Here is a 55,841-nt window from a genome sequence, read left to right on the forward strand (position 1 = left end):
CTACCGCGGCTACGCCCTCGACCACCCCGGGCGCTACGCCGCAGGCCAGCTGCAGATCGACCCGGCGGTGGCCGCCGAGTCGGTCGGCCACCGCCGCAGCATCGATCTGACATACGGGATGCTCCGCGCCTACGGCCTCCGGGAGCCCGATCTGACCGACGCCGGGCGGCTGCTGCGCAGCACCTTCCACGGCTACGCCGATCTGGAGACCCGCACCGGCTTCAGTCACCCCCGGCGGCTCGACGACTCCTGGCACCGCTCCCTGGAGGCGCTGCACTTCCTGTTGGAGAACTGGCCGCCTTCCGGAGAACCGGACGACGACACCTCAGCAGACGCATGAAGGAGACCTATGAACGACCGACCCACCAACACCACCGAGCCCCGCATCGGCACCCTGCCCGTCCCGGGCGCCACCCTCCACTACGAGGTACGCGGCTCAGGGCCGCTGCTGCTGCTCATACCGGGCGGCGCCGGTGGCCTGGCAGTCTTCCAGGGCGTTGCGGAAGCGCTCGCCGACCGCTTCACCGTGGCGAGCTACGACCCGCGCGGTATCGGCGCCAGCACGCTGGACGTACCCGGCAAGGACCAGCAGGCCGAGGTGCACGCGGCCGATGCGCACCGCCTGCTCGACCTGTTCTCGCCCACCGAGCCCGGCTATGTCTGCGGCACCAGCTCCGGCGGCATCGTCGCCGTCGAACTGCTGGCCCGGCACCCGGAGCGGGTCCGCCTCGCCGTCGCACACGAGCCGCCGCTCGCCCGGATGCCGGCGGAACCCGAAGCCGCGCTGACCGCCTTCGCGGAGATCGGCGACATCGCCGTACGCGAGGGGGTCGGCCCCGCCTACCAGCGGATGGGCGCTGCCATGGGCGAGGCGGAGCCGGTCGAGGACGAGGCGGGTGAGCCGGAGCCGATGTCCGCGCGGTTGCGGGCGACCGTGGAGGCGAGCAGTGCCCAGTTCCTCCAGCACATGCTGAAGCCCTTCACCCACCACAGCCCGGACCTCGCCCGGCTGAAGGCCGCCTCGGACCGGCTCGTCGTCGGCGTCGGCCGCACCTCGCGCGGGCAGCTCCCGCACACCCTCGCCACGGCGCTGGCGGAGAACGTGGGCGCGGAGTGCCGTGCCTTCCCGGGTGGCCACATCGGCAGTGTCGAGTACCCCGCCGCGTTTGCGCGTGCGCTGGCTGCCACGCTGCTCTGATGAGGGGCTACCCCTGCCCGGACTTCGCAGGCTGCGGGTGCTCCCCCAAGCTCTTCGAGCAGGGAGGTACCCCCAGGCTGGTCGCGCAGTTCCCCGCGCCCCTGACGGGGCGCGATCAGCTGCGGCGGAAGCGGCGGCGTTCCGGGGTGGGGGGCAGTGGGTCGGGGGTGGCGGCCAGCCGCACCGTGGGGTCCTGGGGCCCGCCCTCCCGGCCCGCCACCACCGGCTTGCCGGAACGCAGCGCCTTGGCGCGGTACTGGGCCGCGTCCGCGAGCCGGAAGATCCGGTGTGCGGTACGCACTTCGCCGACCGGATCGCCGGTGGAGGCGACCCCGCAGGCCACGCCCTCCCCCAGCTCCAGTTCGGCCGCGCCCCGGCACAGCTCGTCCGCGGCACGTACGACCTCGTCGGCGGTGGGCCCGACGGCCAGCAGACAGAACTCGTCCCCGCCGAGCCGTCCGGCCAGTGCGCCGGGCAGCGTCGCCGCACCGGCGGACAGGACGGCGGCGAACCGCTCCAGCAGCCGGTCGCCGGCCTCGTGCCCCTGTGCGTCGTTGACGCCCTTGAGCCCGTTGATGTCGCAGACGACGAGGCTGACGACGGTGCCCAGATCGCGGTGGAGTTCGACGGCCTCGTCCAGCCGGTTCTCGATGGCGCGGCGGTTGGCCAGGCCGGTGAGGGGATCGGTGTAGGCGAGTCGGCGGACCTCTTCCAGCCGCTCGTTCTGCGCGATGCCGGAGGCTATGAGGGCTGCGAGCACCGCGGCGAAGTCGGCGTCGTCCCGGGTGAAGGGGGGCGTCGCGGCGGGCCGGGCCACGTACAGCTCGCCCCAGGCCCTGCCGTGCAGCACTATCGGCGCGATCACGCAGGAGCCACGGCCCCTGCGGCGCAGCGCTGCCACCCGCCGATAGCTGTGTGCGGCCTCGCCCTCGGCCTCCGCGGTCTCCTCGGGCCCGTCGCCCTCCACCCACGCCTGCGGCCTGCCGCCGCCCGCCCACCACTCGTGCAGCAACTCGGCGACCTGCGGGAAGTCGCGTACGGGATACGACTCGTCGGTGGGGAACTCGGCCTCCTCCGGCGCCCGCTCCCCCACGTTGACCAGCACTCGCAGCCGGCCGCGTGCCCGCTCCCAGACGGATATCGACGCGAAGGCGCCGCCCATCGCCTCGCAGGCGCCCCATGCGGCCGCGTGGGCTATGTCCCGGTGGGAGAGCGCGGCGGCTGCCTCCGGCTCGTCCTCGTCGTAGGGGTGCGGGCGGGCCGTCGCGGGCGCAGACGTCTGTGCTGCCGCCATGGCCTGGGACAGCCCTACGACAGCGCTGAGGCGCGCGTCCGCGTCCTCGCCGCCCGCTCCTGTTCCGCCCATACCGCCAAGATTAGGAGGCTTCGCCCCGTTCTGCCGCGCAGACCCCTGCGGAGAGCCTCACTCTACGAAGAAAGCCGCAGTCTTGCCGGGGAATCGCAACTGTCCTGGGGCGAGGTCGCCGTAGTCCCTTCCCCGGCCGGTCGGTCACTTTCCCGGCCAGTCCGGCTTCCGCTTCTCGTTGAAGGCGGCTACGCCCTCTGCGCGGTCGCCCGAGAAGGCGACGGTGCGCCAGGCGGCCTCCTCCACCTCCAGTCCTGCGCGCAGGTCCATGCCCCATCCGGTGCGCAGCGCCCGCTTGGCGGCCCGCAGCCCGACCGGTGAGTTGGCGGCGATCCGCTCCGCCAGCGCCAGCGCCTCGCTGCGGTCCTCGCCCTCCGCGGCGAGCAGGTCGACCATGCCGAGCGCGTGCGCCTCGCCGGCCGCCACCCGGCGCGCCGAGAAGATCAGCTCGGCGGCGCGGGCCGCACCCACCCGGCGCGGCAGCAACTGGGTGCCGCCCCCGCCGGGCACCACGCCGACCGACACCTCGGGCAGCCCCACCACGGCCGTGGGGTCGGCGACGATCAGATCGCAGGAGAGCGCCAGTTCGTACCCGCCGCCCAGCGCATAGCCGTGCACGGCGGCGATGGTGGGCATCGGCAGCTCCAGCACCCCGTTGTAGGCCGCCCGGGAGTGCGGGCGCTGCGCGGCCAGCTCCGCATCGCTGAGGGAGTTGCGCTCCTTCAGGTCGGCGCCGACGCAGAACGCACGCTCGTGCGTGGAAGTCAGCACAGTGGCCCGTACGTCGCCGTCCCGCGCGAGCGCGGCACACGCGTCGGCGAGCGCGCCCGCGAACGCCGTCGACACCGCGTTCATGGCACCCCGCCGGTCCATCACCAGCTCCGCGACGTGCCCGTCCCTGCGGACCCGCACCCACTCCCCGAACGTCTGCTCGCTGAGATCATTGGCGTCCATGGCCCGTACGATAACGCTCGCTAACTTTGTTGGGTACGGCGCCGCAGCAGCCAGGGTTCCACCACGCCCAGCCCACGCACGGGCCGCTGGTAGAGGGGCTGGAGCGCGAACCGGTACCCGGACAGGTCCTCGCTCTCCTTCTCGGACTCCGGCGCGGCACCCGAGGCGGTCAGCTCGGCACGGAAGGCGCCGTCGACCAGCACAGTGTCCTTGGGCGCTATCGACGTCAGCCGGCTGGCGAGGTTGACCGTGTTGCCGAAGACGTCGCCCATCCGGGTCGTCATCGTGCCGAACGCGATGCCGACCCGCAGCTCGGGCATCGTCTCGTCGTTCGCCATCGTCTCGATCAGCCGCAGCCCGATCTCCGCCGCGGTGCTCGCGTCCTCGGCGACGTAGAGGATCTCGTCCCCGAGCGCCTTGATCAGCCGCCCGCCGTGCGCGGCGACCAGATCGGCGGAGGTGGTCTCGAACGCCTCCACCAGCTCGCCCAGTTCCTCGTCCTCCAGCCGCCGCGTCAGCCGGGTGAAGCCCACCAGGTCGGCGAAGCCGATCGCCTGCCGCCGGTTGACCATCTCCTCGTCGTCCTGCGCCTGTACGACCCGGCCCGTGGCCGCGGCCAGCTGCCGGCGCCACACGTAGACCAGGAACTCCTCCAGCTCGGGCAGCAGCAACTGCACCAACGGGAAGGTGACTTCGTTACGGGTCATGCCCGGCTCGGGCGGCTCGGTCAGTCCCATCAGGAAGGAGTCGATCTGCCAGTCCGCGAGCCGCGCCGTGGTCTGCCCCGTCGACCGGGCCACCTGCACCGCCATCGTCTCGCTCAGCAGCCCCGCCTCCACCAGACCCGACAGCCGCCGCAGCGCCAGCACGTCGGCCTCGGTCAGCGCACGGGCCTGCCCCACGTCGGCGAAGCCCATCGCCCGCCAGAACCGGGACGCCAGCTCCATGGAGACCCCGGCCGCGCGGGCGGCCTGGAACGGCGTGTACTGCCGTTGGGAGCCGAGGATGAGCTCCTCGATCCGCAGCGCGCTGGGATCGGGCTCGTCCTCCGGGTCCTCCCCCTCCTCGTCGTCCCCGACGGCGAACGGACCCCGCAGAGCGCCGTCCGCGGAGCCGATGGCGCCGGAGCCGTCACCCGGCGCCACCGCCTCACTGGGGGTAACGCTCCCGGTGTCGCTCCCGCCGTCGCTCCCCGCATCGCTACCGGCAGGGCTCGGCCCGGGGTGCTCCTGGGCTGCGGAACCGGCGGAACCGGGCGTTCCGCGGTCGGCGCCCTCGGCCGTGTCCGAGGCGCCCGGGGCCGCCGAGGACCCGGGCGCACCTCCCGGCCCGAGGCTGGGGGAGGAAGCCGCATTACGTTCGGGCATGCCCGGTTCGTCCACGGTCACCGCGGGCTCCCCGCACCCTCCGCGGCGTGGTGTCGCGGCCTCGCGTCGTCCCTGCGCACAGCCCTTCCGTTCCTCTTGCTCAACCTGCTCCGGGCCGGGACACCGCTGCCGTGTGGCACCCGATGTCACTGCCGATTGCCCACCATACGGCAGTTGTGCGCTACCTCACTCTTCAGCTGCGGGGCGCAGATGGACGATGTCACCGGCAGCAACCGGATGCTGTACGCCCTGTTCCGAGGCGATGATCAACCGGCCGTCGCCGTCCACCGCGACCGCCTCCCCCACCAGCTCGTTCCCGCCGGGCAGCATCGCCCGTACGGTCCTGCCGAGCGTGACGCAGCCCGCCGCGTACGCGTCCAGCAGAGCGCCGGCCGCGGCGTCGCCGTCGGCCGCCGTCCAGCGGCCGTACCAGTCCTCCACCGCCCGCAGTACCGCGCGCAGCAGCGGGTCCCGGTCGGTGCCCTGGGCACCAGCGAGGGCGAGCGAGCCGGCGGTGGGCACCGGCAGCTCGTCCTCGCGGAGGGTGACGTTGAGGCCGATGCCGAGGACGACGGAGTCCTCCCCGACGCGTTCCGCGAGGATTCCGCCGATCTTGCGTTCGCCGCCCTTGCCGGTGGTCAGTACGTCGTTGGGCCACTTGAGGCCGGTGTCGACGCCTGCAGAACGGGCGAGGGCGCCTGCGGCGGCCACGCCGCCGAGGAGTGGGAGCCAGCCCCAGCGCGTGGCCGGAGGGTCCGGCCGCAGCAGCATCGAGAAGAACAGTCCCGAACGGGGTGGAGCCGTCCACGAGCGGTCGAGACGGCCCTTGCCGGCCGTCTGCTCCTCCGCGACGAGGATGCTGCCCGGTGCGGCTGCGCCCTTGCGGGCGCGGTCGGCGAGCTCCGTGTTGGTCGAGCCGATCGACTCGACCACCTCCAGATCGGTCCAGATCGAACCCTCGCCGAGCAAAGCTTTGCGGAGTGCCGCCTGATTGAGAGGGGGGCGGTCGAGGTCAGACCAACGATTGGGCGTCATGCCGCCAGGCTATGGGTGGGTTCGCCTCTTGTGGGGGCACGCCTCTTCGCGTTTTCGGCTGCTGTCGACAGGTCGCGTCGAGGGGCTCCGCACCCCAACAGAGGGAGGGGGCCCAAGGATGGGCCCTCAAGCATGGGCGGGGATGTGTTCAACGCCGCACTCCGCAAATGGGCAGGTCGCCGATAGCCTACGGGTCGGTAGCCAACCCGCGACGGTAAGGAGCCCTCCGAGATGTCCTCGCCCAGCCCCGACATCGACGACCTCGACATCCACACCACCGCGGGCAAACTCGCGGATTTCGAGCGCCGCACCACGGAAGCCGTTCACGCGGGCTCCGAACGCGCAGTGGAGAAGCAGCACGCCAAGGGCAAGCTCACCGCACGCGAGCGCATCGAGCTGCTCCTCGACGAGGGTTCGTTCACGGAGCTGGACGAGTTCGCACGGCACCGCTCCACCAACTTCGGGCTGGAGAAGAACCGCCCGTACGGGGACGGCGTGGTCACCGGCTACGGCACCGTCGACGGCCGCCCCGTCTGCGTCTTCTCGCAGGACTTCACCATCTTCGGCGGCGCCCTCGGTGAGGTGTACGGCGAGAAGATCGTGAAGGTCATGGACTTCGCGCTGAAGACGGGCTGCCCCGTCGTCGGCATCAACGACGGCGGCGGCGCCCGCATCCAGGAAGGCGTGGCGGCACTCGGCCTGTTCGCGGAGATCTTCCGCCGGAACACCCATGCCTCCGGCGTGATCCCGCAGATTTCGCTGGTCCTCGGCCCGTGCGCGGGCGGCGCCGTGTATTCACCCGCGATCACGGACTTCACCGTGATGGTGGACCAGACGTCGCACATGTTCATCACGGGCCCGGACGTGATCAAGACGGTCACCGGTGAGGACGTCGGCTTCGAGGAGCTGGGCGGCGCCCGTACGCACAACGCCACCTCCGGCGTGGCGCACCACATGGCGGGCGACGAGAAGGACGCCATCGAGTATGTGAAGGCGCTGCTGTCGTACCTGCCGTCCAACAACCTCTCCGAACCGCCGGGCTACCCGGAGGAGGCGGACCTGGAGACCTCCGAGGAGGACCGGGAGCTCGACGTACTGATCCCGGACTCGGCGAACCAGCCGTACGACATGCACGCCGTCATCGAGCATGTGCTGGACGACGGCGAATTCCTGGAGACGCAGGCGCTGTTCGCCCCGAACATCGTCACCGGCTTCGGCCGCGTCGAGGGTCAGTCGGTGGGCGTGGTGGCCAACCAGCCGCTCCAGTTCGCGGGCTGTCTCAACATCGACGCGAGCGAGAAGGCGGCACGCTTCGTCCGTACCTGCGACGCCTTCAATATTCCGGTGCTCACTTTTGTGGATGTGCCGGGCTTTCTGCCCGGTACGGACCAGGAGTACGACGGGATCATCCGGCGCGGCGCCAAGCTGATCTTCGCGTACGCGGAGGCGACGGTGCCGCTGATCACAGTCATCACGCGGAAGGCGTTCGGCGGCGCGTACGACGTCATGGGCTCCAAGCACCTGGGCGCCGACCTCAACTTCGCCTGGCCCACCGCCCAGATCGCCGTGATGGGCGCGCAGGGCGCGGTCAACATCCTGCACCGCAAGAAGCTGGCCGCGGCCGGTACGCCCGAGGAGACCGAGGAGCTGCGTGCCCGGCTCACCCAGGAGTACGAGGACGCGCTGCTCAACCCGTATGTGGCGGCCGAGCGCGGCTATGTGGACGCGGTGATCCGCCCGGCGGAGACCCGCCGCCACATCACCCGCGGCCTGCGCACGCTGCGCACCAAGCGGGAACAGCTCCCGCCGAAGAAGCACGGCAACATCCCGCTGTGAGGAGGCCGCGATGACGACGGAGTCCATCGAAACCGTGCATGGAACCGCCGGGGGCCCGGCCGCGCCCGCCGAGCCGCCCATCCGCGTCGTACGGGGCAACCCCACGCCCGAGGAGCTGGCGGCGGCGCTGGCGGTGGTGCGGGTCCGTGCTTCCGCCGCGGCGGCCGGGGAGCCCCAGCGGCCGGCGCCGAGCGCCTGGTCCGACCCGGCCCGCACCGTTCCGGGCCCCCTGCCCACGCCGGGCCCTGGCGCCTGGCGCCGTACGTTCTGGCCCGGCTGACCGGTATCCGGCGCGCTCGCGTGGGGGCCTGCGGCTGAGTACGCGTACTCAGGCGCAGGCACCTTCGCACGACCACCATGGGCGCATGCTGTGGTCGGACCCCCGAGACGAGCCGCCGCCGGAACTGAGCAGGACCCAGGAGCAGATGAACCGCCTCGGCTGGGTGCTGTTAGTCGTCACCGGGGTGGTGATGCTGCTGCTCCTGTCCGCCGCGTACTCATGAGCGCTCAGCTCACGAGTGCTCATGGGCGGCACGCGCGCCGACTCCTTACGATGGCGGCATGAACTCTCCGCGTCTCGTACTGGCCTCCGCTTCCCCTGCCCGTCTCGCGCTGCTGCGGCAGGCGGGGATGGCACCCGAGGTGGTCGTCAGCGGCGTGGACGAGGACGCGCTCAGCGCACCGACCCCCTCCGAGCTGGCCAGGGTCCTGGCCGAGGCGAAGGCGGCAGCGGTCGCCGGACGGGCGGAGACGGCGGGCGCGCTGGTCGTCGGCTGCGATTCGGTGCTGGAGCTCGACGGGCGTCCACTGGGCAAGCCCGCGGACGCCGAGGACGCGACGGCGCGCTGGAAGGACATGCGGGGCCGCTCCGGCGTCCTGCACACCGGGCACTGCGTCATCGACACCCGCGTCCCCGGAGAGGAAGGACGCCGCTCGGTGACTGCCTCCACGACGGTGCACTTCGGTGAGCCGACGGACGAGGAGATCGCGGCTTATGTCGCCAGCGGTGAACCCCTGCACGTGGCCGGGGCGTTCACGCTGGACGGCCGCTCGGGTCCGTTCGTCGACGGCATCGAGGGCGACCACGGCAATGTGCTGGGTCTCTCACTTCCCACGCTGCGCAGGCTGCTGCGCGAGCTGGGCGTCACCGTCACGGACCTGTGGGCTCCGCGCTGATCGCGGATCCGTCGACGGGCCGGCCGGCGGAACGGTCGACGGGCTGCTCCATCGCCTCGCCGTACCAGGTCAACGACCAGACGATCAGGCCGAGGACGGCCATCATCGCCAGGAAGGCCGGCCAGCCGACCAGGCCGACGGAGAAGGCACCGAGCACTCCATGCACCACGGCGCAGCTGATCAGCACGATGCGCAGCAAGCCGCGCGGCGGCACATCACGTATCGCTGTTCGGACCAGGATCAGCGCACAGCCGAGCACATAGCCGCCGACGAGCACGGCACCGATCACCGCCGAAACCGTCATGGCACGCGGGTCGATGCCCGCCAGGGACATCTGCTGGGCGTCGGCGACCTTGCCCAGGAAGAGATTGAGTCCTACGAGCACGGCTACTTCCACCGTCAGCACCAACGCGGTCACCGCGGCCACCGCCCGTCTGCGCCCTGCCACTTAGCCACCTCTTCCGTCGCCGCGCATCTGCGGTAAGCGGGCCGCCACTTGGCCACCCGCCCGCCGATGCGTTCCCGCTGCCCGCTCTGCTGTTTGCCGTTACGTGCTCTGCGTTACTCCAGGTATGTGCTCTTGGCAGGGCGAACGCTACTCACGGGTACAAGCCGGGGCAAGGGAATCGACGCAAAGCAAAATTTCGCTCTCCAAGTCGTAGGGACTCCACAAAGACGAGCCCTCCAGGCGCACGACTCCGACAGAGAGCTAGCCCACATGCCTGAGGCGGACGATCCCGCGCCGAATGCGGCGTACCGTGGGACAACGAGGGGAGATCCGGTTCTGCGCGACCCACGGGTGACACTCCGTGTGGGCAAGCTCACCCCCCTTGGCGGCTCGGCGTCAGGTGTCGCCTGTACCTAAACTCAGCTTGTTTCAAGGAGGGAGCCATCGTGCGCAAGGTGCTCATCGCCAACCGCGGCGAAATCGCCGTCCGCGTTGCCCGCGCGTGCCGGGATGCGGGGATCGCGAGCGTCGCCGTCTATGCCGAGCCGGACCGGGACGCGTTGCACGTCCGCGTGGCCGACGAGGCATTCGCCCTGGGCGGTGACACCCCGGCGGCGAGCTATCTGGATGTCACCAAGGTGCTGAAGGCCGCCGCCGATTCGGGCGCCGACGCCGTACACCCCGGCTACGGATTCCTCTCCGAGAACGCCGACTTCGCGCAGGCCGTCATCGACGCGGGCCTCAACTGGATCGGCCCGCCCCCGCAGGCCATCCGCGACCTGGGCGACAAGGTCGCGGCCCGGCACATCGCGCAGCGCGCGGGCGCCCCCCTCGTCGCGGGCACCAAGGACCCGGTCTCCGGCTCGGAGGAGGTCGTCGCCTTCGCCGAGGAGCACGGCCTGCCCATCGCCATCAAGGCCGCCTTCGGCGGCGGCGGGCGCGGTCTGAAGGTCGCCCGCACGCTGGAGGAGGTCCCCGAGCTGTACGACTCGGCGGTGCGCGAGGCCGTGGCCGCCTTCGGCCGCGGCGAGTGCTTCGTCGAGCGCTATCTCGACCGGCCCCGGCACGTGGAGACGCAGTGCCTGGCCGACAAGCACGGCAACGTGGTCGTCGTCTCCACCCGCGACTGCTCCCTCCAGCGCCGCCACCAGAAGCTGGTCGAGGAGGCCCCGGCGCCCTATCTGACGGACGAGCAGAACGCGGAACTCTACCGCGCGTCCAAGGCCATCCTTCGCGAGGCCGGTTACGAGGGCGCCGGTACCTGCGAGTTCCTCGTCGGCCAGGACGGCACCATCTCCTTCCTGGAGGTCAACACCCGCCTCCAGGTGGAGCACCCGGTGACGGAGGAGGTCACCGGCATCGACCTCGTCCGCGAGATGTTCCGGATCGCCGACGGCGAAGAGCTGGGCTACGACGACCCCCCGCTGCGCGGTCACTCCTTCGAGTTTCGTATCAACGGCGAGGACCCGGGCCGCAACTTCCTCCCGGCCCCCGGCACCGTCACCACCTTCGCCCCGCCGACCGGTCCCGGTGTCCGGCTCGACGCGGGTGTGGAGTCCGGCTCGGTGATCGGCCCGGCGTGGGACTCGCTGCTCGCCAAGCTCATCGTCTCCGGCGCCACCCGGCAGCAGGCCCTTCAGCGGGCGGCCCGCGCACTGGACGAGTTCGAGGTGACCGGCATGGCCACCGCGATCCCCTTCCACCGCACGGTGGTACGGGACACCGCCTTCGCCCCCGAGGTCAACGGCCGCGAGGGCGAGTCGTTCGACGTCCACACCCGGTGGATCGAGACGGAGTTCGTCAACGACATCAAGCCGTTCGCGGCTCCCGTCGTCGGAGAGACCGACGAGGAGGATGCCGCGGGTCGCGAGACCGTCGTCGTCGAGGTCGGCGGCAAGCGGCTGGAGGTCTCCCTCCCGTCCTCGCTGGGCATGCCGCTGGCGCGCGCCGCCGTCGAGGGCGGCGCCCGCAAGCCGCGGCGGAAGGCCGCCAAGAAGTCCGGCACCGCCGTCTCCGGCGACGCGCTCGCCTCTCCCATGCAGGGCACCATCGTCAAGGTCGCCGTCGAGGAGGGCCAGCAGGTCGAGGAGGGCGAACTCATCATCGTCCTGGAAGCGATGAAGATGGAGCAGCCGCTGAACGCGCACCGCGCCGGCACCGTGAAGGACCTCCAAGCGGAGATCGGCGCCTCGGTGACGTCCGGCGCCGTCATCTGCGAGATCAAGGACTGAAGCCTCGGCTTCTTCCCGCCGCCTGCTTTCGGCGGTGCCGAACCCACCCCAACCGGTGAGTTCGGCACCGCCGTTCACGTTTGCCGTGGCTGAGCACCGTTGCGGCGGGAAATGGTGCGGGCCCGTACCGTGAGAGCCCCGGGCGGGTCCGACTCGACCCGTGCTCCGAAGGGAGCGCTGACCCGATCGAGGGTCGCCCGTAGCCACTCGGTGTCTGCGGGCGACGCAGGCACGAGGCGGATCCGGCGGGCCTGAAAGGGGATGAGCCGCACGTCGGACGCCAGTCCGGTGTCCGCATCGAGCGTGACGGCGTAGAGCAGCCGCAGATCGTCGCGGTATGCGCCGTAACCGCCGATGCCCTCGTAGTCGTCGATGAAGTCCCCGCAGCCGTAGAGGACGAGCCTGCCCCGGTAGAGCTCGACGGGGCGCGGGTGGTGCGAGGAGTGACCGTGGACGAGGTCCAGCCCGCCGTCGATCAGCGCGTGCGCGAAACGCACCTGCTCGGGCGGTACGTCGTAGCCCCAGTTCGAGCCCCAGTGGACCGAGGCGACGGCGAGGTCGCCCGGGCGTTTCAACTCGGCCACCCGGCGGCCGACTTCCTCCGCGTCCGCGAGGGACGACTCCCGTACCAGGCGCACGCCCGGCCGCCTGCCCGTCGCGGCCCAGTGCCGGGGGATGCCGCTGGACGGCGACCCCAGCGAGACGACGAGCAGCCGGCCGCCGCTTTCCGCGCCGGGCCGGCCGAGCGGGACGACCGCCGGTGTCCGGGCCTCGGTCGCGTCCCGGCCCGCACCGGCCGTCCGCAGCCCGGCCTCCGCCAGGGTGTCGAGCGTTTCCACCAGCCCGCGTACGCCGAAGTCGAGCACGTGGTTGTTGGCCAGTACGGTCACGTCGGGCCGGGCGACGCCGAGGGCAGGCGCATTCGCGGGGCTCATCCGGTAGTGGACGTCCTTGCAGGGGGCGAAGTCGCCGTTGCGCGTGACGCTGGTCTCCAGGTTGCAGACCCTGGCGTCGGGGGCCAGTTCGTCGAGCGTGCGCAGGGCTTCGCCCCAGGGCCAGGCGAAGTCGGCCGGGCGTGGCACCGGCCCGTTCGCCGCCTCCGCGAGTGCGGCGTAATCCCCGGCATCCTGCATGAAGGGCTCGCGCAGCACGGGATCGCCGGGGTACGGCAGGATCTGATCGACGCCGCGCCCCAGCATGACGTCGCCGGTCAGGGCTAGCGTGACCGCGTTCCCGGACACGTCTCCACGGTAGTGGAGCCCTCTCATCCGCTGCTACTCGCCAGGGCTCTCGCGAGGGCTTCGCCTCGCGGGAGCCCGGCGATCTGCATCCCCTGCTAGCGACGCCTGGGAGCCAGGTCCGCCACCCGGGGCGGGCCCGCGGGGGCCGACCGCAGATGGGTGGGAGGGGCACCCCCTCCCTGGTTCGGGTTCCCGCCCTGGGAGGCGGCGGCCCGGCGCGGGGTGGGCATGGGGACCTCGGAGCGCCCCCTGTCATGGGGGGCCGGCGCGGTTCCGGCGACGGTGACCTGGACGCCGCGGTCGGCGAGGGCCTGCAACTCGGTGTCCGCGCGGTCGTCGTGCGGAGGTGGTTCGTCCGTCACGAGTCGGGTGATCACGTCGGTGGGCACCGTCTGGAACATGGTGTCGGTCCCCAGCTTGGTGTGGTCGGCGAGGACCACCACCTCGCCGGCCGCCTGCACCAGCGCCCGGTCCACGCTCGCGGAGAGCATGTTGGAGGTGGACAGCCCGCGCTCGGCCGTCAGTCCGCTTCCGGACAGGAAGGCGCGGGAGACCCGCAGCCCCTGGAGGGACTGCTCGGCGCCGCTGCCGACCAGCGCGTAGTTGGAGCCGCGCAGGGTGCCGCCGGTCATCACCACTTCCACGCGGTTGGCGTGCGCCAACGCCTGCGCCACCAGCAGCGAGTTGGTGACGACGGTCAGGCCCGGCACTCTCGCGAGCCGCCGCGCGAGCTCCTGTGTCGTCGTACCGGCTCCGACGACGACGGCCTCGCCCTCCGAGACGAGGCCAGCGGCGAGGTCGGCGATGGCCGTCTTCTCCGCGGTGGCCAGATGGGATTTCTGGGGGAAGCCGGACTCCCGGGTGAAGCCCCCCGGTAGCACGGCCCCGCCGTGACGGCGGTCGAGGAGTCCTTCGGCCTCCAGCGCCCGTACGTCACGGCGTACGGTCACCTCGGAGGTCTGGACGACGCGGGCCAGCTCGCGGAGCGAGACCGCTCCGTTAGCTCGCACCATTTCTAGGATCAATTGACGACGTTCCGCAGCGAACACGAAACTGACAGTAACGCCAACGACCGTCTGCTTTCAGCGCTATGCGCCGATTAACAGAAATTGTTCGTACGGCGGCACTGAACGTGGTATAGGGGATCGTTTTGGGCGGGCCCGCCTCGCATGTTGGCGCCTCGTCCGGTTCGGCGCCTCGTCTTTCGGCTCGTCTGCTGCGGCTTCGCCTCGGCGGCGCTTCAGTGGAGTTCGGCCAGCTTGCGGGTGTGCAGCTGGCGGGCGACCTCGGCGATCGAGCCCGTGAGAGACGGGTAGACGGTGAAGGTGTTCGCGATCTGCTCGACGGTCAGATTGTTGTCAACGGCGATCGAGATCGGATGGATCAGCTCGCTGGCCCGCGGCGCGACGACCACACCGCCGACGACGATCCCGGTGCCGGGACGGCAGAACAGCTTCACGAAACCGTCCCTGATGCCCTGCATCTTGGCCCGCGGGTTGCGCAGCAGCGGCAGCTTGACGACGCGGGCCTCGATGGCGCCCTTGTCGACGTCCGCCTGGGTGTAGCCGACGGTCGCGATCTCCGGGTCGGTGAAGACGTTCGCGGAGACCGTCTTGAGGTCGAGCGGGTTCACCGTGTCGCCGAGGAAGTGGTACATCGCGATCCGGCCCTGCATGGCTGCGACGGAGGCGAGCGCGAGAACGCCGGTGCAGTCGCCCGCGGCGTAGACGCCGGGGGCCGTGGTGCGGGAGACCTTGTCGGTCCAGATGTGGCCCGACTCCTTGAGCCGGACCCCGGCCTCCTCCAGACCCATGTCCGCGGTGTTCGGGATGGCGCCGACCGCCACCAGGCAGTGCGTGCCGGTGATCGTACGGCCGTCCTGGAGGGTGACCTCCACCCGGTCGTCCTCGGTCCTCTTGGCGGAGGCGGCGCGGGAGCGGCTCATCACGTTCATGCCGCGTCGCCGGAAGACGTCCTCCAGGACGGCGGCGGCGTCCGGGTCCTCTCCGGGCAGCACCCGGTCGCGCGAGGAGACGAGGGTGACCTGCGAGCCCAGCGCCTGGTAGGCGCCGGCGAACTCGGCTCCGGTCACGCCGGAGCCGATGACGATGAGCTCCTCGGGCTGTTCCTGCAGGTCGTAGAGCTGCGTCCAGTTCAGGATGCGTTCGCCGTCCGGGCGGGCGTCGGGGATCTCGCGCGGGTGGCCGCCGGTGGCGATCAGTACGGCGTCCGCCGTGAGCTGCTCCTGGCTGCCGTCCGCCGCCGTGACGGTGACGATGCGGGAGCCGTCCGTCGCCTGGCCGGACTCGATGCGGCCACGGCCGCGGACGACGCGGCCTCCCGCGCGGGTGACGGAAGCGGTGATGTCGTGCGACTGGGCGAGGGCCAGCCGCTTGACGCGGCGGTTGACCTTGCGGATGTCGACGCCCACGACGCGGGCCGGGTCGTCGGGGTCGTGGGTGGTGTCCTCGACCCGGATGCCGAGCTCCTCGTAGGAGGAGTCGAAGTTGGTCATCACCTCGGCGGTGGCGATGAGCGTCTTGGACGGTACGCAGTCGGTGAGGACCGAGGCGCCGCCGAGGCCGTCGCAGTCGACGACGGAGACTTCCGCGCCGAGTTGCGCTGCCACCAGGGCTGCTTCGTATCCGCCAGGGCCGCCGCCGATGATCACGATCCGAGTCACATGCCCTATTGTCCCGCACCCGTCATGAGGGCCGCGCGGTGGGGCTCCCTCCCTGCGGGAGGGGGCGCCGATTTTTCCGGGCTCGGGCTTCTGGTTTTGCGGGCTCGGCCCTGGGCGCTTTGGTTTGTGGGGGCACGCCCCCTGGTCTTTTCGGCCGGCGCCGAGTGGTCGTGTCGGGGGGCTCCGCCCCCCAACGGCCCCCCGCCAGGAGGGCTTCGCCCCCGTCCGCGTGGGGGTTACCCGCAGTGCCGCTGTGCTCTCGCCGCGTGAGAGGGGCCCCTCTCTCAAGGGCCCGTTACGCTCGGGGGATGTCGCTCTACGCCGCGTATGCCGGCAATCTCGACGCCCGTCTGATGGCCCGCCGTGCGCCGCACTCTCCGCTTCGGGGGACCGGGTGGCTCACGGACTGGCGGCTCACCTTCGGAGGGGAGCACATGGGGTGGGACGGGGCGCTGGCCACAATCGTGGAGGCGCCGCGTTGCCAGACCTTTGTGGCGCTGTACGACATCGCGCCGATGGACGAGGACTCCGTGGACCGCTGGGAGGGCGTCGGGCTGGACATATACCGGCGGATGCGGGTGCGGGTGCAGACACTGGAGGGCGAGGAGCCCGCGTGGTGTTTTGTGCTCAACGGTTATGAGGGCGGCCTGCCCTCGGCCCGCTATCTGGGGGACGTGGCGGACGCCGCGGAGTCGGCGGGGGCGCCGCACGACTACGTCATGGAGCTCCGTAAGCGGCCCTGCTAGCAGAAAATACCGTCCCGCGCCGGTTTCGGCCGTGTGTTCGTCCGGACTTGGAGACGAGTTGCGTCCCACGTCTACGCGCGTAGGCGATAACGGGCTACCCTCGTCGCGTGAACGCTTCTGCCACTACGCACATCGCCGACGACCCCTACCGCTCCGCCGAGGAGGCCGCCGCCAAGCTGCGGGCCCTGACCGGCGAGGACAGTCACGACGTGGCCCTCGTCATGGGCTCGGGCTGGGTACCAGCGGCCGACACGCTCGGGGTGGCCGACCACGAGCTCGCGGTCACCGAGCTGCCGGGGTTCCCGCCGCCGACCGCCGCGGGCCATGCCGGCAAGATCCGCTCGCACCGGGTGGGCGACAAGCGCGCGCTCGTCTTCCTCGGCCGTACGCACGCGTACGAGGGCCGCGGTGTCGCGGCCGTCGCGCACGGGGTGCGCACGGCCGTGGCGGCGGGCTGCAAGACCATCGTCCTCACGAACGGCTGCGGCGGGCTGCGGCCGGGTATGCGGCCGGGTCAGCCGGTACTCATCAGCGACCACATCAACCTCACCGCCACCTCCCCCATCGTCGGTTCCAACTTCGTCGACCTGACCGATCTGTACTCGCCGCGACTACGCGCGCTCTGCAAGGAGGTCGACCCGACGCTGGAAGAGGGCGTCTACGTCCAGTTCCCCGGGCCGCACTACGAGACCCCCGCGGAGATCGGTTTCGTCCGCACCATCGGCGGAGACCTGGTCGGCATGTCCACCGTTCTGGAGGCCATCGCCGCCCGTGAGGCCGGCGCCGAGGTGCTCGGGATCTCGCTGGTGACCAACCTGGCCGCCGGGATGACGGGCGAGCCCCTCAACCATGAGGAGGTCCTTCAGGCGGGCCGGGACTCGGCGGTACGCATGGGGACGCTGCTCGGCGAGGTGCTGAAGCGGATCTGACCGGTCCGTACAGCCACCCCTTTACGGTTCGAGGCCGCCTTTCCACAGCTCGAGGGCGGCCGGCACTCACCCCTTCCGGCTCTCCAGCCCCACTGTGAAAGGCAGGACCAAGAGATGAGCGACGGCCTGCGGGACGACGACGCGCTGCTCGCCCGGGCCCGCGACTGGCTGGCCGAGGACCCGGACCCGGAGACCCGCGAGGAGCTCGCCAAACTCGTCGAGGCCCGGGACCTGGAGGAGCTGCGGGACCGGTTCTCCGGCACCCTCCAGTTCGGCACGGCCGGGCTCCGCGGTGAACTGGGCGCGGGTCCGATGCGGATGAACCGGTCCGTCGTCATCCGCGCGGCGGCCGGGATCGCCGCTTATCTGCGGGCCCGCACGCAGGAGGGGACCCAGCCGCTGGTCGTGATCGGGTACGACGCGCGGCACAAGAGCGCCGACTTCGCGCGGGACACCGCTGCCGTGGTGACCGGCGCCGGGCTGCGCGCTGCGACGCTGCCCGAGCCGCTGCCCACCCCCGTGCTGGCGTTCGCCGTACGGCACCTGGGCGCCGCCGCCGGGATCATGGTCACCGCCAGCCACAATCCGCCGCGGGACAACGGCTACAAGGTCTACCTGGACGACGGTCTGCAGATCGTGCCGCCCGCCGACGGGGAGATCGCCGACGAGATCGCATCCGTGGGTCCGCTGAGCGGCGTGCCGCGCCCCGACTCCGGCTGGCAGGTGCTCGGCGACGACGTACGGAACGCCTACCTCGCGCGTACCGGCGCCGTCCTCACCGAGGGCTCGCCGCGCGAGGTGCGGGTCGTGCACACCGCGATGCACGGCGTCGGCCACCGCACGGCGCAGCTCGCCTTCGAGCGTGCGGGTTTCCCGGGGATCGTTCCGGTGCCGGAACAGGCCGAGCCGGACCCCGACTTCTCCACCGTCGCGTTCCCCAATCCGGAGGAGCCCGGCGCGATGGACCGCGCGTTCGCGACCGCGCGCGCCTGGGAGGTCGAGCACGGCGAGCGCCCGGACGTGATCATCGCCAACGACCCGGACGCGGACCGCTGCGGCGTCGCCGTACCGGACGCGACCGCCGAGAGCGGCTGGCGGATGCTGCGCGGCGACCAGGTGGGCGCCCTACTGGCCACCCATCTGATCCACAAGCACGCCAAGGGCACGTTCACGACGACCATCGTCTCCTCCTCGCTGCTCTCCCGGATCGCCGAGGCCGCGCAGCTGCCGTACGCCGAGACGCTGACCGGCTTCAAGTGGCTGGCCCGGGTGGAGGGGCTGCGATACGGCTACGAGGAGGCGCTCGGCTACTGCGTCGACCCGGAGGGCGTACGCGACAAGGACGGCATCACGACGGCGCTGCTCGTCGCCGAGCTGGCCGCCGAACTGAAGCAGGACGGGCGCACGCTGACGGATCTGCTGGACGACCTCGACGTCGAGTACGGCGTCCACGCGACCGACCAGCTGTCGGTGCGGGTGGCGGACCTGTCGCTGATCGCCGCCGGTATGCGGCGGCTGCGCGCCGAGCCGCCGACTGCCCTGGGCGGGCTGGCCGTTGCGCAGGCCGACGATCTGAACCAGGGCAGCGAGTCCCTGCCCCCGACGGACGGGCTGCGCTACCGACTGGCCGGTATGGAGGCGATCGAGGGCGGCCGAGTCATCGTCCGGCCCAGCGGTACGGAGCCGAAACTCAAGTGCTACCTGGAGGTCGTCGCCCCGGTCGGCGAGCCCTCGGATCTCGCCGCCGCACGGGAGCGCGCGGCGGGCGTTCTGGACCGGATCAAGGCCGACCTGAAGCAGGCCACCGGGCTCTGAGCCCCGGAAGGGCGGGGGCGGCTGTGCTGCGGAATAGCCGCCCCCGTCGCGTGAGTTCCCCGGATGTCAGCCGAACGTACTCGCAGAACTCCGGGTGGGAGAGACCGACGATCATGTGGCACGGTGAACAGCTCGATCTTGAGGCGTACCTCGCGCGGCTGGGATACGAGGGGGAGCGTGCGCCCACGCTGGAGACGCTGCGTGCGCTGCACCGGGCGCATGTGCTCTCGGTGCGCTGGGACAATCTGGACAGCTTTCTGTACCGGTCGGTCTCGCTCGACCTCGCCGATCTCCAGGACAAGCTGGTCCGCCGCGGCCGGGGCGGTTACTGCTACGAGCACGCCACGCTGTACGCGGCGGCGCTGGAGCGGCTGGGCTTCCGCTTCACCGCGCTGAGCGGGCGGGTGCAGTTGGGCGCGGAGAAGATCCTTCCGGCGACGCACGCGATGATGCTGGTCAGCATCGACGGGCGGCGCTGGCTGAGCGACGTCGGCTTCGGCAGCAGCCCGCTCGCCCCGATCGAGCTGGTGGAGGGCGGAGATGGCGGAGACGGCGGGAACGGCGGGAACGCCAGCGAGGTGACGATCGAGGGGCGGCCGTTCCTGCTGCGCCGTACGGAGATCACGCCGGGCGCGGACGGCTGGGCGCTGTACCAGCCGGACGCCCAGGGTGGCTGGATGGTGCGGCACAACTTCACCGAGAACCCGCAGTACCCGGTGGACTACCAGGTCGGCAACCACTTCATAGCCTCCAGCGACCACTCCCCCTTCAACCGCCGGCCCTTCCTCCAGCGCATCCGCCCCGACCGCACCGACCAGCTCGACGGCCTCACCTGGACGACCACCGCTGCCGGCAGCGCCGAGCCGGACGAGAAGCGCACCGTGGAGCCGCACGAGCTGCCCAAGCTGCTGTCGGACACCTTCGGTGTGGAGCTGTCGCTGGAGGAGGCGGAGTTGCTGGTCGAGCGGGTGCAGCAGCTGGAGAGTTAGACCAGCAGCAGGACGGCCAGGAGGACCGCGCCCGCCGCGGCCGGGGCAATGACCTCGAAGGACCAGCGGACGGCGACCTCGCCCTGGGCCTCCTCCTGCCGGCCGTGGGTCTCCACCAGCTCGCGGAGTTCGTCGATGGACTGGTCGGAGGGGGCCCGCTTCTCCCGTAGCTCGGACTCGTCCGTGCCGAGGTTCGGCAGGCCCCGTCCGCCGAACAGCCCACCAGGCCCGGCGGCGGGCGGCCGGCCCGAGGCAATGCGCTCGTTGTGCCGGGTCGCCTTCTTGCGGGCCCGCAGCGAGACGGGGATGGCCCAGAGCTGGTACTTCGTGCCGTCCGCTACGACCTCGTTGGAGTACCCGGCGCGGACCGTCTCCACGGTCCCCCACGGCACCTCGATCGTCCGGAAGGGGTTGCGCACCCGCATCCGCCGCTCCCCCGCGAACACGGCGGGGCGCAGGGTGAAGGCGACGACGAGCGGCACGACGAACAGCAGTCCGGCGAGGGCGAGCCACGGTGTGCGGCCCTCGCCGCCGACGATCGCGTCGGCCGAGAGCCACACGCCGATGGCCAGCAGCACGATGCCGCCCGCCATTCCGGCAGGCGAGCGGTACACCCGGTCCGGGAACTCCTGCCCGCCGCTTCCGGATCCCTTTCCGGCCTCGCCGCCGGTTCCGTCGCCGGCCTCGCCGCCGGTTCCGTCGCCGGCCTCGCCGCCGGCTCCGTTTCCGGCTCCGTCGCCTTGATCCTTCTCCTCGCTCGTCATGCGAACGATTGTGCCGGACCGTCCGCATGACGGACATTGCGGTACGGCATCGAAGCCTCGACGGCGTCATCGAGGCCCGGGCCTGGACGGCGGACTATCCGTTCGGGGAAGAGATGTTGGAGGCCACCGGTGCGCTCGCGGCTTCCAGCGACGCCATCCTGCTGGGGCGCAACACCTACGAGATGTTCGCGCCCGCGTGGTCGACCCGTACCGCGGAGGACGACCCCGGCGCCCCCTTCTTCAACGAGACGGCCAAGTACGTCGTCTCCTCGACGTTGGAGAAGGCCGACTGGAACAACACGACGATCCTCGGCCCGTACGACCCGGAGGCCGTGCGCGAGCTGAAGACGAACACGCGGGGCATCTACGTGAGCGGCAGCGCCACCCTGGTGCGGGCGCTGCTCGCGGACGGTCTCGTCGATGAGCTGCACCTGTTCATGTATCCGCGCACCCTCGGCAAGGGACAGCGGTTGTTCCCGGAGGGCGCGGGCAGAAGCTGTCTCTGATGGCGTGCGAACGGTTCGAGGGCGGGGTGGCGCACCTCGTTTACGGGCCGTTGTCCCAGTGAGGGGTGGCCCTGCCCGTCGCTTGCGGGCTGGGGGTGCGTCGTGGCTGGGGTGAGGCGGAGGGGCGCGCGCGGTGGGGGGATCATGGACTCGCTCAGCTCTGTCCACAGGTGATGAAGGAGCCCCGATGACCGCCCACTCACCGTCAGACTTACTGCGAGAGACCGGGACCCGGTTGCGGCCGTACGAGCCCGCCGATGAGGCTGCGGTACTGGAGCTGATCAATGCGGACCGGATTCCTGGTCAGCCACCGGCGACCGGTGCGATGCTCGCCGACGCCCTTGCCGGACGCTCCGTTGCCGACAACGACTGGTGGGCCGAGCTCGACCCGCCGGTCACCATGGTGGCCACCGGCCCTGACCCGGCGGGGGACGTGCTCGGCGTCGTCTCCTACGCGCTCCGCAGGAAGGACGACACCGGCCTGATCCTGTGGGCGCATTGCCGCGAGGACCCTGCGGTTGCGCAGGCGCTCGTCCAGCATGCTGTGCGTGCGTTCGCGCCCCGTGCGGTGGACGCCTTTCACATCACCTCCGCACTGACGCTCGGCCTTGAGTCGCTGCTCGTACGGCACCGGCGCGTCACCCGCGCCGCATTGGAGCAGGCCGGCTTCGCCGGGGCCAGACGCTGGCGCTATCTGCGGCGCGGTCTGCCCGCGCCGCAACTGCCGCGCGCCGACGGTGTAACCGTCGAGCGCAGCCAGGATGACCTGCCGTACTGGCAGTTGACCCTGTGCGAAGGGGGTCGTCTCGTCGGAGAAGCGCTGATCAGTACGCCGGTCGACGGTTGCGGGGCGCTGTGCTGGCTCGGTGTTGAAGAGCATGCCCGAGGTCAGGGGTACGGCCGCCGCCTGCTGGGGTCCGCTTTGACGGCACTGCACGATTTGGGGGCCTCGCAGGTGGTTCTTCTCCTCGACGCCGAGGAGGAGGCATCTGTGCAGGACGTACGCGATCGGACGGCCGCCGGGGCCTTGTATGACCATGCCGGTTTCGTTGACGTCGACGTTCTCTTTGCTTTTTCGCTCCCGGCCGAGGCATCGCAATCGATGTCTCGGAGCTCCGTGTGAGGGTGGCGGTGGCGGCTTCTGTGGGATGCGTAAATTTGGCGTTGGTTGCCGGGTTTGCGTTTCGTGCGAACGCGCCTTGGGGCTGGCTACGGGGGGAGGGGTCGTGGGTTGCGGTGCGTGCTGGTTGCCGGTGCGGGTGAGTGGGGGGCTGGGCGCCGTGGCGCCGCCGTCGCGGGGTTGGGGTTCGTGAGCCGACCGGGCGGTCGGTATGGGTTGCGGGGGAGCTGGCTGCTACTGCCTTGGGATTGCGGTTTCGTACTCTCGCTCCGCTCGTGGCACGCCGGTGGCCGGTGGGCCGGGGGTGGGGGTCTCATTTATGAGGTGGTGCGGGGGTCGGCGTGCGCCCCAGGGTGTCGGCCTCGGGGGAATGGGTCGGATGGATGGGGTGACAGTCACTACGCGCGTAGATATGGTGCCCTGGTGAGCATGTCTACCGATGCGGCCCCTCGCGACGCGGGGAGGGGCTCCCTCTCCGACGTCGTGACTTCCGATGCCGCTCTCCGTCGCTTTCTGCAGGGGCTTCCCGGTGTCGACGCGGTCGGGCTGGAGGCCCGGGCCGGTGCGCTGAGGACCCGTTCCATCAAGACGACCGCCAAGGCGTACGCGCTCGATCTGGCGATCTCGATGATCGACCTGACGACGCTGGAGGGGGCCGATACGCCGGGCAAGGTGCGGTCCCTGTGTGCCAAGGGTGCCAATCCCGATCCGAGTGACAGGTCTGCGCCGCGTGTCGCCGCCATCTGCGTGTATGCGGACATGGTGGCCGTCGCCAAGCAGGCGCTGGCGGAGCTGGGGGCGGCTGAGATCAATGTGGCGTCCGTGGCCACCGCGTTTCCGTCCGGGCGGGCCGCGATGTCGGTCAAGCTGGCGGACACCCGGGAGGCGGTCGCGGCCGGGGCCGACGAGATCGACATGGTGATCGACCGGGGCGCTTTCCTGGCCGGTCGCTATATGCAGGTGTTCGAGGAGATCCAGGAGGTGAAGGCCGCCTGCGGGGGTGCTCATCTGAAGGTGATCTTCGAGAACGGGGAGCTGGCCACCTACGACAACATCCGGCGGGCCTCCTGGCTGGCCATGCTCGCCGGGGCCGATTTCATCAAGACGTCGACCGGGAAGGTCGGAGTCAATGCCACGCTGCCCAATACGTTGCTGATGCTGGAGGCCGTCCGCGATTTCCGGGCTGCCACCGGGCGGCAGGTGGGGGTGAAGCCCGCGGGTGGAATCCGTACGGCGAAGGACGCGGTCGCGTATCTGGTGATGGTGAACGAGACGCTGGGTGACGACTGGCTCAGCCCGGACTGGTTCCGGTTCGGTGCCTCCAGCCTGCTGAACGATCTGCTGATGCAGCGCCAGAAGCTCTCGACCGGGCGCTACTCCGGTCCCGACTACGTAACGGTGGACTGAGCCATGAACGACCAGCCGTCGAAGTTGTTCGCTTACGCGCCTGCGCCCGAGTCCCGTTCCGTCGTCGACATCGCGCCGTCCTACGGGCTTTTCGTCGACGGGGAGTTCCGCGAGGCGGCCTCCGGGAGGGTGTTCAAGACGCTGGCGCCCGCCAGTGAAGAGGTGTTGTCCGAGGTCGCGTACGGGGATCAGGACGATGTCGACGCGGCGGTGCGCGCTGCTCGTGGTGCTTTCGCGGCGTGGGCGGGCCTGCCGGGCTCCGAGCGGGCGAAGTATCTGTTCCGGATTGCTCGTATTGTCCAGGAGCGTTCCCGCGAGCTGGCGGTGCTGGAGACGCTGGACAACGGCAAGCCGATCCGGGAGACGCGGGACGCCGATCTGCCGCTGGTGGCGGCGCACTTCTTCTACTACGCGGGGTGGGCCGACAAGCTCTCGTACGCCGGGTGCGGGCCCGATCCGCGTCCGCTGGGGGTTGCCGCGCAGGTCATCCCGTGGAACTTCCCGTTGCTGATGCTCGCCTGGAAGGTCGCTCCGGCGCTGGCCACCGGCAATACGGTGGTGCTCAAGCCCGCCGAGACGACGCCGCTGTCGGCGCTGTTCTTCGCGGACATCTGCCGGCAGGCCGGGCTGCCCAAGGGCGTCGTCAACATCGTGACGGGGGACGGTGCGACGGGCGCGGCGCTGGTCGCGCACCCCGATGTGAACAAGGTGGCCTTCACCGGGTCGACCGCCGTGGGGAAACAGATCGCGCGGACCGTCGCAGGGACGGACAAGCGGCTGACCCTCGAGCTCGGCGGGAAGGGCGCGAACATCGTGTTCGAGGACGCGCCGCTGGACCAGGCTGTGGAGGGCATCGTCGGCGGCATCTTCTTCAACCAGGGGCAGGTGTGCTGCGCGGGCTCCCGGCTGCTGGTGCAGGAGTCGGTGCAGGAGGAAGTGCTGGACGCGCTCAAGCGGCGGCTGGGCACCCTGCGGGTCGGTGATCCGCTGGACAAGAACACCGATGTGGGCGCCATCAACTCCGCGGAGCAGCTGGCCCGGATCACCGAGCTGGCCGAGGCGGGCGAGGCGGAGGGTGCCCAGCGCTGGTCGCCGCCGTGCGAGCTGCCCGGCGAGGGCTACTGGTTCGCGCCGACCGTCTTCACGGGCGTCAGCCAGGCACATCGGATCGCCCGGGAGGAGATCTTCGGCCCGGTGCTGTCGGTGCTCACCTTCCGTACGCCCGACGAGGCGGTGGCGAAGGCCAACAACACCCCCTACGGCCTCTCCGCCGGTATCTGGACGGAGAAGGGCTCGCGCATTCTGAAGCTGGCCAACCAGCTGCGGGCCGGCGTCGTATGGGCCAACACGTTCAACAAGTTCGATCCGACCTCGCCGTTCGGTGGCTACAAGGAGTCCGGTTACGGCCGCGAGGGTGGCAGGCACGGTCTGGAGGCTTACCTTGAGCACGCCTGAGGCACGTACATCCCCGGCACGGGCCGCCCGGCTGTCCGTGCTGAAGACCTACAAGCTGTACGTCGGGGGGAAGTTCCCCCGCAGCGAGAGCGGCAGGGTGTACGAGGTGACCGACGGAAAGGGCCAGTGGCTGGCCAATGCCCCGCTCGCTTCCCGTAAGGACGCGCGGGACGCGGTCGTCGCGGCCCGTAAGGCGTTCGGCGGCTGGTCGGGAGCGACGGCCTACAACCGGGGCCAGATCCTCTACCGGATCGCGGAGATGCTGGAAGGCCGCCGCGAACAGTTCGCCGCCGAGGTGGCGGCGGCCGAGGGGCTGTCGAAGGCGAAGGCGCAGGCGCACACGGACGCGGCGATCGACCGCTGGGTCTGGTACGCGGGCTGGTCCGACAAGGTGGCCCAGGTGGTGGGCGGCGGCAACCCGGTCGCCGGCCCGTTCTTCAACCTCTCCACCCCGGAGCCGACAGGCGTGGTGGCGGTGCTGGCCCCGCAGAAGTCGTCGCTGCTCGGACTGGTCTCCGTGCTGGCGCCGGTGATCGTCACCGGCAACACGGCAGTCCTCGTCCCCTCGCGCACCGCGCCGCTGCCCGCGCTCTCCCTCGCGGAGGTGCTGGCGACCTCCGATCTGCCCGGCGGCGTGGTCAATGTGCTGTCCGGCGACACCGCGGAGATCGCCCGCCCCCTGGCCGCGCACCAGGATGTGAACGCGATCGATCTGGCGGGCGCCGATGCGGAGTTGGCCGCCGAGTTGGAGGGCGCCGCCGCGGAGAATCTCAAGCGGGTGTTGCGGCCGGAGGCGCCCGGCGCCGCGGACTGGGCGGTCGAGCCCGGCCTTGAGCGGGTGACCGCCTTCCTGGAGACGAAGACGGTCTGGCATCCGATCGGGGCCTGAGGGTTCGTTGCGGTAGGGGGTGCCCCTGTCCGACGCGGGCGGACTGCGGGAGCGTTGTGGTTGCTCGCGCAGTTCCCCGCGCCCCTTACGGGGCGCAACTCCCTGCTGCGAACCTTGGGCAGTCTGCGCCAGGGGCGCAGGGTGGGCAAGCGCAGCCCCCCCATGCCGGGTATGCAAAATCAGTCGTCCGCCCCCAACGCCGCTGCCAGTTCGCCGTGCTGGGAGCTCACCCGCACCGTCCCGGCCCGGACGCCGTCCGCCAGGGTCAGGGAGCCGTCGGCGAGGGCGACGCATGCCTCGGCGTCCAGCTCCAGCCGCGCCTCGGCGCCCTCGGGCGCCGGGCCCTCGCCGTACAGCGGGCGGCCGTCCGGTGCGTCGCCCAGCCACAGGTGGAAGGCGCCCTCGGGCAGTACGACATGGACGAGGGCGGCCACTTCCTCCCCGACCACCCGCCGCACGGCGTCCCGTAGCGGCAGGGCCCACCAGTGGGCGCGTACCGCGTCGGTGGCGCGGGGCTTGCCCAGTGCGGGGGCGCCCCAGGAGGCGAGCGCGGTCAGTACGGGCAGCAGGGCGTGGCCCCGCTCGGTCAGTTCGTAGACGTAGCCGGAGGCGGGCCGCGGCTGGCGGCGCCGTTCGGCCAGCCCCTCGCCCTCCATGTGCTTGAGCCGCGCGGCCAGTACGTCGGTGCTGACGCCGGGCAGGTCGGCGTGCAGGTCGGTGTAACGGCGGGGCCCGGCGAGGAGTTCGCGGACGATGAGCAGGGTCCAGCGGTCCCCCACGGAGTCGAGGGCGCGCGCCATGGCGCAGAACTGGTCGTAGCTGCGGCGGGACCGCCCCGGGCTGGTCGTACTCGCGTGACGCTGACTCGGCATGCTGCTCAGTCTAGACATGTGGTTGGACTTTCCAAGTCCAAGCTTGGTAGAACCAAGTAGCCAAATGTGGACCAGGAGGGCGGGGCAGCATGGAGTTCCGGCAGTCGAACAAGCTCAGCGAGGTCTGTTACGAGATCCGCGGCCCGGTGATCGAGCAGGCCGACGCGCTGGAGGAGGCCGGTCACAGCGTGCTGCGGCTGAACACCGGCAACCCCGCGCTGTTCGGTTTCGAGGCGCCGGAGGAGATCATCCAGGACATGGTGCGGATGCTCCCCCAGGCGCACGGCTACACCGAGTCGCGCGGCATCCTCCCGGCCCGCCGCGCCGTCGCCCAGCACTACCAGCAGCGGGGCTTCCCCGAGGCCGACGTGGACGACATCTACCTCGGCAACGGCGTCTCGGAGCTCGTCTCGATGGCCGTACAGGCGCTGGTCGAGGACGGCGACGAAATCCTCATCCCCGCACCGGACTTCCCGCTGTGGACGGCTGTCACGACGATGGCGGGCGGCAAGGCCGTGCACTATGTGTGCGACGAGCAGGCGGACTGGCTGCCCGACCTGGACGACATGGCGGCGAAGATCACACCCTGTACCAAGGCCGTCGTCATCATCAGCCCCAACAACCCCACCGGCGCGGTCTACCCCCGCGAACTGCTGGAGGGCATCCTCGACCTGGCCCGCCGCAACGGGCTGTTGGTCTTCTCCGACGAGATCTACGACAAGATCCTCTACGACGGCGCCGTCCACCACCACGTGGGCGCCCTCGCCCCCGATCTGGTATGCCTCACCTTCAGCGGACTGTCCAAGTCCTACCGGGTGGCGGGCTTCCGCTCCGGCTGGCTCCTGGTCTCAGGGCCCAAGCAGCACGCCCGCGACTATCTGGAGGGCCTGGGCATGCTCGCCTCCATGCGGCTGTGCCCCAACGCCCCCGCCCAGCACGCCATCCAGGCCGCACTCGGTGGCCGTCAGTCGATCGAGGGCCTGGTGCTGCCCGGTGGGCGGCTGCACGAACAGCGCGACGTGGCCTGGCGGAAGCTGAACGAGATCCCCGGCGTCAGCTGCGTGAAACCGAAGGGCGCGCTGTACGCGTTCCCCCGGCTGGACCCCGAGTTCCACAAGATCTACGACGACGAACGCTTCGTCCTCGACCTGCTGCTCCGGGAGAAGATCCAGGTCGTCCAGGGCACCGGCTTCAACTGGGCCCACCCCGACCACTTCCGCATCCTCACCCTGCCCAGGGCGGACGACCTGGACGCCGCGATCTCACGGATCGGCCGCTTCTTGGAAAGCTACCGGCAGTGAGCCGTTCCGGCCTCCTCAGGACGGGGTGACGCCGGCCCGCTGGGCGACATCGGCCAGCGCCGCGAGGTCCCAACTGCCTTCGGGCGGCTCGATCTCGTCGGCGGGCAGCGCGTCGAAGAGCGCCCGTACCGCCTCCTGGGTCACCGCGCGCCGCTCGACTGCGTCGAGCAGCCCGCGTACGACGGGCAAGGTGACCTCCGTCGGCCCGAGGCCCTCTGTGAGGGCTTCCCCCGCCTCGATGAGGGCCAGATCTTCGGTGGTGAACTTGCCGACGGTCGACCGGAGGCCGTCGTCCCGCAGGCCCTCGGGGTACGGGGCGCGGTGCCAGGCCGCGCCGTCCCACCAGTAGAGGTACCCGAGCATGTCGTCCATGTCCCGGAGTTCCGCGAGCGGCAGCCAGTCGGGGGCGCCGTCGAAGATGTCGGTGAGCGGGGCGTACGGATTGCGGGTGTCGCTCGCCTCGTGATCCACGCCATAGAGCACAGCCCGGCCCGCGGGCAGCGGCTCCAGGATCCACCACTGCCCGCCCGCGTCGTCCCAGCCGAGTTCGGCCGGCTCCCGGAACACCCACCACGGGTAGTGGAAGCGCTCGGCACACCGCCGCCCCGTCGCGGCGGCGGACAGGGCGCACAACACCCCGTACCGCCAAAGTCGTTCGGGGTTCGGCAGGTCTTCGGGTCGGCCGGGGGTGTGGACGGTGTTTCCCTGCAAAGTGACGATGCCTCCCTTGACGAAAGGAGCATCGTACTGACGTCCGACCCCGGCCGCGCCCTCAGACGTTCGGCGTCTCCTCTCCCACCGTCGTGCTGTCCCCGTGGCCCGTCCGTACGACGGTCTCCAACGGCAGCGTCAGCAGCCGCTCCCGGATGGACCGCACAATCGTCGGGTGGTCCGAGAACGAACGGCCGGTCGCACCCGGGCCGCCCTGGAAGAGGGTGTCGCCGGTGAAGACGGTGCCGAGCGTCGGGGCGTAGAGGCAGACGGCGCCCGGGGCGTGGCCCGGGGTGTGCAGGACGGTCAGGTCGGTACCCGCCACCGACACCACCTCACCGTCGGCCAGTTCGCCGTCCGGTGACCGGTCCGGGTGGGTCATCTTCCACAGCGGCAGGTCGTCCGGGTGCAGCAGGATCGGTGCGCCCGTACGGTCCGCGAGCGCAGGCGCGGCGTCGATGTGGTCGTTGTGCGCGTGGGTGCACACGATCGCGCGCAGCGTCCGCTCCCCCACCGCCGCGGCGATGGCATCGGCATCGTGGGCCGCGTCGATGACGACGGCCTCGGTGTCGTCGCCGACGATCCACACATTGTTGTCGACCTGGTGCGTCTCGCCGTCGAGGCGGAACTCCCCGCTGGTGACGAGGTGATCGATACGGGCCGCCATCAGAACACCACCACCGAACGCAGCACATCCCCGCCGTGCATCCGCTCGAACGCCTTCTCGACCTCGTCCACCGCGATGGTCTCGGTCACAAAAGCCCCCAGGTCCAGCCGCCCCTGCTGGTGCAGGTCGATCAGCATGGGGAAGTCCCGGGAGGGCAGACAGTCGCCGTACCAGGAGGACTTGAGCGAGCCGCCCCGGCCGAAGACGTCCAGCAGCGGCAGCTCCAGCATCATCTCCGGCGTCGGTACACCGACGAGGACGACGGTGCCCGCCAGATCGCGGGCGTAGAACGCCTGCTTGTACGTCTCGGGACGGCCGACCGCCTCGATGACGACGTCCGCACCGAAGCCGCCGGTCAGCTCGCGGATGGCGTCGACCGGATCCGCGGTGGCCGAGTTGACGATGTGCGTGGCGCCGATCTTCTCCGCGGTGGTGAGCTTCCGGTCGTCGATGTCCACGGCGATGATCTTCGCCGCGCCCGCGAGCCGTGCCCCCGCGATGGCGGCGTCCCCGACGCCGCCACACCCGATGACGGCCACGGTGTCCCCGCGGGTCACCTGCCCGGTGTTGATCGCCGCACCGATCCCGGCCATCACGCCGCAGCCCAGCAGCCCGGCGACGGCGGGCGAGACCGCCGGGTCGACCTTGGTGCACTGCCCGGCGGCGACCAGCGTCTTCTCGGCGAACGCGCCGATGCCCAGCGCCGGCTCCAGCGCGCGGCCGTCACTCTTGAGGGTCATCTTCTGCTCGGCATTGTGGGTGTCGAAGCAGTACCACGGCCGCCCGCGCTTGCAGGCCCGGCACTGTCCGCACACCGCACGCCAGTTGAGGATCACGAAGTCGCCCGGCTCGACGTCCATGACCCCCTCGCCGACCGCCTCCACGACGCCCGCCGCCTCGTGCCCGAGGAGGAAGGGGTAGTCGTCACTGATCCCGCCCTGCTTGTAGTGCAGGTCCGTGTGGCACACGCCGCACGCCTGCACCTGAACGACGGCCTCGCCGGGGCCGGGGTCGGGAACGACGATCGTCTCGACCCGCACCGCCTCGTTCTTGCCCGGCGCGACGACCCCGCGTACTTCCTGAGCCATACGTGAGGGCCTCCCTCTTCCATCGGGTGCTGTGAGGCGCCATTCTCGCTGGCCGGGGGCGGATTTCGGGAGGGGCGGACACGGGTCGGTGCGAACGATTTTCCGCCGCCACTCCGTCGCCTTTCCGCCACCCGCTCCCGCTGGGGACGACCGCTCGTTTCCGCACGCGTCTTCGAATCCACCCGGTGCATAGCGGACAATGGTTGCCCGTGACCGACTCCAGCGACGCATGCGACCTCTCCGAGAGAGCGACCCCCGCAGTCCCGGCTCCCGCATCGGCCCCGGCCCCCACCGCCCGGGTCATCCTCCTCACGGGCCCCTCCGGCTCCGGCAAGACCCGGCTGGCAGCACGCAGCGGGCTCCCCGTCCTCCGCCTGGACGACTTCTACAAGGAGGGCGACGACCCGACCCTCCCCTTCGTCGGGGCCGAGGTCGACTGGGACTCGCCACTCTCCTGGGACGCGGACGCCGCCGTACGCGCCATCACCCGGCTCTGCCGCGAGGGCGCCGCGACGGTTCCGCTGTACGACATCTCCACCAGCGCCCGCACCGGCCAGGAGCGCCTGGACCTCGCCGACTCGCCCCTCTTCATCGCGGAGGGCATCTTCGCCGCGGACATCACCGCGCGCTGCACAGCGCTCGGCCTGCTCGCCGACGCCATCTGCCTGCGCGGCCGTCCCACCACCACCTTCCGCCGCAGGCTGCTCCGCGACATCCGCGAATCCCGCAAGCCCCTCCCGGTGCTCCTCACCCGAGGCTTGCGCCTCCTGCGCACCGAACCGGCCATCGTCGCCCGCCACCAATCCCTGGGCGCCCACCCCTGCGCCCACCCGGAAGCCGCGGCCCGCATCGCCCGCCTGCACGCGGCCGGGTCGGTCTCCGCACGCGAAAAGAGCGGTTCCGGCTGAGGCTTGTGCCTCGGCCGGAACCGCTCTTTCCCTGTCCCCCCGGTGTTCCCCGTATCCCCGTTCCCCCCTGTTTCCCCTTTTCCCTCTCCCCCCGCGTTTCCCCCGTACCGCCTGGGCCTCGTGTCCCCGCGAGGGCAGGCGATCGCTTCAGGTGGCCGCGTCAGGCGACCAGTTCGTCGAAGGACTCCTCCTGGTTGCGGCCGAAGCTGAGGACCTCGTCGTCGCGGAGACGGCGGAGCGAGCGCCAGATGCTGCTCTTGACCGTGCCGACGCTGATGTCCAGAATGTCGGCGATTTCCGGGTCGGTGCGGCCCTCGTAGTACCGCAGCACCAGCATCGTGCGCTGCAGCTCGGGCAGTCGGGCCAGGGCCTGCCACAGCACGGTGCGCAGCTCGGTGCCGCGCATGGCGTCCTGGTCGCCGGCCGTCTCGGGCAGTTCCTCGGTCGGGTACTCGTTCAGCTTCCGGCGGCGCCAGGCGCTGATGTGCAGGTTGGTCATGGTGCGGCGCAGATAACCGCCGACGGCGGCCTTGTCGCTGATCCGTCCCCAGGCCCGGTACGTGGAGAAGAGGGCGCTCTGCAACAGGTCCTCGGCCTCGTACCGGTCACCGGTCAGGTGGTAGGCGGTGGCGTACAGGGAGGCCCGGCGCTCGCGTACATACGCGGTGAACGCCGCCTCCGCATCCGCGTCCACGTCCGAGGTTGCCGCGCCCCCCGCGCCTTTCTCGGCCGTGCCCAGAACGGTGGCCTCCCTGTACTCGCCACGATCCCGGGAGTCCCCCCGACTCCCGTTCTCCCCCGTGTCCCCCGTCTTCCCCCCAGGGGCCTTCCCCCTCAGCCCCTCGACCGCGGGCCCGAAAACGGTCCGCGGGCGCATCCGCCCGGCACCGCGTGCGCAGCCCCGCCCAAGCTCTGGTTTCCGCTCGAGCAGGGCGGTGGCCGCCTCGGCACCGGACTTCTCAGCAGACCGGGCCTGGGAAGCGGGAACCGAAGGGACGTGCAGACGCGTGTGAAGGACTGCGCTCGTATTCGTGCCATGCAGTGTGTTCATCTCGCGCCCCCTCGGAGCAGAACCGGTCGCTTGCTTGACGACCAAAACCCTGCCGCCCCAGTTTCATGGCCAGGTCCCCCCTCTGTCACAGCGGTGTCACAAGGATCGTCGGACGCCACAACGCGCAGGCCGGCGGGCGTGTCGTTGTCCCGCGGCGACCGCCGGTCGAAGTATGGGGGTGCCATGGGCCAGAATGGCGCGCGTGCCTTTCCTGTTGCTGATCGAGGACGATGACGCTGTCCGTACCGCCCTGGAGATGGGTCTCACCCGCCAGGGCCACCGCGTGGTGACCGCCGCGACCGGCGAGGACGGCCTGAAACTGCTGCGCGAACAGCGCCCCGACCTGATCGTGCTGGACGTGATGCTGCCCGGCATCGACGGCTTCGAGGTGTGCCGGCGCATCCGCCGCACCGACCAGCTGCCGATCATCCTGCTGACGGCGCGCAGCGACGACATCGACGTCGTGGTGGGCCTGGAGTCGGGTGCGGACGACTATGTCGTCAAACCCGTCCAGGGCCGGGTGCTGGACGCGCGGATCCGCGCCGTGATGCGGCGCGGCGAACGGGAGTCCAACGACTCGGCGACGTTCGGCTCGCTGGTGATCGACCGCTCGGCGATGACGGTCACCAAGAACGGCGAGGACCTGCAACTCACCCCGACCGAGTTGCGGTTGCTGCTGGAGCTGAGCCGGCGGCCCGGCCAGGCCCTCTCCCGGCAGCAGTTGCTCCGGCTGGTGTGGGAGCACGACTACCTGGGCGATTCGCGGCTGGTCGACGCCTGTGTGCAGCGGCTGCGCGCCAAGGTCGAGGACGTGCCCTCCTCCCCTACCCTGATCCGCACGGTGCGCGGCGTGGGCTACCGGCTGGATGCCCCGCAGTGACCCCACGTACGGACGCAACGGGCGCAACAGCACGTACGAGCGGAACAGATGGAGCAGCAGTGCTGACGCGTACGGCGGACGGGACCGGCGAGTGACCGACGCTCCCTCCCTCGGCGAGCGCCTGCGTGGCCGGCTCGCCGGAATGCTGCCAAGTCTGCGGCTGCGCCTGGTCGTCGTCTTCGCGCTGGTGGCGCTCACCGCCGCCGTTTCCGCTTCCGGCATCGCCTACTGGCTGAACCGTGACGCGGTCCTCACCCGCGCCCAGAACGCGGCCCTCAACGACTTCCGTAAGGCGATGGAGGACAACGCGGGCAACCTGCCCCGCAAGGTCAGCTGCCAGGAACTGCGCGAGGCCGCCGCCAAGATGGCGCGCAGCTCGCAGAACTACCAAGTGCTGCTCGTCGACAGGACCGAGGACGACAAGCAGTGCGCCGCGGCCTCCAACGAGGACGACTTCACCCTGCGGGACATCCCCGAGCGGCTGCGCAGCGCCGTCGTCGACAAGCGCGCCGTCGACAAGAAGAACAGGCACCCGTACCACCTGTACTGGCAGCGGATCACGCTGGACGGCGACCCGTACCTGATCGGTGGCGCGAAGGTGATCGGCAAGGAGCCGACACCGACCGGCTATCTGCTCAAGTCACTGGCGCCCGAACGGGACGACCTCAATTCGCTGGCCTGGTCGCTGGGGATCGCCACCGCGCTGGCGCTGATCGGCGCGATGCTGCTGGCGCAGGCCGCCGCGACGACCGTGCTGCGGCCCGTACGGCGGCTGGGGGAGGCGGCACGCAGGCTGGGCGAGGGGAAGCTGGAGACCCGCTTGCGCGTCTCGGGCACCGACGAGCTGGCCGAGCTGTCCCATACGTTCAACGACGCGGCGGCCTCCCTGGAGCAGCGCGTCGCCGAGCTGAGCGCCCGGGAGGCGTCCAGCAGGCGCTTCGTCGCCGACATGTCGCACGAGCTGCGTACGCCGATGACGGCGATCTCCGCAGTCACCGAGGTGCTGGAGGAGGAGCAGGACAACCTCGACCCGATGATCGCGCCCGCCGTACAGCTGGTGGTGAGCGAGACCCGGCGGCTCAACGACCTCGTGGAGAACCTGATGGAGGTCACCCGCTTCGACGCGGGAACGGCCAAGCTGGTGCTGGACGATGTGGACGTGGCGGACCAGGTGACCGCCTGCATCGACGCCCGCGCCTGGCTGGACGCGGTGGAACTGGACGCCGACCGCGGGATCATGGCCCGGCTCGACCCGCGGCGGCTCGATGTCATCCTCGCCAATCTCATCGGCAACGCCCTCAAGCACGGCGGCTCCCCGGTGCGGGTCTCCGTACGGACCGAGGACGACGAGCTGGTGATCGAGGTCGCCGACCAGGGCCCCGGCATCCCGGAGGACGTGCTGCCGCACGTCTTCGACCGCTTCTACAAGGCCAGCGCCTCCCGCCCGCGCTCCGAGGGCAGTGGTCTCGGCTTGTCCATCGCGCTGGAGAACGCCCATATCCACGGCGGCGAGATCACCGCGCACAACGCGCCCGAGGGCGAGGGCGGCGCGGTCTTCACCCTGTGGCTGCCCCGGGACTCCCGCCGGGTCGCCGAGGAGCGCGAGAACGGTGAGAACGGCGACAACGGGGAGGGCGGTGCGAAGGACGGGCACGGTGCGGGGCACGCGGACGGCGACGGCGCTGGTGACGGCGGCGTGAACCGGGGCGACGGACGCACCGACGGACGGGACAAGGGAGGCGACCGATGAGCCGCCGTACCGCTCTGCGCGGGCCCGGCCGTGCCCGCCGCCGTGGCGCCGCGTCGGCGCTGCTGTGCGTCCTCGCCTCCCTGGTCACCGCCACGGGGTGCGGTATCCGCGCCACGTCGGTGCCGGTGGACGCCGGCGGCGCACCCTCGCGGGTGGGCTGTGTGCTGCCGAACGACCGCCAGAACCCGGACGGTGGCGCCGGGACCTCCGTCGTCCGCGTCTATCTGGTGTGCGGTTCGCGCGTCTCGCCCGTCGAGCGGAAGGTGCGGATGCCCGGCGGACGCTCCTCGGCCGAACGGCTGCCGGTGGCCCGCAAACTGCTGGACGAGCTGAAGCAGGAGCCGCGCGCAGTGGAGGACACGGCGGGCTTCGAGACGGCCGTGCCCCGGGAGCTGACGATCAGCAAGGGGACGGACGGCGACCCGGACGAGGCACTGCGGCTGAGCGAGCCGCTGGACGAGCTGCCGCCGTACGCGCTGGCGCAGATCGTGTGCACCTACGCGGACACCTCGGCGGCCGACGCCGAGGGCGGCGTGGTCCTCGGCGGGCCCGCCGACAGCGGCTCCACGGGCGGCGACGACGAAAGCACGGCATCGCTGCGGCGCTACGAGTGCGGTTCGGCGCTGCGTAGGCACCCGCAGTCGGCCGAGACAGCAGGCACCCACCTGTAAGGCGGGGAACGGGGGGACCGGGGGCGCGCCCCGCAGGGGCGCGGGGAACCGCGCGCTCAGCCACAGAGCATCGGCAGACGCACGAGAACACAGCCGCAACGGCGGTCTTCGCAGCACGGCGCGGAACACGCGTGTGACATAGCCCTGACCTGCTCAGGACACCGCCCCGGAACCACAGCGGAACGCGATGGCGTCTTCAGTGACGTGCAGCGCCTAGGCTCCGGCGGTCATACCTCCCCCGCCTCCCGAATCCGCCTCGTGGGACTCCTCCTACTGGCGGCGCATCTGTGTTTCGTCGGCTGGCTGTCGCTGCGCCCGCTGGCGGTGCCCTGGGTGGCACCGGCCAATCTGCGCCCACTGGCCACCATCCGCACCGACCTGGCCGACGGGCCGCAGGCCGCGCTGGAGGGGCTCGGCGGCGGACTGCTGCTGCTGGCGCCCTTCGGGGTGCTGCTGCCGCTGGCCACCGGTCGACTGCACCGGCGGCTGCCGGGCACCGTGGCGCGCACCGTCTTCGCGGGGGCGATGGTGTCGGTCGTGCTCACCCTGGCGCAGACGGGGGTGCCGGGGCACGTCGTGGACGTCGATTCGGTACTGCTGAACACCACGGGGGTGGCGCTGGCCGCCGGGCTGGTCTTCCCCCCGGTGCGCCGCTGGCTCCGGCACCGGGATCGCGACTACTCGGGGCAGGGGGACCGTCTCAGGGACCGTCGGCAGCGGTCCGGGCCCGCCTCGCCCAGGGCCGGGCTCCGGCTGCGGGAGGAGAAGGCTCAGGGTTCGACCCCGAGAGCAACCAGGGTCGAAATGGCACCCTGAGGGGAGGTATGCCCCGTAAGTCCGGCCTACCGTCGAAGGCAGTACGGCGACGACAGCCGTACGGCATCAGACCGGAGTCAGACCGGACAGCGAAGGAGCAGTCCTCATGGCCGCACTTGCCCGCCCCACCGAAGGCCGGATGATCGGCGGCGTGTGCGCCGCGCTCGCCCGCCGGTTCGGCACCACACCCACCACGATGCGGGCGCTCTTCCTCGCCTCGTGCCTGCTGCCGGGACCGCAGTTCCTGCTCTACATCGCGCTGTGGATCCTCCTCCCGGACGAGAGCCGCAAGCACAGCGCCGCCTGGTGACCGCGCCCGTACGGATGCAACAGCACGCCACGGCGGGCGCCCCTTCCGGGGTGCCCGCCGTGGCGTGCGTCAGGACCTCGCCTGTCAGTGCGAGCCGCCGACCGGCAGGGCCTTGCCCAGCGGCAGCCCGCCGAGCATGCCGCCGCCGGGAGCGGAGCTCTTGCCCTTGACCGTCTTCTGGGGGCGGTCGGCCAGCCTCTCGGTGGTTTCTTCCACCGGGGTGCCGGTCAGCGTTCCGGCCAGGGCCTCCTGGGCGACGCCGACCGGCTCGGAGAGATTGCCCGGAAGGCCCTGAGCGGCCTCCTTGAGGGGGAGCTCCCCCAGGGCCTTCCCGGTGGTCTGCGCGGTGGTCTCGACTGCGGGGCCCAGCGCACGGCCGCCCGCCTTGACCGCCTCGCTGCCGAGTAGGCCGGTAGGGGCACCGAGCGTGTCGACGGGGAGCGCGGAGGCGGTACCCGCGCCCGACACTACGACCGCCGCGCTCATCGCGGCGACACCCAGGGTCTTCTTGGCTACCTGCTTCATCAGTGTTTACGTCCTCGGAACGGGGGCTTGAGCAGCCCGGAGGGGCTTGAGCAGCCCGGCGAAAATAGCCAGGAATTCCGAGGAGTCGCAAACACGTAGGCCGCACCGTAAGTCGCCGTTCCCCAGTGTTTTCCGACGGTATTCCGAGAGGGCTCAGCCGCCCCGTACCGGGTGTACGGCGACGGCTGAACCGCTGGTCACCAGGGGTCAGCGGGAAGAATCCTGGAAAAGCCATTCGGATTTGAGGGCGGCATATCCGGGCTTGACCACGTCGTTGATCATGGCGAGACGTTCATCGAAAGGAATGAACGCCGACTTCATCGCATTGACCGTGAACCACTGCATGTCGTCCAGCGTGTAGTCGAAGGTTCCCACGAGCTGTTCGAACTCGTGGCTCATGCTCGTACCGCTCATCAGCCGGTTGTCGGTGTTGACCGTGGCCCGGAAGTGCAGCCTGCGCAGCAGTCCGATGGGGTGCTCGGCGTAGGACGGGGCTGCGCCCGTCTGGAGGTTCGAGGTGGGGCACAGCTCCAGCGGGATGCGCTTGTCCCGCACGTAGGACGCCAGACGGCCCAGCTTGACGGCGCCGTTCTCGCCGACCTGGATGTCGTCGATGATGCGCACCCCATGCCCGAGCCGGTCGGCGCCGCACCACTGGAGGGCCTGCCAGATGGAAGGCAGCCCGAACGCCTCCCCCGCGTGGATGGTGAAGTGGTTGTTCTCGCGCTTGAGGTACTCGAACGCGTCCAGGTGACGGGTGGGCGGGTGGCCCGCCTCGGCGCCCGCGATGTCGAAGCCGACGACGCCCAGATCGCGGTAGCGGTTGGCCAGCTCGGCGATCTCCAGGGCGCGGGCCGCGTGCCGCATGGCGGTCAGCAGCGCGCCGACCCGGATCCGCCGGCCGGCGGCGCGGGCACGGCGCTCGCCCTCGCGGAAGCCCTCGTCGACGGCCTCGACCACCTGCTCCAGGGTCAGCCCGCCCAGCAGGTGCTGCTCCGGCGCGTAACGGACCTCGGCGTAGACGACGCCGTCGGCTGCCAGGTCCTCGGCGCACTCGGCGGCGACGCGGAAGAGCGCCTCGCGCGTCTGCATCACGCCGACCGTGTGCGAGAACGTCTCCAGATAGCGCTCCAGGGAGCCGGAGTCGGCCGACTCGCGGAACCAGACCTCCAGCCGGTCCGCGTCCGTCTCCGGAAGCGCGTCGTAGCCGGTCTCGCGGGCCAGCTCGACGATGGTCGCGGGGCGCAGCCCGCCGTCGAGGTGATCGTGGAGCAGAACCTTGGGTGCCCGGCGGATCTGCTCCCTGGTGGGGACGGTGTTCGGAGATTCGCTTGCCATCACGGCACTGTAGCTCCTACGCGCGTAGATCGCATGTGCTTTGTCAACTGCCTTACGAAAGCGGGTCGGCGTGCCATTGTTGCGCCATGGCTCAGCGAGCGTTGCCCGAGAGGGAAACACGACTGGGACGGCCCCGCGGGGCCGTGGGGAGGGCCCCGCACGCCGTTGTTCTCCTACTGCCGGGCGGCGGGCCCGCCGTGGGCCCCCGTCGCGGAGCCGCACTGGCGGCGGCAGCCTCCGCGGTGCCGCTGGCGCGCCGGCTCGGGCGCGCCACCTCGGACGACGACCCCCTGGTCACCCACATCGTGCACTACCGCAACAGCAGCCGCCGAGACGGCCGGAACGGCGGAACGGCGGGCGAGGGCACGAGCCGTGCGGCGGACGGGGCCGGGAGCTGTATCGCGGACCGTACGGCCGACGCGGACCGTACGGCCGACGCGGAGTGGGCGGTGGAGGAGGTGCTGCGGCGGTACGGGGACGTGCCCGTCTGCCTGGTCGGCACCGACATCGGCGCCTTGGCCGCATGGCGCGCCGCCGGGCACCGGGCGGTCGCCTCGGTGGTGGCCCTGGGGCCGTTGCTGTGCGAGGAGGCCCGGCCGGGGGAAGGCGACGGCGCGGAGCCCGTACAGCAGTTGCGGGGGCGCCAGGTGCTGATCGTGCACGGGACGAACGACACCCGCTGCGACCCCGAGCTGTCCTTCCGCCTCGCCGAGCGCGCGAAGAAGGTCAACGCCCAGGTGTGCCGCTTCGAGGTGCACACCGACGGGCACGGCCTGCGCGGCTACGCCTCCGAAGTCGCGGCGCTGACCCAGGACTTCGTCCTCGGCACCCTGTGCGGGGGCGATCTCTGCCGCCCGTTGACCGACGCGCTCGCCGCTCCCCCGCCGTTGGGGCTGCGGATGCCGTTGGCGAGCGGGTTCGGCCGGCACCTGCGGTAGGCGTATCCGGCGCCTCTTGCGTACCCCGCATGGGGGGGCTGCGCTTGCCCACCCTGCGCCCTGGGGGTACCCCCTGCTCGAAGAGCTTGGGGGAGCAGACTGCCCAAGCTTCGCAGGGGGACGCGCCCCGTCAGGGGCGCGGGGAACTGCGCGACAAGCCTGGGGTACCCCCTGCTCGAAGAGCTTGGGGGAGCACCCGCACACTGCGGGAGTCAGGCAGGGGCTGCCCCTACCCAGCGGCGGATGAGTACGCGCGCTCATGTCCGGGTGCCCGGCGCTGCTTAGCGTTCCGGGTATGACGGATACGAACGGGCGAACGAGCGGGGCGGCCGGGCGGATGTCCGGCTGCCAGGTGGGCTGCCTGGTCCTGCTTGGCGTCGGCACGCTGTTGCTCGTCGTCGGGATGCTGTTGCTGGCCGAGTTGGAGAAGGGCCTCGATGGCTACGGCCAGCTGGAGGAAGGCGCCGACGGCACCAGCGGCTCCGTCGCCGATCCGCTCGCGCCGGGCGCCACCGCGGAGTACGAGGACGGGCTGAGGGTGACCGTCGGCGAGGTGGAGCGGGTGGCGGGCGCCGCCGCGGGTACGTACCGCTTCACCGTCACCTACGAGAACGACTCGGACGGCGAGCTGCGGATCGGCGAGCGGGGCGCCGAGACGAACGCTTCCGAGTACGACGACGCCCCGCTCGTGGTGCGCGCGGGTGAGTCCCTCGACGACACCGGTGCCGAGGACGGCAGCACCAGCGACTGGCACAACAGGGAAGCCGCGGGGCGCACGCTGACGAAGCCGCTCGGCGAGGACGAGAGCGTCACCGTTCCGGTGCGGGTGACCGTCAGCCCCGGCAACGGCGACAAGACCTCGCTGACCGTCTCCGTCCTCCCGGAAGGCCAGGACGCCGGCATGTACCGCGACACCGCGTACTGGCAGATGACGCTACGAGGGTGAGGGCGGGCGGCTCAGGTCCGTACGGCCGTGTGCACCGTTGTCGCCGTCAGGTAGAAGACGTCGGGGCGGCGGAGGATGCCGTCGGGGGAGGCGTCGTCCAGGAGAGTGTCGAGGGTGGCGAGGTCCTCGGCGGAGAGGCTGTCGGCGAGGCCGTCGCGGAAGCGTTCGACGCGGGCGCGTACGTGGGCGCGGGCGACGGGGTCCAGCGGTGCGGACAGATCGGTGAGGAAGGTGCGGCTGCCGGTGGGCGCGAGTCCGGCCGCGACGAGCAGCGCGGGCCAGTCCTCCACGGTGCGGGTGTGGCCGGGGAGTTCGGTGCGCATCGCGGCGAACCAGTCCTCCTCGGCGACGTCCAGGCGCGCCTGCAGACCGGGCCGTCCGATGCCGATGTCGCGGGGCAGGAAGCGGGTGGGCAGGCCGCCCTCGCGCACCGCCAGTACCCCGCCAGGGCGCAGCGCTCCGGCGAAGGTCTCCAGTGCGGCGCGCTGGTCACCGAAGTGGTGGACGACGTTGCTGGTCCAGATGAGTTCGGCCGTACCCAGGTCGGGCAGGTCGGCGGGGAGTTCGGCCTCCCGGATGGTGATGCGGGAGGCCAGCCCCTCGCGTTCGGCGCGGGCGCGGGCCCGCTCCAGCAGCGCGGGCGTGCTGTCCACCGCGACCGTCTCGGCGCCGGGAAAGGCGTGGGCCAGCGCGGTCGTGGTGACGCCGGGGCCGCTGCCCAGATCGAGGACGCGGGTGACCTCGCGGTGACAGAGCAGATCGCGCAGCCAGGCGGCGGCCTCCTCCAGGAACGAGACCTTCAGTTCGGCATCACGTTCGAGGTTCGCGGCGAGCGCCTCCCAGTCGGGCTCCATGGCGGTGGACGAGTGGGCGTGACCGTGGCTGTGGTGGCTGTGGTGACCGTGCGCGTGCGGGGTCATCGAGACTCCTCGGGTGCGGTGTGGGCGGGCTGCTCGGGTGCGGGACGGGTGGGCTCGGGGGCCGGCTCGGCGCGCAGGAGCCGGCCCCTGCGGCTGAGCAGGAACTTCTTGAACGCGGCGACCGGCGGGGTGTCGGGGCGCCCGGCCGACCAGGCGAGCCCGATCTCGCGCACGGCGCGCGGCGCGGTGACCGTCAGCTCGCGTACGCCGGGCCGCGGGAAGACGGGCGGCGGCAGCAGCGCGACACCGAGACCAGCGGCGACCAGCCCGCGGATGGTCTCGGCCTCCTCGCCCTCGAAGGCGATCCGGGGGGTGAACCCGGCCTCGGCGCACAGCGTCTCGAGGATGCGCCGCATGCCGTAGCCGGGCTCCAGGGTGACGAAGGACTCCTCGGCCGCCTCGGCGAGCCGTACCCGCTTGCGCGCCGCCAGCCGATGGTCGTCCGGTACGACCAGCCGCAGCCGCTGTTCGTCAAGGCGCCGGGCGACCAGGTCCGGTGCCTCCGGGATGGGCGAGGTGAGGCACAGATCCAGCTCGCCGGCGCGGAGTCGGTCGAGCATGGCCTCACCGTAGTTCTGCACCAGGGCGAAGCGGACCCGCGGATGGTCGGCGCGGAAGGCACGCAGCAGCTCGGGGACCGTCTCCCAGCCGAGGGTGTGCAGAAAGCCGAAGGCGACCTTGCCGGTGGCGGGGTCGGCGTCGGACCGCACGGCCTCCGCCGCCTGTTCGACGGCGGCCAGCGCGCGGTCCGCGGAGGCGAGGAAGGTGCGGCCCGCCGGCGTGAGGGAGAGCGCACGGCCGTGCCGCGCGAAGAGGGCGACGCCGAGATCCTCCTCCAGCCGGGCGAGGGCGCGGCTGAGGGAGGACTGCGGGATGCCGAGCTCCTGCGCGGCCCGGGTGACGTGTTCGTGCCGCGCCACGGCGGCGAACTGCGCGAGGCGGGGGGTGAGGGAGAGTGCTGCCGAGGGTGCGGCGATGCCTGATGACGACGGGACGGAGGTGTCTTTCTTGTTGCGTGACGGTGACAAGAGGCTCCCTCGGACTGTGACTAGCTGCGGTGATGCGTGAGGGGATCGATTCTCGCACTTTCATGCATTGGACGGATGAAATACGGGGTCGTACGTTCGAGGCATGCCTGCTCTTGATACCGGGGCGTCCACCGCACCGGTGGACGCCTCAGCTGTCACTCGCACCTCCCCGACTCCCCGGAACTCCGACGCGGCGAAGCACTCCTGTGCGGCGAAGCACTCCGACGCCACGAAGCTGAGCCCCGGCGAACCCGGGCACGGGCGGATGCGGCTCGCGCTGTTCGCCGCCGGTCTGTCGACGTTCGCGCTGCTCTACTCCACCCAGGCGCTCCTCCCCGAGATCTCCCGCGCCCTGCACGCCGCTCCCGCACAGGCGAGCTGGACCGTCTCCGGGGCGACCATCGGGCTGGCCGTCGCCGTGCTGCCGCTGGCCGCGCTCTCCGAGCGTTTCGGGCGGCGCCGGATGCTGACCGTCTCCATGGCGGTCGCGGTGGCGCTCGCCCTCGTCATCCCGTTCGCGCCCAGCCTGCCGGTGCTGATCGCGCTGCGGACGCTCCAGGGCGCCGCCGTCGCCGGGGTGCCCGCCTCGGCGATGGCGTTCCTGTCGGACGAGGTGCGGGCCAGGCATCTGGTGGGCGCCGTCGGGCTGTTCGTCGCGGGCAACAGCGTCGGCGGGATGAGCGGGCGCATCCTCACCGGGTGGGTCACCGAGGCGTGGGGCTGGCGAGCAGGGCTCGGCGCCGTCGCCGTCACCTCGCTGCTGTGCGCGGTCGCCTTCCGGCTCCTGGTCCCCCCGGCCCGGCACTTCACCCCAGCCCCGCTGCACCCGCGCCGCGTCGCCGCGACCGTACGCGCGCACCTGGGCAACCCGCTGCTGCTGCGGCTGTACGCGATCGGGCTGCTGTTCATGACGGTGTTCGGCGCCGTCTACACCGTCATCGGCTACCGGCTGGTGGACGAGCCGTTCGGGCTCTCGCAGGGCCTGGTGGGCTCGATCTTCGTCATCTATCTGGTGGGTACGGCGGGGGCGGCCACGGCCGGCCGGCTCAACGCGCGGCTCGGCCGGCGCGGCACCCTGTACCTGGGCATCGGCACCGCCTCGGCGGGGCTGCTGATCAGTCTGGCCGACAGCATCGTGGCAGTGGTCGCGGGCCTGGTCCTGATCACCGCCGGGTTCTTCGCGGGACATGCGGTGGCCTCCGGTTCGGTGAGCCACACCGCCGCCCACGGAGCCGCGCAGGCATCGGCGCTCTACCAGATGAGCTACTACATCGGCAGCTCGCTCGGCGGCGCACTGGGCGCCCTCGCGTTCGCCGCGGGCGGCTGGGCCGCCACCGTGGCCCTGGCGCTCGGCGCCATGGTGCTCGCCGCCGGGATCACCCTGTACGCGACCCGCCGCGCGGTGGTGCTGGCGCGCGCCTGAGAGTGCGCCCCGCGCGTCCGAGCGCGTGCGCCGTGCAGCTCGAAGGGCCCCGCCCGGAAGGCGTCCTCCAGACCCGGAGGGCGCCTTTCGCTCTGAAGGTGCCCTCTCCCCTGCCCTTCTCGTTGTGCTCCCAGACGTGAGGCTGCGATCGGGAGTTGGTACGGATGGCCAGGTTCGACATCGGTGAGGGTCTGCCGTTGACGGCGGCGCAGTCGGGGATGTGGTTCACGCAGCAGCTTGCCCCGGACAGCGCCTGCCTGCGGCCCGCCGAGGTGATCGAGATTCACGGCGCTGTCGAAGTGGAGCTGCTGGAGCGGGCGCTCAGGCGGGCCGTGTTCGAGACAGAGGCGCTCCGCGTACGGTTCGTCCCCGGCGGGCCGGACGGCGACGAGGGCGTACAGCAGATCATCGAGCCGTGCGCGGACTGGCCGTTGCCACTGATCGACCTGCGGCACGAGGCCGACCCGGACGCGGCGGCGCAGGAGTGGATGTGGGCCGATCTGAAGGCCCCGATGGACATGCACCGTGCCGGGCTGTTCTCGTTCGCCGTGCTGCGTCCGGCGAACGAGCGCTTCCTGTTCTACATGTGCAGCCACCACATCCTCATGGACGGCTACGCCACCAGCCTGTTCGTCCCGCGGATCGCCGAGATCTACACCGCGCTGGAGAGCGGCGAGCCCGTGCCGCCGTCCCGGCTGGCGCCGCTGCGGCAGGCGCTGGAGGACGAGGCCGCCTACGCACGCTCCGAGCGCAAGGAGCGCGACCGTGCCTACTGGGCCGAGGAGTTGGCCCAGTGCGCCGTCTCGGCGCCCGCCACCTCGGGCCGGCTGCCGAAACCGGCACCGGCCTTCGTACGGGAGACCAGCCATCTGGACGCCGGAACCGCCGACGAGCTGCGGGGACTGGCCCGTACCGCCCGCACCGGAATCGCGACCGTGGCCATGGCGGCGCTGACACTGTACGTACACCGGCTCGCCGACGACGCGCGGGACGACGCGGTCGTGGACGTCACCGTCGCGGCGCGCGGCCCGGCGACCCGCGACGTACCGTGCATGGTCGCCAACGTGCTGCCGCTGCGCGTCCCGCAGCCGTCGTCCGGCACGGTGGGCGAACTGCTGCGCAAGACCGCCGTACAGGCCAAGGCCCTGCTGCGGCACCAGCGCTACTCGTACGTCAATCTGGTGCGCGGCCCGCACGCGCGGCGGCCGGCCGCAGGGCGGATGGAGGACTGGGGCATCAACGTGATGCTCCACGACCCGCAGATCAGCTTCGGCCGGCACCCCGCCACGCTGCACAACCTGTCCAACGGCCCGGTGACCGGTATGGCCGTCAACGTCTACGACCGCCCTTCCGACGGCTCCCTGCGCATCGACTTCCAGGCCGATCCCGACGTCTACCCGGCCGAGCGGATCGCCGCACACCACCGCCGCTTCCTCGCCCTGCTGCGTACCCTCGCCGCCGCCACGGAGGCGACCCCGCTGGAGGACGTGCAGCTGGTGACGGCGGACGAGCGGGAGCGCGTGCTGGCCTGGGGGCGCGGGCCCGAACGCGGCTTCCCCTTCGTGCCGTTGCACGCCGCCTTCGAGGAGCGGGTACGGGAGGAGCCCGGGGCGAGCGCGCTGGTGTGCGGCGCTGTCGCCGGCGCGGTCACCGACGCGGGGGCTCCGTCCCGGGGTGGCGCCGGGCTGTCCCGGGGTGAGGTCAACGCGCGGGCCAACCGGCTCGCGCACCTGCTGCTGGGCCGGGGCGCGGGCCCCGGCAGCACCGTGGCGCTCGCCCTTCCCCGCACGGCCGACTACGCCGTCGCGCTGCTGGCCGTTCTCAAGACGGGTTCCGCCTGTCTGACGCTGGACGCCGACCACCCGGCCGAACGCACCCGGCAGATGCTCGCGGATGCCGCGCCGGTGTGCGTGCTGACAGCCGGAACCGGTGAGTCGGCCGCCACTGTGCCGTCGGAGGGGGCACCGCTGCTGGTCGTCGACGCGGCGGCGACGGTACGGGAGTTGGCGCAGCAGTCGGCGGCCGACCCGGACGACGGCGACCGGCCGCGGCCGCTGCGCCCGCACGACGTGGCCTACCTCGCCTTCACCTCCGGCACCACCGGGCGTCCCAAGGGCGTCGCGGTCGAGCACCGGCAGCTGGCCAACCTGTTCCACGACCACCTCACAGCGCTCATCTCGCCCGCAGCCGAGGCCGCGGGGCGCCGGCTGCGGGCGGCCCAGACCGCCTCGTTCTGCTTCGACGCCTCCTGGGAGGCGTGGCTGTGTCTGGCCGCCGGGCACGAACTCCACCTGATCGAGGACGGGGTACGCCACGACCCGGCCGCGCTGGTCACCCGTGTCGAGGAGCAGCGCCTCGACGTGCTCGCCCTCACCCCCACCCATATGCGGGCCCTGCTGGCAGCCGGTCTCTTCGACCCCGCGCGGCACCACCACCCGAGCACACTGCTGGTCGGCGGGGAGGCGGTGGACCCCGTCCTGTGGCAGCGGCTGCGCTCCCTCCCCGGCGTCGCCGTGCACAACTGCTACGGCCCCGCCGAGTGCGCGGTGGACGCCGTCTGGTGCCGGCTGGACGCCGAGGGCCCCCAGCCGGTCATCGGCCGGCCCGGCCACAATCTGCGGGCCTACGTCCTGGACCGGCACGGCCAGCTGGTGCCCCCAGGTGTCCCGGGCGAGCTCCATCTGGGCGGTGCCCAGGTGGCCCGCGGCTACCTGGGCGCGCCCGAGCTGACGGAGGAGAAGTTCCTCCCGGATCCGTTCGCACCGGCCGGGCCCTCGGGCCCCGACGGGGCAGCACCCCGTATGTACCGCACCGGGGATCTGGTGCGGTGGACGGACGACGGCGTACTGGAGTACCTCGGCCGCACCGACACCCAGTTGAAGGTGCACGGCGTACGGATCGAACCGCAGGAGGTCGAGACCGTACTGGCCCGGCATCCGTACGTGGCGCAGGTCGCCGTCGCGGCACAGCGGGCCGGGGACGACCCGGCGAACGGGCCGGTGCATCTGGCGGCGCATGTGGTGCCGGCGCCGCGCGGGTCCGGGGGGTTGGCGGGGTCCGCGGGAGCCGGGGGGTCTGCGGGATCCGGGGCTTCCGGAGGGTCCGCAGGGTCCGTGGGGGCCGCGGGATCCGGGGCTACCGCGGAGTCCGGAGGGTCCGCGGGGGCCGCGGGGGCCGCGGGGGCCGCGGGGGCCGCGGGAGCCGGAGCTTCCGCGGAGTCCGGCGCGTCCGCGGAGTCCGGCGCGTCCGCGGAGTCCGGCGCGTCCGCGGAGTCCGGGAGGTCCGCGGAGTCCGGGGGGTCCGCGCGTTCGGGGCCGTCCGGGGAAGGCCGCCCGCCCGGCGTCCGGGGAAGGCCGTCCCTCCCCCACGGCCCTGCTGGACCCGGCCGAGTTGCGCTCGTGGGCCGCCTCCCGGCTGCCCTCCGCCATGGTGCCCGCCGCCTTCTACGCCCATGAGGCGCTGCCCATGACACCGCAGGGCAAGCTGGACCGCGCGGCGCTCCTTGCCACCGCCGTTCCGGCCCAGGCCACCGGTACGGACCGCGACCGGCGACCCCGTACGGCGGCCAGCGGCCGGGAGCGCACGCTGTGTGCGCTGTTCGCCGAGGTGCTCGATGTGGCCGAGGTGGGGCTCGACGACGACTTCTTCGCGCTGGGCGGCCATTCGCTGGCCGCCACCCGCCTGCTGGCCCGCATCCACGCCGAACTGGGCACGGAACTCTCCCTCGGCGCGCTCTACCAGGCCCCCACCGTCGCCCAGTTGGCGAAGCTGCTGCAGGTGACGGCTGAGCCGCCGGCCCCGGCCGACAACGCCTACGACATGCTGCTGCCGCTGCGTACGGCGGGTGAGGCGGCGCCGCTGTTCTGCGTCCACCCGGCGGGCGGGCTGGGCTGGTGCTACGCCACCCTCCCGCCGCACCTGCCGCCGTCCGTCCCGGTCTACGCCCTCCAGGCACAGGGCCTGCGCCCGGCGGACCAACTCGCCGGAACCTTCGCCGACCTGATCGCGGAGTACGTCGCCCGCGTCCGCTCCGTACAGCCGCACGGTCCCTACCGGCTGCTCGGCTGGTCGCTGGGCGGGGCGCTGGCGCACGCCGTCGCCGCCCGTCTCCAGGAGGAGGGCGAAGACGTCAGCCTCCTGGCGCTGCTGGACTCGGTGCCCCTCGACCGCACGCCGCGGCTCGACCCCGACGCCGACCCGTCCGTCGTCCGCCGCCTGGTCACCGAGGCCGTCGGCCACGATCTGGTCGACGACGCCCAACTGACCGCCGTCACCCGCATGCTGGCCCACTACGCAGCGCTGCGCCCGACCTGGGCCCCGGCCGTCCACCGGGGCGACGCCCACTACTTCCGCGCCACCGAAACCGCCCCGGCCCACGCCCCCCACCCCGCCGCCTGGCACCCCCACCTCACCGGCCACCTCACCCTCCACGACATCCCCTGCACCCACGCCGCCATGGGCCACCCGGACGCGATGGCAAGCATCGGCCGCCTGCTGAGCCCACTGCTGGAGGCGCGATAGGGCTTGCCCGGCGGATCTTGGACCGTCCCTCCCGTGTGCTGGCCAGGGGGTGCCCCTGCCCGACGCCCGCAGGCTGCGGGCTCGTTGTGGCTGGTCGCGCAGTTCCCCGCGCCCCTGACAGGGCACGTCCCCCTGCTGTGCTTGGGCAGTCTGCTCCCCCAAGCTCTTCGAGCAGGGGGTACCCCCAGGCGCAGGGTGGGCACGCGCAGCCCTCCCATGCCGGGTAGGCAAGATCGCCGGACACGCCCCTGGCGGCGGCAGCCGCTCGGCAGAACCGCCCCGGCAGTGGGCCTCAACTACAACTGCTTCCGCTACTACGGCCCCGAACCGGCCAGTTGGTCAGCCCCGAACCTTTCGGGGTGAAGGGGTAGAAAGAAGAAAGGCCACGGGAGAGCTGAAAGTTGAGCCGAAAGGACAGCGACGTCGATCGATCGGGCACGGAAGCCCGACGGTGAGATCGTCCAGCCCACCCATGTGCCGTTCGTCCCGAATCCGGAAGGAACTTACAAATCAGCCTTCCTCATCGCGAAATGAGCAACTCCATGAATCTCTCCATGTCGATCACTCCACCGTCGAACCAGTCTCCGCTCACCCCTGATTTCGACCTGTCGACAGATTACGAATCCCTGGTCATGGACAGCTGTGAGCTCCTGTCGCAAACCAACTGCAAGTTCGAGATCTCGGGATTCGGTCAGGATTCCTGGCCGGTCGATGTCTCCTACGACCTCTCTTCGGTCATCGAGCAACTACCGGCAGCCCTGACTGCGTTACAAAAAGACGTAGAGGCCGTGATCGATCTCTACGGCCAGGGGATCGAACGAGCTCTCACTTTCACTCCCGGAGGAGAAACCGTGACAATCCGGTGCTCCTCGCGCTCTCGGTGGCAGCCGGACCCGAGCGAAGAGCAAGCGGTGCGCCAAGACGTGCATCGCCTGTTTACCAACCTGGCCAGAGAATTCAAGGCCGCCTTGGAATCCGCCTGCCCCATCGTCGCGGAGACCCCACCTTTCGCAGACTGGTAACGATCCGCGAACCGCCCACCCGTGCCTACCTGCTTGGCCTTATCCGATGCGGTCCAGGATCAGTGGGGTTGTCTCGAACGGGCCCGATGCGCTGATGTCGATGGCCCCCTCCAACGCCGCCTCCGCGTAAGCGAATGCCTCCGGGGTGTCCGTGTGCAGCGTCAGCAGGGGGGAGCCCGCCGTGACTTGGTCGCCGGGGCGGGCGTGCAACTCCACGCCGGCGCCCGCCTGGACGGAGTCCTCCTTGCGGGCGCGGCCGGCGCCGAGGCGCCAGGCGGAGAGGCCGATGGCGTAGGCGTCGAGGCGGGTCAGAACGCCGGACATCGGCGCCGTCACCACATGGCGCTCCCTCGCCGTGGGGAGGGCCGCGTCAGCGTCACCACCTTGGGCGGTGACCATTCGGCGCCATACGTCCATGGCGGAGCCGTCGGCGAGGGCCTTGGCTGGGTCGGCGTCGACCAGCCCCGCGGCGTCGAGCATCTCGCGGGCCAGGGCGAGGGTGAGTTCCACGACGTCCGCGGGGCCGCCGCCGGCCAGGACCTCGACCGATTCGCGGACTTCGAGGGCGTTGCCCGCTGTCAGGCCGAGAGGAGTGTTCATGTCGGTCAGCAGGGCGACGGTGCGTACGCCGTGGTCCTGGCCCAGTTCGACCATGGTGGCGGCCAGTTCGCGGGCGTCGTCGACGTTCTTCATGAACGCGCCGGAGCCCGCCTTGACGTCCAGGACAAGGGCGCCGGTCCCCTCCGCGATCTTCTTGGACATGATGGACGAGGCGATCAGGGGGAGGGACTCCACCGTGCCCGTCACATCACGCAGGGCGTACAACCGCTTGTCGGCGGGGGCCAGTCCGTCGCCCGCAGCGCAGATGACGGAGCCGGCGTCCTGGAGGACATTCATCATCTCGGCGTTGGTCAGCGAGGCCCGCCAGCCGGGGATGGACTCCAGCTTGTCGAGGGTGCCGCCGGTGTGGCCGAGGCCGCGGCCGGAGAGCTGGGGGACGGCCGCACCGCAGGCGGCCACCAAGGGGGCGAGGGGCAGGGTGATCTTGTCGCCGACGCCGCCCGTCGAGTGCTTGTCCGCGGTGGGGCGGTCCAGCGCGCCGAAGTCCATCCGCTCGCCGGAGGCGATCATCGCGGCGGTCCAGCGGGAGATCTCGGCGCGGGTCATGCCGTTGAGGTAGACGGCCATGGCGAGGGCCGACATCTGTTCGTCGGCCACCACTCCGCGCGTATAGGCGTCGATGACCCAGTCGATCTGCTCGCCGGTCAGCTCCTGGCGGTCGCGCTTCGCGCGGATGACGGAGATGGCGTCCATGCCTTGGTACCTCTTTCTTTCCGACAGCCCGGATCCGACAGCCCGGAGACGCCCGCTCAGCGGGCCAGTTGCTCCGGGCCGAACGCTTCGGCGAGCAGTTCCGAGAGGGGGCGTACCCCCGAAGGTGCCTCCACCAGGAGGGTGCCGCCGCCGTGCTCCCACAGCAGCTGGCGGCAGCGGCCGCAGGGGGCGACGACCCGGCCGTCGTCGCCGCCCACACAGGTGAAGGCGACGAGACGGCCGCCTCCGGTGGCGAACAGCTCGGAGACCAGGCCGCACTCGGCGCACAGGCCGACTCCGTAGGAGGCGTTCTCCACGTTGCAGCCGGTCACGGTGCGCCCGTCGTCCACCAGCGCCGCGGCGCCGACGCGGAAGCCGGAGTAGGGCGCGTACGCCCGGTTCATGGCCGCTCGGGCGCGTTCTCGCAGGGTTTCCCAGTCGATGCCAGCGGCATCGGCATCGGCATCGTGCACGGCTTTACGTTCCCTCGCCTCGGCGGTACGACTTGCCGATCGCGCGTGGCGCACGCAGTCGCTGGGCCGCGAGGGAGAGCACCAGCAGCGTCGTGACGTACGGGGTCATCTCGACGAACTCCAGTGCCACGGTGTCGGTCAGCGCGTACCACAGCACGAGCAGCACGGCGATAACGAGGCTGACGGCGGCCTGGATACGGGCGCCGCGCAGGCCCGAGCGCAGCTTCCAGACGGCGAGTCCCACCAGGAGGACGGCCATCAGCAGCAGCATGGCGTGCACCGTGGTGCCGCCGCCGACGACGCGCAGCGCGTCCATGAAGCCGAACAGTCCGGCTCCCATGGCCACGCCGCCGGGGCGCCAGTTGCCGAAGATCATGGTGGCGAGGCCGATGTAACCGCGGCCGCCGGTCTGGTTCTCCTGGTAGATGTGCACGCCGACGGCGAGGAACGCGCCGCCGAGCCCGGCCAGCGCGCCGGAGATGGCCAGCGCCGCGTACTTGTAGGTGTAGACGTTCACACCCAGCGACTCGGCGGCCACCGGGTTCTCACCGCAGGAGCGCAGCCGCAGTCCGAAGGAGGAGCGCCACAGGACGTAGAAGCTGCCGACGAACAGCAGCGCGGTCAGCACCGTCACCCAGGAGACGTCGTCGACCAGGGCGCGCAGAATGCCGGCCAGGTCGGAGACGAGGAACCAGTGGTGCTTCTCGATGCTGCCCAACCCGTCGGCCAGCCCGGGGACGGTGAAGTCGGGCATGCTGTCCATCGGCGGGGACTGCTTGTCGTTGCCGCCCGCCTGGGCGGCCTCGCTGCCAGGGGCGCCGAACCACAGCTTGGCCAGATAGCGGACGAGGCCGAGCGCGAGGATGTTGAGGGCGACACCGGAGACGATGTGGTCGACGCCGAAGGTGACGGTGGCCAGCGCGTGCAGCATCCCGCCCAGCGCGCCTCCGACGACCCCGGCGAGGAGGGCGGCCCACGGCCCGTGCTGCCAGCCGATCCAGCCGGCGGCGAAGGTGCCGAGCATCATCATGCCTTCGAGGCCGATGTTGATGACGCCGGCGCGTTCGGCCCACAGCCCGCCGAGCCCGGCCAGTCCGATAGGCACGGCGGCGCTCAGCGCCGAGGAGAACTGGTCGCTGTTGCTGAGCTGCTCGTCGCCGGTGACGACCCGGATCAGGGAGAGCAGCAGCAGTCCGCCCGCGATGAGCAGCAGGACGAGCGGGTAGGAGAGCTTGCGCTTGCCGCTCGGGGCCGCCGGCCCCGCGGACGCGCTCTTCGGTGCGGAGGACGTGGACGAGGAGGACGTGGTGGTGCTCATGCGGTGGTCCCCGCCTTCTTAGCCTGGGTGCTCTCTGCGCTCTCGGTGTCTGCTGCACTCTCGGCGCCTGCCGCGCCATGAGCGCTGCGGGCACTCAGCTCGGCGCCGACCGCGCTCTGCTGCCTGCGCAGCACGACGCGGCGGACGATCTCGTACGCGATGACCACGCACAGCACGATGATCCCCTGCATGACGCCGACGATCTCCTGGGCGTATCCCTCGAACTCCAGCTGGAGGCCGGTGCGTTCGAGGAAGCCCCACAGCAGCGCGGCCAGTGCCATGCCGATGGGGTGGTTGCGGCCCAGCAGGGCGATGGCGATGCCGGTGAAGCCGACGCCGGTGGGGAAGTCGGTGCCGTAGCTGAAGGACTTGTTCAGCAGCGTCGGGATGCCGACCAGGCCCGCGACGGCGCCGGAGAGCACCATGCTGGTGACGACCATCCGGCGGACGCTGACGCCGCTGGCGGAGGCCGCCGACTCGCTGCGTCCCACCGCGCGCAGGTCGAAGCCGAAACGGGTGCGGCCCAGCACGAACCAGTAGGCCAGTCCGATGACGACGGCGATGATCACGGTGCCGTAGATCGGGTCGGGCGTGGTCGGGATGAGGAAGAAGTGGCTGGATTCGGGGATGTCCGGCGTATGGAAGAGGTTGCCGTCCTTGACCGCCAGCTTGTCCTCGGCGAGGAAGTAGCCGATCAGCGAACCCGCGATGGAGTTCAGCATGATCGTGGTGATGACCTCGCTGACCCCGCGGGTCGTCTTGAGCACGCCTGCGATGCCGGCCCACAGCGCCCCGACGGCCATCGCGACGAGGATGATCAGCGGGATCTGGAGCGCGCCGGGCAGCGCGAGCGCCCCGCCGACGACCGCCGCGAAGAACGCGGCCACCCGGTACTGCCCGTCCACCCCGATGTTGAAGAGGTTCATCCGGAAGCCGATGGCCACGGCCGCCGCCGAGAGGTAGTACGGGATCGCCTTGTTGATGATCCAGACCTGGCTGTCGCTCTTCGAGCCGAAGTCGATCATGACGAAGAAGGCGTGGAACGGGTCCTTGCCGGTCGCCGCGATGACGGCGGAGGAGAGCACGAACGCCGCGAGGAGGGCGAGCGCCGGCGCGGCCAGTGCCTGCAGCACGGCCTGGGCGCTGAACTTGTCCTTGAGACGGCTCACTTGTCGCCTCCCCTCTCGGAGTTGGTGCTCTCGGAGTCCTGCGGATCGTCCGCGTTGTCCGGCTCTGCGTCACCCGGCTCCGCGTCGTCCGGCTCCGCGTCGTCCTTCCGGTGCTCCAAGTGGCCGGTGGCCGCGCCGGTCATCGCCGAACCCAGCTCCTCCGGGGTGACGGTCGCCGGGTCGGCGTCCGCCACCAGCCGGCCCCGGTACATCACCCGCAGGGTGTCCGAGAGGCCGATCAGTTCGTCCAGGTCGGCGGAGATCAGCAGCACGGCCAGGCCCTCGCGGCGGGCCGTGCGTATCTGGTCCCAGATCTGCGCCTGCGCGCCGACGTCCACGCCCCGGGTGGGGTGCGCGGCGATCAGCAGCTTGGGTTCGTGGCTCATCTCGCGGCCGACGATGAACTTTTGCTGGTTGCCGCCGGAGAGGCTGGCGGCGGTCACCTCGATGCCGGGGGTGCGTACGTCGTACTCGGCGACGATCCGCTCCGCGTCGGCCCGCGCCTCCTTGAGGGCCAGCACGTGGGGCGCGCCGGGGATACCGAGCGCCGGGCCCTTGGCGTTGGGCTTCTCGGTGACGTGCCCCAGGATGCGGTTCTCCCACAGCGGGGCCTCCAGCAGCAGCCCGTGCCGGTGGCGGTCCTCGGGGATGTAGCCGATGCCGCTCTCGCGCCGGACGCGGGTGGAGGCGTGCGAGATGTCCTGGCCGTCGAGGGTGACGGTCCCGTCGTCCGGGTCGCTCATGCCCATGACGGCCTCGACCAGTTCGGCCTGCCCGTTGCCCTCCACACCGGCGACGCCGAGCACTTCGCCCTTGTGGATGGTGAGGGAGATCCCGTCCAGCACGGTGCGCCGGCCGCCGTCGGAGTCGGTCGCCGACAGGTGCAGGCCCTCCACGCACAGCATCGGCTCGTCGGTGACCGTCGACTCGCGGGTCTCGGCCGACGGCAGCTCGCTGCCCACCATCAGCTCCGCGAGCTGCTTGGGTGTCGTCTCCTCGGGCCGTACGGACGCCACCGTCGTACCGCGCCGGATGACGGTGATCGCGTCGGCGACGGACAGCACCTCGCCCAGCTTGTGCGAGATGAACAGCACCGTCAGGCCCTCGGCCTTGAGTTCGCGCAGGTTGGCGAAGAGCGCGTCGACCTCCTGCGGGACCAGTACGGCAGTCGGCTCGTCGAGGATGAGGATGCGGGCGCCGCGGTAGAGGGCCTTGAGGATCTCCACGCGCTGCCGGTCGGCCACGCCGAGCTCCTCGACGAGGACGTCGGGGCGTATACCGAGCTGGTAGGCGTCCGACAGCTCCCTGACCTTCTTGCGGGCACGGGAGCCGATGCCGTGCAGCTTCTCCGCGCCCAGAACGGTGTTCTCCAGCACGGTGAGGTTGTCGGCCAGCATGAAGTGCTGGTGCACCATGCCGATGCCGCGGGCGATGGCGTCCGCCGGGCTGTGCAGGCTGACGTACTCGCCGTCGACGCTGATGGTGCCCTCGTCCGGCCGCTGCATGCCGTAGAGGATCTTCATCAGGGTGGACTTGCCCGCGCCGTTCTCGCCCACGAGGGCGTGCACGGTGCCGCGGTCGACCCGGATGTCGATATCGCGGTTGGCGACGACGCCGGGGAACCTTTTGGTGATGCCGCGCAGTTCGACGGCCGCCGCGGACCCCTGGCCCGCCCCGGACGGCGCGCCGCTGCTGCCGCTGGACTCGCTGGACACTTGACTGACGC

The 55,841-nt window shown here is 71.3% G+C and carries 52 protein-coding genes (1 of these 52 running past the window's edge); 29 read left to right on the forward strand and 23 right to left on the reverse strand.

The window, feature by feature from the left end:
• Together ACTWQF_RS03595 and ACTWQF_RS03600 are read left to right on the forward strand one after the other, a co-directional pair.
• Positions 1–340, forward strand: the 3' portion of a protein-coding gene (locus tag ACTWQF_RS03595; protein ID WP_443276958.1) for a TetR/AcrR family transcriptional regulator. It extends 263 nt beyond the left edge of the window; only the last 340 of its 603 coding nucleotides appear in the window; the start codon falls outside the window, past its left edge; the stop codon is at positions 338–340.
• A 9-nt stretch (positions 341–349) separates the two neighbouring features.
• Positions 350–1,198 carry an alpha/beta fold hydrolase gene (locus ACTWQF_RS03600; protein ID WP_443276959.1) on the forward strand — a complete coding sequence of 283 codons (849 nt, stop codon included), beginning with the start codon at positions 350–352 and terminating at the stop codon, positions 1,196–1,198.
• A 115-nt stretch (positions 1,199–1,313) separates the two neighbouring features.
• Here the strand turns inward: ACTWQF_RS03600 and ACTWQF_RS03605 are convergent, their stop codons facing one another.
• The 4 genes from ACTWQF_RS03605 to ACTWQF_RS03620 form a co-directional block, all read right to left on the reverse strand.
• Positions 1,314–2,564, reverse strand: coding sequence for a GGDEF domain-containing protein (locus ACTWQF_RS03605; protein ID WP_443276960.1), 1,251 nt, complete (start codon positions 2,562–2,564; stop codon positions 1,314–1,316).
• Positions 2,565–2,708: 144 nt separating this feature from the next.
• The gene (locus tag ACTWQF_RS03610) at positions 2,709–3,518 is read right to left on the reverse strand and encodes an enoyl-CoA hydratase/isomerase family protein (RefSeq protein ID WP_443276961.1); all 810 of its coding nucleotides are present in this window, start codon (positions 3,516–3,518) and stop codon (positions 2,709–2,711) included.
• A gap of 20 nt (positions 3,519–3,538) precedes the next feature.
• Positions 3,539–4,906: an adenylate/guanylate cyclase domain-containing protein gene (locus ACTWQF_RS03615; RefSeq protein WP_443276962.1), complete on the reverse strand. Its 1,368-nt coding sequence runs from the start codon at positions 4,904–4,906 to the stop codon at positions 3,539–3,541.
• 165 nt (positions 4,907–5,071) lie between these two features.
• Positions 5,072–5,920, reverse strand: a complete 849-nt coding sequence (locus tag ACTWQF_RS03620; RefSeq protein ID WP_443276963.1) for a biotin--[acetyl-CoA-carboxylase] ligase — start codon at positions 5,918–5,920, stop codon at positions 5,072–5,074.
• A gap of 231 nt (positions 5,921–6,151) precedes the next feature.
• Here ACTWQF_RS03620 and ACTWQF_RS03625 point away from each other — a divergent pair, with 231 nt between their 5' ends.
• The 4 genes from ACTWQF_RS03625 to ACTWQF_RS03640 all read left to right on the forward strand — a co-directional run bounded on the left by ACTWQF_RS03625 (position 6,152) and on the right by ACTWQF_RS03640 (position 8,932).
• On the forward strand, positions 6,152–7,756 hold the full coding sequence (locus tag ACTWQF_RS03625) for an acyl-CoA carboxylase subunit beta (RefSeq protein ID WP_443276964.1): 1,605 nt from the start codon (positions 6,152–6,154) through the stop codon (positions 7,754–7,756).
• A gap of 10 nt (positions 7,757–7,766) precedes the next feature.
• Positions 7,767–8,036 carry an acyl-CoA carboxylase subunit epsilon gene (locus ACTWQF_RS03630; RefSeq protein ID WP_443276965.1) on the forward strand — a complete coding sequence of 90 codons (270 nt, stop codon included), beginning with the start codon at positions 7,767–7,769 and terminating at the stop codon, positions 8,034–8,036.
• 85 nt (positions 8,037–8,121) lie between these two features.
• Positions 8,122–8,259, forward strand: coding sequence for a morphogenic membrane protein MmpB (mmpB, locus tag ACTWQF_RS03635; RefSeq protein WP_443276966.1), 138 nt, complete (start codon positions 8,122–8,124; stop codon positions 8,257–8,259).
• A gap of 58 nt (positions 8,260–8,317) precedes the next feature.
• Positions 8,318–8,932 (forward strand): Maf family protein, encoded by a 615-nt coding sequence (locus ACTWQF_RS03640; RefSeq protein ID WP_443276967.1) that lies wholly within the window; start codon positions 8,318–8,320, stop codon positions 8,930–8,932.
• Here ACTWQF_RS03640 and ACTWQF_RS03645 read toward each other — a convergent pair.
• The gene (locus ACTWQF_RS03645) at positions 8,907–9,380 is read right to left on the reverse strand and encodes a hypothetical protein (RefSeq protein WP_443276968.1); all 474 of its coding nucleotides are present in this window, start codon (positions 9,378–9,380) and stop codon (positions 8,907–8,909) included. The genes ACTWQF_RS03640 and ACTWQF_RS03645 overlap by 26 nt on opposite strands.
• A gap of 446 nt (positions 9,381–9,826) precedes the next feature.
• Here ACTWQF_RS03645 and ACTWQF_RS03650 point away from each other — a divergent pair, with 446 nt between their 5' ends.
• A complete protein-coding gene (locus ACTWQF_RS03650) occupies positions 9,827–11,611 on the forward strand; it encodes an ATP-binding protein (protein ID WP_443276969.1) in 1,785 nt (594 codons plus the stop codon).
• Positions 11,612–11,685: 74 nt separating this feature from the next.
• Here ACTWQF_RS03650 and ACTWQF_RS03655 read toward each other — a convergent pair whose 3' ends face one another.
• From ACTWQF_RS03655 to ACTWQF_RS03665, 3 genes are all read right to left on the reverse strand, one after another.
• Complete coding sequence (locus ACTWQF_RS03655) at positions 11,686–12,852, reverse strand: CapA family protein (protein WP_443276970.1); 1,167 nt, start codon at positions 12,850–12,852, stop codon at positions 11,686–11,688.
• 95 nt (positions 12,853–12,947) lie between these two features.
• A complete protein-coding gene (locus tag ACTWQF_RS03660) occupies positions 12,948–13,865 on the reverse strand; it encodes a DeoR/GlpR family DNA-binding transcription regulator (RefSeq protein WP_443276971.1) in 918 nt (305 codons plus the stop codon).
• 227 nt (positions 13,866–14,092) lie between these two features.
• Entirely contained in the window at positions 14,093–15,535 is a 1,443-nt protein-coding gene (locus tag ACTWQF_RS03665; RefSeq protein ID WP_443276972.1) for an NAD(P)H-quinone dehydrogenase, read from the reverse strand.
• Between the two features lie 308 nt (positions 15,536–15,843).
• Between ACTWQF_RS03665 and ACTWQF_RS03670 the strand changes: the two genes are divergently transcribed.
• The 4 genes from ACTWQF_RS03670 to ACTWQF_RS03685 all read left to right on the forward strand — a co-directional run bounded on the left by ACTWQF_RS03670 (position 15,844) and on the right by ACTWQF_RS03685 (position 20,014).
• A complete protein-coding gene (locus tag ACTWQF_RS03670) occupies positions 15,844–16,281 on the forward strand; it encodes a gamma-glutamylcyclotransferase (protein ID WP_443276973.1) in 438 nt (145 codons plus the stop codon).
• Between the two features lie 107 nt (positions 16,282–16,388).
• Positions 16,389–17,210 carry a purine-nucleoside phosphorylase gene (locus tag ACTWQF_RS03675; protein ID WP_443276974.1) on the forward strand — a complete coding sequence of 274 codons (822 nt, stop codon included), beginning with the start codon at positions 16,389–16,391 and terminating at the stop codon, positions 17,208–17,210.
• Positions 17,211–17,324: 114 nt separating this feature from the next.
• The gene (locus ACTWQF_RS03680) at positions 17,325–19,025 is read left to right on the forward strand and encodes a phospho-sugar mutase (protein WP_443276975.1); all 1,701 of its coding nucleotides are present in this window, start codon (positions 17,325–17,327) and stop codon (positions 19,023–19,025) included.
• 113 nt (positions 19,026–19,138) lie between these two features.
• Positions 19,139–20,014 (forward strand): arylamine N-acetyltransferase family protein, encoded by an 876-nt coding sequence (locus ACTWQF_RS03685; protein ID WP_443276976.1) that lies wholly within the window; start codon positions 19,139–19,141, stop codon positions 20,012–20,014.
• Here the strand turns inward: ACTWQF_RS03685 and ACTWQF_RS03690 are convergent.
• Positions 20,011–20,778: a PH domain-containing protein gene (locus tag ACTWQF_RS03690; RefSeq protein ID WP_443276977.1), complete on the reverse strand. Its 768-nt coding sequence runs from the start codon at positions 20,776–20,778 to the stop codon at positions 20,011–20,013. The two genes, ACTWQF_RS03685 and ACTWQF_RS03690, sit on opposite strands and share 4 nt — an antisense overlap.
• Before the next feature lie 26 nt (positions 20,779–20,804).
• Between ACTWQF_RS03690 and ACTWQF_RS03695 the strand changes: the two genes are divergently transcribed.
• The 5 genes from ACTWQF_RS03695 (at position 20,805) to ACTWQF_RS03715 (ending at position 26,155) form a co-directional block, all read left to right on the forward strand.
• Positions 20,805–21,284 (forward strand): dihydrofolate reductase family protein, encoded by a 480-nt coding sequence (locus tag ACTWQF_RS03695; protein ID WP_443276978.1) that lies wholly within the window; start codon positions 20,805–20,807, stop codon positions 21,282–21,284.
• 187 nt (positions 21,285–21,471) lie between these two features.
• Positions 21,472–22,407 (forward strand): GNAT family N-acetyltransferase, encoded by a 936-nt coding sequence (locus ACTWQF_RS03700; protein ID WP_443276980.1) that lies wholly within the window; start codon positions 21,472–21,474, stop codon positions 22,405–22,407.
• A gap of 426 nt (positions 22,408–22,833) precedes the next feature.
• Positions 22,834–23,811 (forward strand): deoxyribose-phosphate aldolase, encoded by a 978-nt coding sequence (deoC, locus tag ACTWQF_RS03705; RefSeq protein WP_443276981.1) that lies wholly within the window; start codon positions 22,834–22,836, stop codon positions 23,809–23,811.
• A gap of 3 nt (positions 23,812–23,814) precedes the next feature.
• Positions 23,815–25,266 carry an aldehyde dehydrogenase family protein gene (locus ACTWQF_RS03710; RefSeq protein ID WP_443276982.1) on the forward strand — a complete coding sequence of 484 codons (1,452 nt, stop codon included), beginning with the start codon at positions 23,815–23,817 and terminating at the stop codon, positions 25,264–25,266.
• A complete protein-coding gene (locus ACTWQF_RS03715; protein WP_443276984.1) occupies positions 25,253–26,155 on the forward strand; it encodes an aldehyde dehydrogenase family protein in 903 nt (300 codons plus the stop codon). The genes ACTWQF_RS03710 and ACTWQF_RS03715 overlap by 14 nt, the downstream gene beginning before the upstream one ends.
• Positions 26,156–26,334: 179 nt before the next feature.
• On the opposite strand, the gene ACTWQF_RS03720 is transcribed toward ACTWQF_RS03715, so the two are convergent.
• Positions 26,335–27,027, reverse strand: a complete 693-nt coding sequence (locus ACTWQF_RS03720) for a winged helix-turn-helix transcriptional regulator (RefSeq protein WP_443276986.1) — start codon at positions 27,025–27,027, stop codon at positions 26,335–26,337.
• An 89-nt stretch (positions 27,028–27,116) separates the two neighbouring features.
• On the opposite strand from ACTWQF_RS03720, the gene ACTWQF_RS03725 reads away from it, so the two are divergent.
• A complete protein-coding gene (locus ACTWQF_RS03725) occupies positions 27,117–28,328 on the forward strand; it encodes a pyridoxal phosphate-dependent aminotransferase (RefSeq protein ID WP_443276987.1) in 1,212 nt (403 codons plus the stop codon).
• A 15-nt stretch (positions 28,329–28,343) separates the two neighbouring features.
• Here ACTWQF_RS03725 and ACTWQF_RS03730 read toward each other — a convergent pair whose 3' ends face one another.
• The 3 genes from ACTWQF_RS03730 to ACTWQF_RS03740 form a co-directional block, all read right to left on the reverse strand.
• Positions 28,344–29,039, reverse strand: coding sequence for a hypothetical protein (locus ACTWQF_RS03730; RefSeq protein ID WP_443276989.1), 696 nt, complete (start codon positions 29,037–29,039; stop codon positions 28,344–28,346).
• Between the two features lie 61 nt (positions 29,040–29,100).
• The gene (locus ACTWQF_RS03735; RefSeq protein ID WP_443276990.1) at positions 29,101–29,706 is read right to left on the reverse strand and encodes an MBL fold metallo-hydrolase; all 606 of its coding nucleotides are present in this window, start codon (positions 29,704–29,706) and stop codon (positions 29,101–29,103) included.
• Positions 29,706–30,794, reverse strand: a complete 1,089-nt coding sequence (locus ACTWQF_RS03740; RefSeq protein WP_443276992.1) for an S-(hydroxymethyl)mycothiol dehydrogenase — start codon at positions 30,792–30,794, stop codon at positions 29,706–29,708. Before ACTWQF_RS03740 ends, ACTWQF_RS03735 begins: the two co-directional genes overlap by 1 nt.
• A gap of 209 nt (positions 30,795–31,003) precedes the next feature.
• On the opposite strand from ACTWQF_RS03740, the gene ACTWQF_RS03745 reads away from it, so the two are divergent.
• On the forward strand, positions 31,004–31,702 hold the full coding sequence (locus ACTWQF_RS03745) for a uridine kinase family protein (protein ID WP_443276994.1): 699 nt from the start codon (positions 31,004–31,006) through the stop codon (positions 31,700–31,702).
• A gap of 160 nt (positions 31,703–31,862) precedes the next feature.
• Here ACTWQF_RS03745 and ACTWQF_RS03750 read toward each other — a convergent pair whose 3' ends face one another.
• Positions 31,863–32,753, reverse strand: a complete 891-nt coding sequence (locus tag ACTWQF_RS03750) for a SigE family RNA polymerase sigma factor (RefSeq protein WP_443276996.1) — start codon at positions 32,751–32,753, stop codon at positions 31,863–31,865.
• Between the two features lie 202 nt (positions 32,754–32,955).
• Between ACTWQF_RS03750 and afsQ1 the strand changes: the two genes are divergently transcribed.
• From afsQ1 to ACTWQF_RS03775, 5 genes are all read left to right on the forward strand, one after another.
• Positions 32,956–33,633 carry a two-component system response regulator AfsQ1 gene (gene afsQ1, locus ACTWQF_RS03755; protein ID WP_433100320.1) on the forward strand — a complete coding sequence of 226 codons (678 nt, stop codon included), beginning with the start codon at positions 32,956–32,958 and terminating at the stop codon, positions 33,631–33,633.
• 142 nt (positions 33,634–33,775) lie between these two features.
• The gene (locus ACTWQF_RS03760) at positions 33,776–35,383 is read left to right on the forward strand and encodes an ATP-binding protein (protein ID WP_443277553.1); all 1,608 of its coding nucleotides are present in this window, start codon (positions 33,776–33,778) and stop codon (positions 35,381–35,383) included.
• On the forward strand, positions 35,380–36,054 hold the full coding sequence (locus tag ACTWQF_RS03765; protein ID WP_443276998.1) for a hypothetical protein: 675 nt from the start codon (positions 35,380–35,382) through the stop codon (positions 36,052–36,054). Before ACTWQF_RS03760 ends, ACTWQF_RS03765 begins: the two co-directional genes overlap by 4 nt.
• Before the next feature lie 258 nt (positions 36,055–36,312).
• Positions 36,313–36,870, forward strand: coding sequence for a VanZ family protein (locus tag ACTWQF_RS03770; RefSeq protein WP_443277000.1), 558 nt, complete (start codon positions 36,313–36,315; stop codon positions 36,868–36,870).
• Positions 36,871–36,976: 106 nt separating this feature from the next.
• Entirely contained in the window at positions 36,977–37,180 is a 204-nt protein-coding gene (locus ACTWQF_RS03775) for a PspC domain-containing protein (protein ID WP_443277002.1), read from the forward strand.
• A gap of 84 nt (positions 37,181–37,264) precedes the next feature.
• Here the strand turns inward: ACTWQF_RS03775 and ACTWQF_RS03780 are convergent, their stop codons facing one another.
• The gene (locus ACTWQF_RS03780; protein WP_443277004.1) at positions 37,265–37,705 is read right to left on the reverse strand and encodes a hypothetical protein; all 441 of its coding nucleotides are present in this window, start codon (positions 37,703–37,705) and stop codon (positions 37,265–37,267) included.
• A gap of 207 nt (positions 37,706–37,912) precedes the next feature.
• Positions 37,913–39,043, reverse strand: a complete 1,131-nt coding sequence (locus ACTWQF_RS03785) for an adenosine deaminase (RefSeq protein ID WP_443277006.1) — start codon at positions 39,041–39,043, stop codon at positions 37,913–37,915.
• Between the two features lie 86 nt (positions 39,044–39,129).
• Here ACTWQF_RS03785 and ACTWQF_RS03790 point away from each other — a divergent pair, with 86 nt between their 5' ends.
• Both ACTWQF_RS03790 and ACTWQF_RS03795 read left to right on the forward strand, forming a co-directional pair.
• A complete protein-coding gene (locus tag ACTWQF_RS03790; protein ID WP_443277008.1) occupies positions 39,130–39,981 on the forward strand; it encodes an alpha/beta hydrolase in 852 nt (283 codons plus the stop codon).
• A gap of 295 nt (positions 39,982–40,276) precedes the next feature.
• Complete coding sequence (locus ACTWQF_RS03795; RefSeq protein WP_443277010.1) at positions 40,277–40,927, forward strand: hypothetical protein; 651 nt, start codon at positions 40,277–40,279, stop codon at positions 40,925–40,927.
• A gap of 11 nt (positions 40,928–40,938) precedes the next feature.
• Here ACTWQF_RS03795 and ACTWQF_RS03800 read toward each other — a convergent pair whose 3' ends face one another.
• Entirely contained in the window at positions 40,939–41,847 is a 909-nt protein-coding gene (locus ACTWQF_RS03800) for a class I SAM-dependent methyltransferase (protein ID WP_443277012.1), read from the reverse strand.
• Positions 41,844–42,824 (reverse strand): LysR family transcriptional regulator, encoded by a 981-nt coding sequence (locus tag ACTWQF_RS03805; RefSeq protein WP_443277555.1) that lies wholly within the window; start codon positions 42,822–42,824, stop codon positions 41,844–41,846. Before ACTWQF_RS03805 ends, ACTWQF_RS03800 begins: the two co-directional genes overlap by 4 nt.
• 154 nt (positions 42,825–42,978) lie before the next feature.
• Here ACTWQF_RS03805 and ACTWQF_RS03810 point away from each other — a divergent pair, with 154 nt between their 5' ends.
• The 4 genes from ACTWQF_RS03810 to ACTWQF_RS03825 all read left to right on the forward strand — a co-directional run bounded on the left by ACTWQF_RS03810 (position 42,979) and on the right by ACTWQF_RS03825 (position 49,841).
• Positions 42,979–44,298: an MFS transporter gene (locus ACTWQF_RS03810; RefSeq protein WP_443277014.1), complete on the forward strand. Its 1,320-nt coding sequence runs from the start codon at positions 42,979–42,981 to the stop codon at positions 44,296–44,298.
• 164 nt (positions 44,299–44,462) lie between these two features.
• The gene (locus ACTWQF_RS03815) at positions 44,463–47,753 is read left to right on the forward strand and encodes a non-ribosomal peptide synthetase (protein WP_443277016.1); all 3,291 of its coding nucleotides are present in this window, start codon (positions 44,463–44,465) and stop codon (positions 47,751–47,753) included.
• Positions 47,689–48,819, forward strand: coding sequence for a thioesterase domain-containing protein (locus tag ACTWQF_RS03820; RefSeq protein ID WP_443277018.1), 1,131 nt, complete (start codon positions 47,689–47,691; stop codon positions 48,817–48,819). Before ACTWQF_RS03815 ends, ACTWQF_RS03820 begins: the two co-directional genes overlap by 65 nt.
• Before the next feature lie 542 nt (positions 48,820–49,361).
• Positions 49,362–49,841, forward strand: a complete 480-nt coding sequence (locus ACTWQF_RS03825) for a hypothetical protein (RefSeq protein ID WP_443277020.1) — start codon at positions 49,362–49,364, stop codon at positions 49,839–49,841.
• A gap of 39 nt (positions 49,842–49,880) precedes the next feature.
• Here ACTWQF_RS03825 and ACTWQF_RS03830 read toward each other — a convergent pair whose 3' ends face one another.
• The 5 genes from ACTWQF_RS03830 to ACTWQF_RS03850 are packed head-to-tail and all read right to left on the reverse strand — an operon-like array spanning position 49,881 to position 55,830.
• Complete coding sequence (locus tag ACTWQF_RS03830; protein ID WP_443277022.1) at positions 49,881–51,155, reverse strand: thymidine phosphorylase; 1,275 nt, start codon at positions 51,153–51,155, stop codon at positions 49,881–49,883.
• A 56-nt stretch (positions 51,156–51,211) separates the two neighbouring features.
• Positions 51,212–51,628 carry a cytidine deaminase gene (locus tag ACTWQF_RS03835; protein WP_443277024.1) on the reverse strand — a complete coding sequence of 139 codons (417 nt, stop codon included), beginning with the start codon at positions 51,626–51,628 and terminating at the stop codon, positions 51,212–51,214.
• A gap of 4 nt (positions 51,629–51,632) precedes the next feature.
• Positions 51,633–52,946: an ABC transporter permease gene (locus ACTWQF_RS03840; protein WP_443277026.1), complete on the reverse strand. Its 1,314-nt coding sequence runs from the start codon at positions 52,944–52,946 to the stop codon at positions 51,633–51,635.
• Entirely contained in the window at positions 52,943–54,115 is a 1,173-nt protein-coding gene (locus ACTWQF_RS03845) for an ABC transporter permease (RefSeq protein ID WP_443277028.1), read from the reverse strand. Before ACTWQF_RS03845 ends, ACTWQF_RS03840 begins: the two co-directional genes overlap by 4 nt.
• On the reverse strand, positions 54,112–55,830 hold the full coding sequence (locus tag ACTWQF_RS03850) for an ABC transporter ATP-binding protein (RefSeq protein ID WP_443277030.1): 1,719 nt from the start codon (positions 55,828–55,830) through the stop codon (positions 54,112–54,114). The genes ACTWQF_RS03845 and ACTWQF_RS03850 overlap by 4 nt, the downstream gene beginning before the upstream one ends.
• Positions 55,831–55,841: the final 11 nt, after the last annotated feature.

This window comes from Streptomyces sp. 8N114 (assembly GCF_052245835.1).
Lineage (GTDB): Bacteria > Actinomycetota > Actinomycetes > Streptomycetales > Streptomycetaceae > Streptomyces.

What these genes read in the sequence shown, in the direction of transcription:
- ACTWQF_RS03600 (WP_443276959.1), top strand. Translation starts at nt 350, where the DNA reads ATGAACGACCGACCCACCAACACCACCGAGCCCCGCATCGGCACCCTG.
- ACTWQF_RS03605 (WP_443276960.1), bottom strand. Translation starts at nt 2,564, where the DNA reads ATGGGCGGAACAGGAGCGGGCGGCGAGGACGCGGACGCGCGCCTCAGC.
- ACTWQF_RS03610 (WP_443276961.1), bottom strand. Translation starts at nt 3,518, where the DNA reads ATGGACGCCAATGATCTCAGCGAGCAGACGTTCGGGGAGTGGGTGCGG.
- ACTWQF_RS03620 (WP_443276963.1), bottom strand. Translation starts at nt 5,920, where the DNA reads ATGACGCCCAATCGTTGGTCTGACCTCGACCGCCCCCCTCTCAATCAG.
- ACTWQF_RS03625 (WP_443276964.1), top strand. Translation starts at nt 6,152, where the DNA reads ATGTCCTCGCCCAGCCCCGACATCGACGACCTCGACATCCACACCACC.
- ACTWQF_RS03630 (WP_443276965.1), top strand. Translation starts at nt 7,767, where the DNA reads ATGACGACGGAGTCCATCGAAACCGTGCATGGAACCGCCGGGGGCCCG.
- mmpB (WP_443276966.1), top strand. Translation starts at nt 8,122, where the DNA reads ATGCTGTGGTCGGACCCCCGAGACGAGCCGCCGCCGGAACTGAGCAGG.
- ACTWQF_RS03640 (WP_443276967.1), top strand. Translation starts at nt 8,318, where the DNA reads ATGAACTCTCCGCGTCTCGTACTGGCCTCCGCTTCCCCTGCCCGTCTC.
- ACTWQF_RS03660 (WP_443276971.1), bottom strand. Translation starts at nt 13,865, where the DNA reads ATGGTGCGAGCTAACGGAGCGGTCTCGCTCCGCGAGCTGGCCCGCGTC.
- ACTWQF_RS03670 (WP_443276973.1), top strand. Translation starts at nt 15,844, where the DNA reads ATGTCGCTCTACGCCGCGTATGCCGGCAATCTCGACGCCCGTCTGATG.
- ACTWQF_RS03680 (WP_443276975.1), top strand. Translation starts at nt 17,325, where the DNA reads ATGAGCGACGGCCTGCGGGACGACGACGCGCTGCTCGCCCGGGCCCGC.
- ACTWQF_RS03685 (WP_443276976.1), top strand. Translation starts at nt 19,139, where the DNA reads ATGTGGCACGGTGAACAGCTCGATCTTGAGGCGTACCTCGCGCGGCTG.
- ACTWQF_RS03690 (WP_443276977.1), bottom strand. Translation starts at nt 20,778, where the DNA reads ATGACGAGCGAGGAGAAGGATCAAGGCGACGGAGCCGGAAACGGAGCC.
- ACTWQF_RS03695 (WP_443276978.1), top strand. Translation starts at nt 20,805, where the DNA reads ATGACGGACATTGCGGTACGGCATCGAAGCCTCGACGGCGTCATCGAG.
- ACTWQF_RS03700 (WP_443276980.1), top strand. Translation starts at nt 21,472, where the DNA reads ATGACCGCCCACTCACCGTCAGACTTACTGCGAGAGACCGGGACCCGG.
- deoC (WP_443276981.1), top strand. Translation starts at nt 22,834, where the DNA reads ATGTCTACCGATGCGGCCCCTCGCGACGCGGGGAGGGGCTCCCTCTCC.
- ACTWQF_RS03710 (WP_443276982.1), top strand. Translation starts at nt 23,815, where the DNA reads ATGAACGACCAGCCGTCGAAGTTGTTCGCTTACGCGCCTGCGCCCGAG.
- ACTWQF_RS03720 (WP_443276986.1), bottom strand. Translation starts at nt 27,027, where the DNA reads ATGCCGAGTCAGCGTCACGCGAGTACGACCAGCCCGGGGCGGTCCCGC.
- ACTWQF_RS03725 (WP_443276987.1), top strand. Translation starts at nt 27,117, where the DNA reads ATGGAGTTCCGGCAGTCGAACAAGCTCAGCGAGGTCTGTTACGAGATC.
- ACTWQF_RS03735 (WP_443276990.1), bottom strand. Translation starts at nt 29,706, where the DNA reads ATGGCGGCCCGTATCGATCACCTCGTCACCAGCGGGGAGTTCCGCCTC.
- ACTWQF_RS03740 (WP_443276992.1), bottom strand. Translation starts at nt 30,794, where the DNA reads ATGGCTCAGGAAGTACGCGGGGTCGTCGCGCCGGGCAAGAACGAGGCG.
- ACTWQF_RS03750 (WP_443276996.1), bottom strand. Translation starts at nt 32,753, where the DNA reads ATGAACACACTGCATGGCACGAATACGAGCGCAGTCCTTCACACGCGT.
- ACTWQF_RS03760 (WP_443277553.1), top strand. Translation starts at nt 33,776, where the DNA reads ATGCTGCCAAGTCTGCGGCTGCGCCTGGTCGTCGTCTTCGCGCTGGTG.
- ACTWQF_RS03765 (WP_443276998.1), top strand. Translation starts at nt 35,380, where the DNA reads ATGAGCCGCCGTACCGCTCTGCGCGGGCCCGGCCGTGCCCGCCGCCGT.
- ACTWQF_RS03775 (WP_443277002.1), top strand. Translation starts at nt 36,977, where the DNA reads ATGGCCGCACTTGCCCGCCCCACCGAAGGCCGGATGATCGGCGGCGTG.
- ACTWQF_RS03780 (WP_443277004.1), bottom strand. Translation starts at nt 37,705, where the DNA reads ATGAAGCAGGTAGCCAAGAAGACCCTGGGTGTCGCCGCGATGAGCGCG.
- ACTWQF_RS03785 (WP_443277006.1), bottom strand. Translation starts at nt 39,043, where the DNA reads ATGGCAAGCGAATCTCCGAACACCGTCCCCACCAGGGAGCAGATCCGC.
- ACTWQF_RS03790 (WP_443277008.1), top strand. Translation starts at nt 39,130, where the DNA reads ATGGCTCAGCGAGCGTTGCCCGAGAGGGAAACACGACTGGGACGGCCC.
- ACTWQF_RS03795 (WP_443277010.1), top strand. Translation starts at nt 40,277, where the DNA reads ATGACGGATACGAACGGGCGAACGAGCGGGGCGGCCGGGCGGATGTCC.
- ACTWQF_RS03800 (WP_443277012.1), bottom strand. Translation starts at nt 41,847, where the DNA reads ATGACCCCGCACGCGCACGGTCACCACAGCCACCACAGCCACGGTCAC.
- ACTWQF_RS03810 (WP_443277014.1), top strand. Translation starts at nt 42,979, where the DNA reads ATGCCTGCTCTTGATACCGGGGCGTCCACCGCACCGGTGGACGCCTCA.
- ACTWQF_RS03815 (WP_443277016.1), top strand. Translation starts at nt 44,463, where the DNA reads ATGGCCAGGTTCGACATCGGTGAGGGTCTGCCGTTGACGGCGGCGCAG.
- ACTWQF_RS03825 (WP_443277020.1), top strand. Translation starts at nt 49,362, where the DNA reads ATGAATCTCTCCATGTCGATCACTCCACCGTCGAACCAGTCTCCGCTC.
- ACTWQF_RS03830 (WP_443277022.1), bottom strand. Translation starts at nt 51,155, where the DNA reads ATGGACGCCATCTCCGTCATCCGCGCGAAGCGCGACCGCCAGGAGCTG.
- ACTWQF_RS03840 (WP_443277026.1), bottom strand. Translation starts at nt 52,946, where the DNA reads ATGAGCACCACCACGTCCTCCTCGTCCACGTCCTCCGCACCGAAGAGC.